53 protein-coding genes and 1 tRNA gene (1 of these 54 running past the window's edge) are annotated in these 56321 nt (G+C 61.2%); 26 read left to right on the forward strand and 28 right to left on the reverse strand.

Going from position 1 to position 56321, the window contains the following annotated elements; all coding sequences use genetic code 11:
- On the forward strand, positions 1-420 hold a 420-nt coding region (locus tag AC1D06_RS21800; RefSeq protein ID WP_477987901.1), incomplete at its 5' end, for an aldehyde dehydrogenase family protein.
- 134 nt (positions 421-554) lie between these two features.
- On the opposite strand, the gene AC1D06_RS21805 is transcribed toward AC1D06_RS21800, so the two are convergent.
- Positions 555-908 carry a helix-turn-helix domain-containing protein gene (locus AC1D06_RS21805; protein WP_477987902.1) on the reverse strand — a complete coding sequence of 118 codons (354 nt, stop codon included), beginning with the start codon at positions 906-908 and terminating at the stop codon, positions 555-557.
- A gap of 6 nt (positions 909-914) precedes the next feature.
- Positions 915-1160 carry a type II toxin-antitoxin system RelE family toxin gene (locus tag AC1D06_RS21810; RefSeq protein ID WP_477987903.1) on the reverse strand — a complete coding sequence of 82 codons (246 nt, stop codon included), beginning with the start codon at positions 1158-1160 and terminating at the stop codon, positions 915-917.
- A gap of 95 nt (positions 1161-1255) precedes the next feature.
- Between AC1D06_RS21810 and betA the strand changes: the two genes are divergently transcribed.
- Positions 1256-2905: a choline dehydrogenase gene (gene betA / locus AC1D06_RS21815; RefSeq protein ID WP_477987904.1), complete on the forward strand. Its 1650-nt coding sequence runs from the start codon at positions 1256-1258 to the stop codon at positions 2903-2905.
- Here betA and AC1D06_RS21820 read toward each other — a convergent pair.
- The 3 genes from AC1D06_RS21820 to AC1D06_RS21830 form a co-directional block, all read right to left on the reverse strand.
- Positions 2902-3975: a hypothetical protein gene (locus tag AC1D06_RS21820; protein WP_477987905.1), complete on the reverse strand. Its 1074-nt coding sequence runs from the start codon at positions 3973-3975 to the stop codon at positions 2902-2904. The genes betA and AC1D06_RS21820 overlap by 4 nt on opposite strands.
- 66 nt (positions 3976-4041) lie before the next feature.
- Positions 4042-5169, reverse strand: a complete 1128-nt coding sequence (locus AC1D06_RS21825; protein WP_477987906.1) for an alpha/beta hydrolase — start codon at positions 5167-5169, stop codon at positions 4042-4044.
- A gap of 104 nt (positions 5170-5273) precedes the next feature.
- Entirely contained in the window at positions 5274-6029 is a 756-nt protein-coding gene (locus tag AC1D06_RS21830) for a DeoR/GlpR family DNA-binding transcription regulator (RefSeq protein ID WP_477987907.1), read from the reverse strand.
- A 118-nt stretch (positions 6030-6147) separates the two neighbouring features.
- Here AC1D06_RS21830 and AC1D06_RS21835 point away from each other — a divergent pair, with 118 nt between their 5' ends.
- Complete coding sequence (locus AC1D06_RS21835; RefSeq protein ID WP_477882120.1) at positions 6148-6507, forward strand: DUF4406 domain-containing protein; 360 nt, start codon at positions 6148-6150, stop codon at positions 6505-6507.
- A gap of 52 nt (positions 6508-6559) precedes the next feature.
- Here the strand turns inward: AC1D06_RS21835 and AC1D06_RS21840 are convergent, their stop codons facing one another.
- The 3 genes from AC1D06_RS21840 to AC1D06_RS21850 all read right to left on the reverse strand — a co-directional run bounded on the left by AC1D06_RS21840 (position 6560) and on the right by AC1D06_RS21850 (position 7848).
- The gene (locus AC1D06_RS21840) at positions 6560-6859 is read right to left on the reverse strand and encodes a type II toxin-antitoxin system RelE/ParE family toxin (protein WP_477987908.1); all 300 of its coding nucleotides are present in this window, start codon (positions 6857-6859) and stop codon (positions 6560-6562) included.
- Positions 6856-7128 (reverse strand): YlcI/YnfO family protein, encoded by a 273-nt coding sequence (locus tag AC1D06_RS21845; RefSeq protein ID WP_477882124.1) that lies wholly within the window; start codon positions 7126-7128, stop codon positions 6856-6858. The genes AC1D06_RS21840 and AC1D06_RS21845 overlap by 4 nt, the downstream gene beginning before the upstream one ends.
- A gap of 63 nt (positions 7129-7191) precedes the next feature.
- Positions 7192-7848, reverse strand: coding sequence for a glutathione S-transferase family protein (locus AC1D06_RS21850; protein WP_477882126.1), 657 nt, complete (start codon positions 7846-7848; stop codon positions 7192-7194).
- Between the two features lie 217 nt (positions 7849-8065).
- On the opposite strand from AC1D06_RS21850, the gene AC1D06_RS21855 reads away from it, so the two are divergent.
- A complete protein-coding gene (locus AC1D06_RS21855) occupies positions 8066-9511 on the forward strand; it encodes an alpha/beta hydrolase family protein (protein ID WP_477987909.1) in 1446 nt (481 codons plus the stop codon).
- A gap of 20 nt (positions 9512-9531) precedes the next feature.
- Here the strand turns inward: AC1D06_RS21855 and AC1D06_RS21860 are convergent, their stop codons facing one another.
- On the reverse strand, positions 9532-10233 hold the full coding sequence (locus AC1D06_RS21860) for a carbonic anhydrase (RefSeq protein ID WP_477987910.1): 702 nt from the start codon (positions 10231-10233) through the stop codon (positions 9532-9534).
- A gap of 312 nt (positions 10234-10545) precedes the next feature.
- Between AC1D06_RS21860 and AC1D06_RS21865 the strand changes: the two genes are divergently transcribed.
- From AC1D06_RS21865 to AC1D06_RS21875, 3 genes are all read left to right on the forward strand, one after another.
- Entirely contained in the window at positions 10546-11679 is a 1134-nt protein-coding gene (locus AC1D06_RS21865) for a DNA methyltransferase (RefSeq protein ID WP_477987911.1), read from the forward strand.
- A gap of 379 nt (positions 11680-12058) precedes the next feature.
- Positions 12059-12991: an EF-hand domain-containing protein gene (locus AC1D06_RS21870; protein ID WP_477987912.1), complete on the forward strand. Its 933-nt coding sequence runs from the start codon at positions 12059-12061 to the stop codon at positions 12989-12991.
- A gap of 181 nt (positions 12992-13172) precedes the next feature.
- Positions 13173-14174, forward strand: a complete 1002-nt coding sequence (locus AC1D06_RS21875; protein WP_477882202.1) for a bile acid:sodium symporter family protein — start codon at positions 13173-13175, stop codon at positions 14172-14174.
- A 256-nt stretch (positions 14175-14430) separates the two neighbouring features.
- On the opposite strand, the gene AC1D06_RS21880 is transcribed toward AC1D06_RS21875, so the two are convergent.
- Both AC1D06_RS21880 and AC1D06_RS21885 read right to left on the reverse strand, forming a co-directional pair.
- A complete protein-coding gene (locus tag AC1D06_RS21880; protein ID WP_477987913.1) occupies positions 14431-17043 on the reverse strand; it encodes an Ig-like domain-containing protein in 2613 nt (870 codons plus the stop codon).
- Between the two features lie 149 nt (positions 17044-17192).
- Complete coding sequence (locus AC1D06_RS21885; RefSeq protein ID WP_477987914.1) at positions 17193-18149, reverse strand: LysR family transcriptional regulator; 957 nt, start codon at positions 18147-18149, stop codon at positions 17193-17195.
- 112 nt (positions 18150-18261) lie between these two features.
- Between AC1D06_RS21885 and AC1D06_RS21890 the strand changes: the two genes are divergently transcribed.
- Positions 18262-18414 (forward strand): hypothetical protein, encoded by a 153-nt coding sequence (locus AC1D06_RS21890; protein ID WP_477882139.1) that lies wholly within the window; start codon positions 18262-18264, stop codon positions 18412-18414.
- A 43-nt stretch (positions 18415-18457) separates the two neighbouring features.
- Here AC1D06_RS21890 and AC1D06_RS21895 read toward each other — a convergent pair whose 3' ends face one another.
- From AC1D06_RS21895 to AC1D06_RS21910, 4 genes are all read right to left on the reverse strand, one after another.
- Positions 18458-19159 (reverse strand): DUF899 family protein, encoded by a 702-nt coding sequence (locus tag AC1D06_RS21895; RefSeq protein WP_477987915.1) that lies wholly within the window; start codon positions 19157-19159, stop codon positions 18458-18460.
- Positions 19160-19302: 143 nt separating this feature from the next.
- Positions 19303-22761 (reverse strand): chromosome segregation SMC family protein, encoded by a 3459-nt coding sequence (locus tag AC1D06_RS21900; RefSeq protein WP_477987916.1) that lies wholly within the window; start codon positions 22759-22761, stop codon positions 19303-19305.
- Positions 22762-22842: 81 nt separating this feature from the next.
- A complete protein-coding gene (locus AC1D06_RS21905; RefSeq protein ID WP_477987917.1) occupies positions 22843-23547 on the reverse strand; it encodes a DsbA family protein in 705 nt (234 codons plus the stop codon).
- Between the two features lie 135 nt (positions 23548-23682).
- Complete coding sequence (locus tag AC1D06_RS21910) at positions 23683-24189, reverse strand: DUF721 domain-containing protein (RefSeq protein WP_477987919.1); 507 nt, start codon at positions 24187-24189, stop codon at positions 23683-23685.
- 41 nt (positions 24190-24230) lie between these two features.
- On the opposite strand from AC1D06_RS21910, the gene mutY reads away from it, so the two are divergent.
- The 3 genes from mutY to AC1D06_RS21925 are packed head-to-tail and all read left to right on the forward strand — an operon-like array spanning position 24231 to position 26366.
- Positions 24231-25394 carry an A/G-specific adenine glycosylase gene (gene mutY, locus AC1D06_RS21915; RefSeq protein ID WP_477987921.1) on the forward strand — a complete coding sequence of 388 codons (1164 nt, stop codon included), beginning with the start codon at positions 24231-24233 and terminating at the stop codon, positions 25392-25394.
- Complete coding sequence (locus AC1D06_RS21920) at positions 25384-25995, forward strand: HAD family hydrolase (RefSeq protein WP_477987923.1); 612 nt, start codon at positions 25384-25386, stop codon at positions 25993-25995. Before mutY ends, AC1D06_RS21920 begins: the two co-directional genes overlap by 11 nt.
- A complete protein-coding gene (locus AC1D06_RS21925; protein WP_477882152.1) occupies positions 25995-26366 on the forward strand; it encodes a nuclear transport factor 2 family protein in 372 nt (123 codons plus the stop codon). Before AC1D06_RS21920 ends, AC1D06_RS21925 begins: the two co-directional genes overlap by 1 nt.
- Before the next feature lie 20 nt (positions 26367-26386).
- Here AC1D06_RS21925 and AC1D06_RS21930 read toward each other — a convergent pair whose 3' ends face one another.
- Positions 26387-26842: an N-acetyltransferase family protein gene (locus AC1D06_RS21930; protein ID WP_477987924.1), complete on the reverse strand. Its 456-nt coding sequence runs from the start codon at positions 26840-26842 to the stop codon at positions 26387-26389.
- A 173-nt stretch (positions 26843-27015) separates the two neighbouring features.
- On the opposite strand from AC1D06_RS21930, the gene ppdK reads away from it, so the two are divergent.
- Positions 27016-29685 (forward strand): pyruvate, phosphate dikinase, encoded by a 2670-nt coding sequence (gene ppdK, locus AC1D06_RS21935; protein WP_477987926.1) that lies wholly within the window; start codon positions 27016-27018, stop codon positions 29683-29685.
- Between the two features lie 6 nt (positions 29686-29691).
- Here ppdK and AC1D06_RS21940 read toward each other — a convergent pair whose 3' ends face one another.
- Together AC1D06_RS21940 and AC1D06_RS21945 are read right to left on the reverse strand one after the other, a co-directional pair.
- Positions 29692-30603: a DMT family transporter gene (locus tag AC1D06_RS21940; protein ID WP_477987927.1), complete on the reverse strand. Its 912-nt coding sequence runs from the start codon at positions 30601-30603 to the stop codon at positions 29692-29694.
- A 116-nt stretch (positions 30604-30719) separates the two neighbouring features.
- Positions 30720-31130, reverse strand: coding sequence for a hypothetical protein (locus AC1D06_RS21945; RefSeq protein ID WP_477882159.1), 411 nt, complete (start codon positions 31128-31130; stop codon positions 30720-30722).
- Between the two features lie 293 nt (positions 31131-31423).
- On the opposite strand from AC1D06_RS21945, the gene AC1D06_RS21950 reads away from it, so the two are divergent.
- Complete coding sequence (locus AC1D06_RS21950; RefSeq protein WP_477987929.1) at positions 31424-33667, forward strand: tetratricopeptide repeat protein; 2244 nt, start codon at positions 31424-31426, stop codon at positions 33665-33667.
- Positions 33664-34578, forward strand: a complete 915-nt coding sequence (locus tag AC1D06_RS21955; protein WP_477987930.1) for a DUF1499 domain-containing protein — start codon at positions 33664-33666, stop codon at positions 34576-34578. Before AC1D06_RS21950 ends, AC1D06_RS21955 begins: the two co-directional genes overlap by 4 nt.
- Here the strand turns inward: AC1D06_RS21955 and AC1D06_RS21960 are convergent, their stop codons facing one another.
- Together AC1D06_RS21960 and AC1D06_RS21965 are read right to left on the reverse strand one after the other, a co-directional pair.
- A complete protein-coding gene (locus tag AC1D06_RS21960) occupies positions 34579-35484 on the reverse strand; it encodes an MBL fold metallo-hydrolase (protein ID WP_477987931.1) in 906 nt (301 codons plus the stop codon).
- 1 nt (position 35485) lies between these two features.
- Positions 35486-35782, reverse strand: coding sequence for a cupin domain-containing protein (locus AC1D06_RS21965; RefSeq protein WP_477987932.1), 297 nt, complete (start codon positions 35780-35782; stop codon positions 35486-35488).
- Between the two features lie 257 nt (positions 35783-36039).
- Here AC1D06_RS21965 and AC1D06_RS21970 point away from each other — a divergent pair.
- Positions 36040-36113, forward strand: a tRNA-Gln gene (locus AC1D06_RS21970).
- A 76-nt stretch (positions 36114-36189) separates the two neighbouring features.
- Here AC1D06_RS21970 and AC1D06_RS21975 read toward each other — a convergent pair.
- From AC1D06_RS21975 to AC1D06_RS21990, 4 genes are all read right to left on the reverse strand, one after another.
- Positions 36190-36351 (reverse strand): hypothetical protein, encoded by a 162-nt coding sequence (locus tag AC1D06_RS21975; protein ID WP_477882204.1) that lies wholly within the window; start codon positions 36349-36351, stop codon positions 36190-36192.
- Entirely contained in the window at positions 36335-37153 is an 819-nt protein-coding gene (locus AC1D06_RS21980) for a calcium-binding protein (RefSeq protein WP_477987933.1), read from the reverse strand. The genes AC1D06_RS21975 and AC1D06_RS21980 overlap by 17 nt, the downstream gene beginning before the upstream one ends.
- 19 nt (positions 37154-37172) lie before the next feature.
- Positions 37173-37529 carry a hypothetical protein gene (locus AC1D06_RS21985; RefSeq protein ID WP_477987934.1) on the reverse strand — a complete coding sequence of 119 codons (357 nt, stop codon included), beginning with the start codon at positions 37527-37529 and terminating at the stop codon, positions 37173-37175.
- A gap of 340 nt (positions 37530-37869) precedes the next feature.
- A complete protein-coding gene (locus AC1D06_RS21990; RefSeq protein ID WP_477987935.1) occupies positions 37870-39651 on the reverse strand; it encodes an adenylate/guanylate cyclase domain-containing protein in 1782 nt (593 codons plus the stop codon).
- Positions 39652-39906: 255 nt separating this feature from the next.
- Here AC1D06_RS21990 and AC1D06_RS21995 point away from each other — a divergent pair, with 255 nt between their 5' ends.
- Positions 39907-42135 carry an autotransporter outer membrane beta-barrel domain-containing protein gene (locus AC1D06_RS21995; RefSeq protein ID WP_477987936.1) on the forward strand — a complete coding sequence of 743 codons (2229 nt, stop codon included), beginning with the start codon at positions 39907-39909 and terminating at the stop codon, positions 42133-42135.
- Positions 42136-42170: 35 nt separating this feature from the next.
- Here AC1D06_RS21995 and AC1D06_RS22000 read toward each other — a convergent pair whose 3' ends face one another.
- Positions 42171-42701, reverse strand: coding sequence for a hypothetical protein (locus AC1D06_RS22000; RefSeq protein WP_477987937.1), 531 nt, complete (start codon positions 42699-42701; stop codon positions 42171-42173).
- Between the two features lie 465 nt (positions 42702-43166).
- Between AC1D06_RS22000 and AC1D06_RS22005 the strand changes: the two genes are divergently transcribed.
- The 10 genes from AC1D06_RS22005 to pstB all read left to right on the forward strand — a co-directional run bounded on the left by AC1D06_RS22005 (position 43167) and on the right by pstB (position 54263).
- Entirely contained in the window at positions 43167-44165 is a 999-nt protein-coding gene (locus AC1D06_RS22005; RefSeq protein WP_477987938.1) for a LacI family DNA-binding transcriptional regulator, read from the forward strand.
- Positions 44162-45679 carry a sugar ABC transporter ATP-binding protein gene (locus tag AC1D06_RS22010; RefSeq protein ID WP_477987939.1) on the forward strand — a complete coding sequence of 506 codons (1518 nt, stop codon included), beginning with the start codon at positions 44162-44164 and terminating at the stop codon, positions 45677-45679. Before AC1D06_RS22005 ends, AC1D06_RS22010 begins: the two co-directional genes overlap by 4 nt.
- Positions 45679-46725: an ABC transporter permease gene (locus AC1D06_RS22015; RefSeq protein ID WP_477987940.1), complete on the forward strand. Its 1047-nt coding sequence runs from the start codon at positions 45679-45681 to the stop codon at positions 46723-46725. Before AC1D06_RS22010 ends, AC1D06_RS22015 begins: the two co-directional genes overlap by 1 nt.
- 63 nt (positions 46726-46788) lie before the next feature.
- Entirely contained in the window at positions 46789-47775 is a 987-nt protein-coding gene (locus tag AC1D06_RS22020) for a substrate-binding domain-containing protein (protein WP_477987941.1), read from the forward strand.
- A gap of 268 nt (positions 47776-48043) precedes the next feature.
- Complete coding sequence (locus AC1D06_RS22025) at positions 48044-48187, forward strand: DUF1127 domain-containing protein (protein ID WP_477880098.1); 144 nt, start codon at positions 48044-48046, stop codon at positions 48185-48187.
- A 336-nt stretch (positions 48188-48523) separates the two neighbouring features.
- Positions 48524-49888, forward strand: coding sequence for an FAD-containing oxidoreductase (locus AC1D06_RS22030; RefSeq protein ID WP_477987942.1), 1365 nt, complete (start codon positions 48524-48526; stop codon positions 49886-49888).
- 563 nt (positions 49889-50451) lie between these two features.
- Complete coding sequence (gene pstS / locus AC1D06_RS22035) at positions 50452-51495, forward strand: phosphate ABC transporter substrate-binding protein PstS (protein ID WP_477880094.1); 1044 nt, start codon at positions 50452-50454, stop codon at positions 51493-51495.
- 75 nt (positions 51496-51570) lie between these two features.
- Positions 51571-52566 carry a phosphate ABC transporter permease subunit PstC gene (pstC, locus tag AC1D06_RS22040; protein WP_477987943.1) on the forward strand — a complete coding sequence of 332 codons (996 nt, stop codon included), beginning with the start codon at positions 51571-51573 and terminating at the stop codon, positions 52564-52566.
- Between the two features lie 8 nt (positions 52567-52574).
- On the forward strand, positions 52575-53417 hold the full coding sequence (gene pstA / locus AC1D06_RS22045; protein WP_477987944.1) for a phosphate ABC transporter permease PstA: 843 nt from the start codon (positions 52575-52577) through the stop codon (positions 53415-53417).
- Between the two features lie 21 nt (positions 53418-53438).
- Positions 53439-54263 carry a phosphate ABC transporter ATP-binding protein PstB gene (gene pstB, locus AC1D06_RS22050; protein ID WP_477987945.1) on the forward strand — a complete coding sequence of 275 codons (825 nt, stop codon included), beginning with the start codon at positions 53439-53441 and terminating at the stop codon, positions 54261-54263.
- A 79-nt stretch (positions 54264-54342) separates the two neighbouring features.
- Here the strand turns inward: pstB and AC1D06_RS22055 are convergent, their stop codons facing one another.
- From AC1D06_RS22055 to AC1D06_RS22065, 3 genes are all read right to left on the reverse strand, one after another.
- Entirely contained in the window at positions 54343-55038 is a 696-nt protein-coding gene (locus tag AC1D06_RS22055) for an EthD domain-containing protein (RefSeq protein WP_477987946.1), read from the reverse strand.
- A gap of 62 nt (positions 55039-55100) precedes the next feature.
- The gene (locus AC1D06_RS22060) at positions 55101-55409 is read right to left on the reverse strand and encodes a muconolactone Delta-isomerase (protein WP_477987947.1); all 309 of its coding nucleotides are present in this window, start codon (positions 55407-55409) and stop codon (positions 55101-55103) included.
- 15 nt (positions 55410-55424) lie between these two features.
- On the reverse strand, positions 55425-56321 hold the 3' portion of the coding sequence (locus tag AC1D06_RS22065; protein ID WP_477987948.1) for an ankyrin repeat domain-containing protein. Its footprint extends 582 nt past the window's final position; only the last 897 of its 1479 coding nucleotides appear in the window; the start codon falls outside the window, past its right edge; the stop codon is at positions 55425-55427.

The following is a 56321-nucleotide window of genomic DNA, read 5'->3' on the forward strand; positions in this document are numbered from 1 at the left end:
CTGGTCACCGGCGGCGCAATCCCCAATTCCGTCTCGGCCGAAGGCTGCTACATCCAGCCGACCGTCTTTGCCGACGTCAAGGACGGCATGGCCATCGCCCGCGAAGAGATTTTCGGACCGGTCATGTGCGTGCTCGATTTCGATCACGAGGACGAGGTCGTCGAGCGCGCCAACGCCACCGAATTCGGCCTTTCCGGCGGGGTCTTCACCAATGACCTGGCTCGCGCGCATCGAATGGTGGATCGGCTTGAAGCGGGGACGCTGTGGATTAACACCTACAATATCTGCCCGGTGGAAATCCCGTTCGGTGGCGTCAAGCAATCCGGCTTCGGCCGCGAGAACTCACTTGCCGCCATCAATCATTATTCCGAAATCAAGACAGTCTATGTGTCGATGGGCAAGGTCGAGGCGCCGTATTGAGGCTTCGACGGACATTGAATCAGACGATTTGAACAGAGGGATACGTTTTCGCGATGACTTGCCGTTCTCCTGTTCGTCGTTGCGATCACATGTCCTCTCAGACACCCGCATCTGCAATGATGACTGCCGCGTCTTCAGCCCGCCACAAGATCGTCGAGATCGACTTTCAGGACGGTTGCGATACGCTTCAATACGTCAACGGTGCCGGTCTTCTTGCCGCTCTCGATCTCAGACAGATAGGGCTGCGAGATACCGGCAGCCTCGGCAAGCTCGGAAATCGTCAGGCCGCGATATTTACGGTAGGTTCTGATACGGCTGTCTGTTTCGGTGAGCTCCACGACCAATTCGTGCGGCCATGTCTCTTCCCCGGCCGCGACGCGAGCCATGATGGCACTGGCATGCAGACCGTCGATGAGATCTTCATAATCGTCTTCGCTCAGAAGAACATAGTTCTTGCCGTCGATCGTAAGCTTTTGGATATCACCCATGCTGCGTCACTCCTTGTAGATACTGCCGCGGGGTCCTGCATCGATGACCATGACGACTCTGCCCTGATCGTCGATGATCACCCTGTCCTGGCCGACGCGGATGCGGAAGTAGTCATTGCCTTGCATTTTCTTGATGTCGACCGGTTCACCGCGGGCATACTGCTCAAGCTTCGACAGAATGGCGGAGCTGCGCCAAGACTGCATGCGATTCAAGCTCTTCTTTGCCTCGCGCGTGTAAATGATCTGCTTCATCGAACGAGCATAGCTAATAGCGATAGAATTTACCAGAATCAAAATAGCTTTTCGCGATGCCGCGACATCGTCTGAAAATGACCAGGGAAAACAACATGCAGGCGGATTTCATCATCATCGGTTCGGGTTCGGCAGGGTCGGCATTGGCCTATCGTCTGTCCGAAGACGGCAAGAATACGGTTCTGGTGCTGGAATTTGGCGGCTCGGATTTCGGCCCGTTCATCCAGATGCCGGCCGCACTCGCCTGGCCGATGAGCATGAAGCGCTACAATTGGGGCTATCTCTCCGAGCCCGAGCCGAACCTCAACAATCGCCGCATCACCGCGCCGCGCGGCAAGGTCATCGGCGGTTCTTCGTCGATCAACGGCCTCGTCTATGTCCGCGGCCATGCCGAAGATTTCAACCGCTGGGAAGAGCTCGGCGCTCGCGGCTGGTCCTATGCCGATGTGCTGCCCTATTACAAGCGGCAGGAAACGTCGCATGGCGGCCAGGATGGATGGCGCGGCACCAACGGTCCGCTGCATGTGCAGCGCGGCCCCGTAACCAATCCGCTGTTTCGCGCCTTCATCAAGGCCGGCGGCGAGGCTGGTTTCGAGACGACCGAGGACTATAACGGCGAAAAGCAGGAAGGTTTCGGCCTGATGGAGCAAACCATCCATCAGAGCCGTCGCTGGTCCGCGGCCAATGCTTATCTGAAGCCGGCGCTGAAGCGCCCCAATGTCGAGCTGCTGCGTTGTTTTGCCCGGCGCATCATCATCGAGAATGGCCGCGCCACCGGCGTCGAGATCGAGCGTGGCGGCAAGGTCGAAGTGGTCAAGGCGAACCGCGAGGTGATCGTCTCCGCTTCGTCCTTCAATTCGCCGAAGCTGCTGATGCTGTCCGGCATTGGCCCGGCCGCGCATCTCGGCCAGTTGGGTATCGAGGTCAAGGTCGATAGGCCGGGCGTCGGCGCCAACCTGCAGGACCATATGGAATTCTATTTCCAGCAGGTCTCGACCAAGCCGGTATCGCTCTATTCCTGGCTGCCCTGGTTCTGGCAGGGCGTGGCCGGTGCGCAATGGCTGCTGACCGGAGGCGGCCTCGGCGCGTCGAACCAGTTCGAGGCCTGTGCCTTCATCCGCTCGGCGCCAGGCGTCAAGCAGCCGGACATCCAATATCACTTCTTGCCGGTGGCGATCTCCTATGACGGTAAGGCGGCGGCCAAGAGCCACGGCTTCCAGGCTCATGTCGGCTACAATCTGTCCAAGTCGCGCGGCAATGTCACGCTGCGCTCGGCCGATCCCAAGGCAGAGCCGGTGATTCGCTTCAATTATATGAGCCATGAGGAAGACTGGATCAAATTCCGTCATTGCGTCCGCATGACCCGTGAAATCTTCAGCCAAAAGGCCTTCGACGAATTCCGCGGCCCCGAAATTCAGCCGGGTGAGGGCGTTCAGACCGACGAGCAGATCGACGCTTTTTTGCGCGAACATCTCGAAAGCGCCTATCACCCCTGTGGTACCTGCCGCATGGGTGCCAAGGACGATCCGATGGCCGTTGTCGATCCCGAAACCCGCGTCATCGGCGTCGACGGCTTGCGGGTCGCCGACTCCTCGATCTTTCCGCATGTCACCAACGGCAACCTCAACGCGCCGTCGATCATGACCGGCGAAAAGGCTGCCGACCATATTCTTGGCAAGCAGCCCTTGGCGCGATCCAACCAGGAGCCGTGGATCAATCCGCGCTGGGAAACCAGCGACCGCTAAGCGAAGCGGGCGTGGTAGGGGCGGAGCCATTGCAGGGCTTCAGGCAGGGTTTTGTTCAATCCTGCCTCCATCCTCGCATAATTGCGGTGCAGAAGCAGGCCGAGCGCGATGATCATCAGCCCGATCGCTGACAGGGCGAAGGAAAAGATCAGCACGTCCGGGAACACTTCGCTGGCGAGATAGCCGAGATAGGTGGCGACGCCAAGCGCCCCGAACACGGCATAGACGCGCCGGTTGAGGAAGACCCCGAGGCCGATCATGCCGGCGCAGAGCAGGCAATAGAGCGCCTTGTCGAGCTCCGAGCCGCCGTCGGTCGCCGTCAGCGCGCCCCAGAAGGCCATGACGCCGAAGATATGGATCCAGAAGGGGAAATCCGGACCATCGCGGCGCAGGATATCCACGGCCCAGGCAGCAAGGATCATCACCAGCCCGAAGATGATCGAAACGTTCTGGCGCACCTGCCAATCGTCATAGCCATCCGGCCGGCGTGTGAACCACAGCGCCAGATCCATCGACATGAACCACAAGGCAACCGCCGCCACCAGCAGGATGAACGGGAAGGGATAGCGCCAGATGGCGAGCAGCGAGGCGATGATCGCGCCGATCTCCATATAGAGCCAGCTGCCGTTCATGTAGGGGAAGAAATTCTTGTATTCGCCGGGATTGCCGAGCGCGTATTTCCACAGGTCGAGCGCATCCTGGACGCCGTAGATGATCAGCGGCACCATTGAAACGGCAGCGGCGACCAGCAGCCCGGCCGGCACCCTGAGGCCCGGCTTTCGCCAGAGATATTCGCCAGCCGCCAGCAGGACGACGAGATAGGCAGCACCGCAGCCGGCCAGTGCCCATCCGCCCATGCGGTTGAATGCTTCATTGGTGAACAGGCCCATCGCACCGATGACGATCAGCGCCCCGGCATACCAGAGCACATGGGTGAGATCGAAACGAGGAGCAGGGGCAGCCGTCGCAGGCATGCGCCGTGCGGCAAGAAAATTGGCGATATCAGCCAATTTCGCGTCATCGATCAGCCCGGCATCGCGGATTGCGCGGAGGTCGGCATCGGCCAGCATGGCAGACTCCATTGTTCAACTTTGTACTGATTAGACGCATGAGGCGGCGCGAATATTCAGCCGCGGCTACTCACCCTGTTTCAGCACGTTGGAAACGATACGGAAAGGGCTGGAAATCGTCGCCGCGGCGGCGTCGAAGACGAAGGCGCCTGCCTTGCCGACGCCGTTATTTCGCTGCGCATTCGCAGCCAGCGCGGGACCAAGGAGTTTGATGTCGGCGAACCGGCTGTGACGAGCCGAATCCGTCGGCTGGATCGTGGAAATGTCGATCAGTTCGACGCCGGCCTCGACCGCTGCGGCTTGCACCCGCGGGTCCCGGACATCGAGGCTACCTACGCGTTGCGTGCTGGCGCTGATGAATTTCGATACGGCCAGCGCCCGGTCATCGCCGGCCACCAGGATGGTGATCGGATGTTTCATCTTGCCGATCACCCTGGCCTGTGTCCTGAAGACGTCGGCGTCGATATCGGGTGCGGCAAGGATGACCGTCAGTTTCGCCAGGACATCGTCGCGGCCTTCGAGCTTGAGTTGCCGCAGCGCCTCCATCACCAGCCAGCCGCCCATCGAGTGGCCGAAGATGACCGAGTCATCGGGGCCGCGTCCCTTGGTGATCTCGACCATCAGGTCGGCGAGATAGTCGCGCGAATAGGTGGCGGATTCCTTGTCGGCCACATAGCCGGCGACGGCACCCTGTGACGGCCAGGTAAAGGCGATCGGCGTCGCTTTGACGTCGCCATCGGCGGCGATCTGCGCCAATCGAAACAATGCCTCCTGATAGTTCGTGTTGTAGCCATGCACGAAGACGCCGACCTTGCCCGGTGCCTTGCTATCGGCATTGAGCGAATTGAGAAAGCTCTGGCGATCGAGCACGGACTGGCCGACGACGGCGAAGGTTTTTTCCGCATCGGGCTTCTTGTCCGGCCACTCGATCTCGGATGATTTGTGGTTCGGCGGGATGGAAACAGTCAGTTCGGCATAGTTCGCATCGAGTGATTTGCCATTGCCATAGACATTGGTGTTCAGCTTCAGCCGGTCACGGGTCGACACCGAATAGACCTTCACCAGCCTTGCATCGGGTGCTGCGGCGACAGTGTTCAACAGCGTCGGACCTGGCCTGGAGACGCAGGCGGCCAGGCTGCCCGCGACAACCGCGATCAGTGCGACGCGGAGGATTTTGGACCAAACACCCGACATGAACGCCCCGAAGATGAACCTGCTGGCCCTCCTATAGCAGCGCATAGAAGCTTTGGCCATCGCCGCCGGTCCAGCGGAAAACGCCTCTAAAATAGGGTTGAGATCTATGTCTTCTGCACCCTGAGCCCCGCTTCGCCCAGCATTTCGCATTGTAGGTCGCCGATCGCATCCGGCACGATCACACCGGTCGCGGCCTCCAGCGGCATGATGGTGACGGGGGAGGCCGCATCGAGTTTTTCAAGAGTCGCCAACACCCAGGTCTGGCGCGCCTGCGCGGCAATCTGCCGCTTGATCGCCGCCTCTTCGGCGTCACCAGTCGAAAAGCCGTGGCGGGGATGGATGGCGGTGACCCCCAGGAAGAAAATGTCCGGTCGGATGGAAGCGATCGCTGTTGCGGCGACGGCACCGACCGCCACCATCGAATGCTTGTAGAGCCGGCCACCGACCAGCATGACCTCGGCGGAAGGGTGATGTTCGAGCTCTGCGGCAATAGTCGGGCTGTGGGTCACGATGGTGAAGGGGAAGGTCCGGGGCAAGGCGCGGGCAATCTCTGCATTGGTCGTGCCGCCGTCGAGGAAGACGATCTGGCCGGGTTCAATCATAGCTGCCGCCCTGGCTCCAAGCCTCTGCTTTTCATCTGAAGCCACGGACCGTCGGGCCGAGAAGTCCGGCAGATCGGGCTGTATTGGCAGGGCGCCGCCATGCACGCGGGTGAGAAGGCCGCTTGCGGCCATCTCGCGGAGGTCACGCCGGACAGTATCTTCAGAGAGGCTGAGCTCTTCGGCAAAGCCTTTCGCCACCAGCCGGCCGTCGCGGCGGATGCGATCTATGATCAGCGCCTTGCGTTCACTCGTCAACATTCATTCTTGACTCTGCACGAAATTGCACGAATAATCCTGAATATATCCATAAATGAACTTGAAACAAGAAAATTATGGATATTTCGTTTGTGTTCGTGCAAAAATAAGGAGTGACCACATGCTGATTTTGATAGCTGGCCCCTACCGTTCAGGAACGGGTGACGATCCTGCCAGGATGGCGGCCAACCTGAAGGTGCTCGAAGCGCCGTCCTATGCGCTGTTCAAGGCCGGCCACGTGCCGATGATCGGCGAATGGGTGGCGCTGCCGGTCTGGAACGCCGCCGGCGGCGAGCATGTCGGCGATGATCTCTATGAGGAGGTTTTCCACCCGGTCGCGCATCGCCTGCTCGCCCTCTGCGAGGGCGTGCTGCGCCTGCCGGGAGCGTCAAAGGGGGCGGACAATGATGTCAGGATAGCGACGGAACGGGGGATTCCGGTGTGGCATGATTTGGGGGATGTGCCGGGCGTGATCGGGTGACGTTGAAGCTGCATGCTTGTTTCGGACTGGGGGATGCGCTCCGTGAGATCCCTCAGTCGTAATCTTCTTCGCGCTGGTGCCTTACGCCGAGAATAGTCACATAGGTGTCGTCCTCGATTTCAAACAGGACGATGTAACCGGATGCTCCGAACGGAACGAGTAATTCGCGCAGAAACGGATTTTCGCTCTGGGCCTTGCGGCAAGTGAAAGGAAATTCCTGTAAAATTTCCATTCCTTTGCGGACAGAGGCCAGTGCCTTCTCGGCAGCCTTGAGATCACGCCGCAAGAGGAATGCGTAGAGGCGTTTTAAATCCCCCCGCGCTTCCTTGGTATAGCGTACCCGATAGCTCAACGTGCCTCGGCCCTCTTGGCCTCGGCCAACATCTCAGCGAGTTCATCGAGAACATCGTCTGCTGGATAATATTCCGACGTTTTCCTTGCATTGTCACGGGCTTGAAGACCGCGGACAAGAAATTCATCGTCGAGCTGCCGTTGGCGGATTTTGTCGCGCACGGCCGTCTCGATGAACGACGACAGAGTCTCGCCATCGCGTAATATCTTCTCCGCGCTTTCGCGCAATTTGGATTCAACACGCAGGGGCGGCAGTGTCGCGGCCTTCATCGTAACCTCATGCATTGCATTTGTGATGCACAGTAGCAGAAGCACTCAAAACCGCAACGCCATTCACCCCTCCGCGCGCCGCCGCTCCATCATCGTCCGGAACGCATCCCGGTCATGGCAGCGTTCGTACCAGGCCGAGACGCGCGGATAGTTGGCGAAGAAATCCTTCTCCGGCCAGGCGTAGCGGATGACCTCCACCAGATTGAGGTCCGCCACGGTGAAGCGGTCGCCGACCAGATAATCCTGCTGGGCGAGATGCGCTTCGAGCACGCCGATTGGCCGTTTCAGCAACCGCGTCGCCACCGCGATCGTCTCCTTGCCGCCGGGCGTGTCCTGCAGGGCGCGGTCGTGGGTCTGCACGATCTTGATCGAATGGACCTCGACCTCGGTTGCGGCCCAGACCGACCATTGCGTGATCAGGCCGTCCTCGTTCAGGCTGCCCGCCGCCAGCGGCCCGCGATGCTTGCTGGCGAGATAGAGATTGATGGCGATCGATTCGCCGAGCACCAGCCCGTCATCGTCGATGGTCGGAATATGGCCGTTCGGATTGAGCTTCAGAAATGCCGGAGAATGGGTATTGAGCGGCGCATCCGCCGCCAGTGAATCGGGCAGGCGATAGCCCTGGATTACCGGAATGCTCTCGAATTCGATCCCGAGTTCCAGAGCCATCCAATAGTTGCGTGAAGCCCGCGACTGATAAACGCCATAAATTTTCAGCATATCCCGTCTCCCGTTTCGACGCGGCGCAGAATCACGATCATGGTGCTCGGGGTCAACCCGCCGTTCCATGAATTTTACCCATGTCGGATGTGAAGCGATGTGATGGGCGTCTCGTGTCGGTTGCGTAAATGGCCGTAAGCCAGTTATTCTATGCCAAGCCCTCGAACTGCCGGTGATTTGCCGGCATCGAGCAATAGACTTGTTTGGAGAAAACCCAATGAGCCTTTTCGGCGATCTCAACCTTGCGGAATTTGCCACGGTGCTGCGCACCGCCGCGGCGTCCTTCGGCCACATCAAGCCGCCGTCAGGCTTTGAAGAGCTGAAAATGAAGGACCTTGGCATCAACCAGGACGGCACGACTTTCACCAGCCGCAACGGCCGCGGCAAGGCGATCGTGGCGCAGCAAGGCGATGATCTGATCGTCGCCTTCCGCGGCACCGATCACTTCAACGATGTCCTCGACTACGACAAAATCTCGGCCAGCAAAAACTACTACAGGCAGTTCGAACTGCTGCTGAAAAACGTCGCCAGCTATGTCCGGCACGAGGACCTGAACGTCACCTTTACAGGCTTCAGCCTCGGCGGAGCGGTCGCCAACATCATTGCCGATCATGCCGGGATACACTGGAACAAGGCCTTCGCCGATGCTCACTTTGTCGGCATTGCCAGTCCCTACCTTTCCAACAACCATAAGGTCGACATCCTCAATGTCGGCTTCAGCAACGATATCGTCTTTCATCTCGCGCCAGGCAGTTGGGACAATGGCAGGCAAGAGACCGCGACCAACCACATCTTCCTCTATCAGCAGCACGCCCACACCAAGACCGACAATCTGAGCGACAGGGTGTCCGTCCATCGCATCGGCCATTACGGCGATGCGGTCGAAGCGCTGGCCGACACTGTCCTCGATGACGGAACCATGCTCTCCGATCGCCTGACCAGGCACAGTTTCGTCTTGTTCGACCACACCCATGGCATTCTGAGGGCCGGGCGGCTCGAACATCCGTTTGGAACTTTCCTGACCGCGATCGGCGCGAACGGCCGCGACAGGATGACCGGCGCAAGCAGCCACAACCACGGCAGTCATGTCGAATGGTTCTTCGGCCGTGGCGGCAATGACAGCCTCAATGGTCGCGACGGCAACGACGTGCTCTATGGCGGGACAGGCGACGATGCCCTGCTGGGCGGCTCCGGAAAGGACTATCTTTCGGGCGGCAAAGGGGACGACAGGCTCTCTCTGGCGGACAATGGTGACCGGGCGCTCGGCGGTGCCGGAGACGATACCTTCCTCGTCGACGGCCTGTTGCCGCTCAACGCCAAAGGACGTCCATCGGAAAACGGCACGCACACGGCGCGGATCGTCATCGACGATTTCACCCCGGGCGTCGATGTGCTGAACCTGCGCCGCCTCGACGGCAATCTCGATCACAAAGGCGACCAGCCGCTGCACTTTGCCGGCTATGAGCAATATGACGCGTCCGATGGCCTCGATGCGCTCGAAAAGGGTTTCGTCAATGACACGAGGCCTGGCTCGGTGACCATTTTCAACGACAAATCGGGTGACACGCTGGTCATCGTCAACATGGACGGCGATCGCGGCCGCGAGGTCGAAATCGTCTTGCGCGGGGGTGTCGGCGACATCCACCACGATATCCTTTTCTGAGCGGGTCCGGCGAAGCCGGTTCAGCCCATGGGCAGGAAGTCGACATGGCCGCTGTCGAGGTCGTAATAAGCGGGGACGACCTTGACCTTACCGGCCTCGACGAGATGCGAGATGATGGGGCTTTCTTCGAGAATGCGTGCTGCACCGCGGACGGCATTGGCATGCACGGTATTGTCGACGAAGTCGCCCGCCTTGCCGCGCTGCGTGAGCGCCACGGGAATGATCGGCTGGATCATCTTGCCGACAGAGGCTTCATAGGCGGTGCCATTCGTAACGGAATCGCACGCCGCGACCACGGCGCCGCAGTTCTTGTGCCCCATCACCACGACGAGCGGTGCATGCAGATGCTCGGCTCCATATTCGACCGTGCCGAGGCCGTTGGTTTCCAGTACATTGCCGGCATTGCGCACGACGAAGAGTTCGCCGAGATTGACGCCGCCGAAGATCAGTTCCGGCGTCACCCGGCTGTCGGAACAGGTCAGGATCGTCGCCCAGGGCGCCTGACCCTTAGCGGTTTCGCTGCGGCGTTCGGCGAGATGGGCAGCACAGGCATTGGCGTCGGAGACGAATTTGGCATTGCCGGCCTGCAGTCTGGCAAGGGCTTCGTCTGGGCTAAGCGCGCTTTCAGCGGTGGCAGCAAAGGAAAGCGTCGGCGACAGAGCGAGCGCTGCGGCGCCCAGACTGGCCATGGAGAGAAAATGACGACGGTTGAGTTGTGACATCCGGCATTCGAAACACATTTGATACCCCCCGGTAAAATGATCTGGGACGACAACGGCGGCAACTTAGCGCCCTTCTGTGACGCGTGGGCGAAACGGCCGTGACAGCAACCGACAATATCACCTTTCGACGGGCCTGGGTCGGAAAGATCATCGATAGAGCGGTGATGGCTGGCTGATGACGGATTTCTTCCGGCGAACACATTCGTGCCGGCCATGCGAAAAATTTCTCGATATGGCACGGCGCTTCAGTCTTTGGTAACCAGGATCGGTAACCATGATGGCATGTATTGCGTTTCGTTCTGGTGAGTATCAATGGCAGCTGTGCTAACGCTGTCGGACGCCCTGCGTGGGCTTTCCGGCAATTCCTGGATCAACTCCATCATCAAGGGCGATTGCGTCGCCGCGCTCGAAGCGCTTCCCGACAAATCCGTCGACCTGATCTTCGCCGACCCACCCTATAACCTGCAGCTCGGCGGCGCGCTGCATCGCCCGGATCAGTCGCTGGTCGATGCCTGCGACGATGAATGGGACCAGTTCGCCTCCTTCGAAGCCTACGATGCCTTCACCCGCGCCTGGCTGCTCGCCTGCCGCCGCGTGCTCAAACCGAATGGCACGATCTGGGTGATTGGTTCCTATCACAACATCTTCCGCGTCGGCGCCACGCTGCAGGATCTGGATTTCTGGATTCTCAACGACATCGTCTGGCGCAAGACCAATCCCATGCCGAATTTCAAGGGCCGCCGGTTCCAGAACGCGCATGAGACGATGATCTGGGCGAGCCGCGATCCCAAGGCCAAGGGCTATACCTTCAATTATGAAGCGATGAAGGCGGCCAATGACGATGTTCAGATGCGCTCGGACTGGCTTTTCCCGATCTGCTCGGGCGGCGAACGCCTGAAGGGTGCCGATGGTAAGAAGGCACATCCGACGCAAAAACCCGAGGCACTGCTCGCCCGCATCCTGATGGCATCGTCAAAGCCCGGCGATATCGTGCTCGACCCGTTCTTCGGCTCCGGCACAACCGGTGCGGTCGCCAAGCGACTTGGCCGCCATTTCGTCGGCGTCGAGCGCGAGCAGGACTATATCGACGCCGCCTCGGCCCGCATCGCCGCCGTCGAGCCGCTGTCCAGCGCCGAACTAACTGTTATGACCGGCAAGAAGGCCGAGCCGCGCGTCGCCTTCAACACGCTGGTGGAAAGCGGACTGATTCGGCCTGGCACCGTGCTGACCGACGCCCGTCGCCGGCACGCGGCGATCGTTCGCGCCGACGGCACGCTCGCCGCCAATGGCGAGGCCRGCTCGATCCATCGCGTCGGCGCCCGTGTTCAGGGCCTGGACGCCTGCAACGGCTGGACGTTCTGGCATTTCGAGGACGGCCAGATTCTGCGCCCGATCGATGATCTGAGGGCTGTTGTGCGAAAGGGAATGGGAGAGGCGGGCGGCTGACGCTCGCCTTGGGGCGTTATCGGACCGCCTAATTGCAGCCTATTTGGAAACCACTTCATCTCCACGGTATCTTAAATAGCTGAAAATGTTGCATAATTTCCTCAATGCGGCACTCTTTTGCGCGGCACGGCGTCGCATGCCGCATGTTCGTTTGTGTCATCGGGCAAATCAGTCTAACGCCAAAATTGTTCCTCTCTTGTTTGTTGTGATCCGGAACGGGGTATCAATGTCCGATATCCGGCAGCATGGAGATGAACCGGCGGCGTCTGCCGCCCGCGGGATTCTGCTGCCGTGACCGCGGCCATGACCCGAAAATTCTCCTTCGCCGGATCGGCCTGACCCAAGGGCAAAACGATCGACCTCATGAAGGAGGCTCAAAATGAGCAGTGTTTCTTCTGCTTCGAGTAGCAATGTTGCGTATTACGCGTCCCAGCGAAACAGTCTTTTCAGCAAGCTGGACAGCGACCAGGACGGCACGTTGAGCGAAGACGAATTCGTCGCCGGCCGGCCGAAGGATGTCAGCTCAAGCCAGGCATCGAAACTTTATTCCAAGCTCGACACGTCAGGCACTGGTGCGCTCAGCGAAGATGATTTCGATCAGGGTATGGATGACCAGAGTCGACCGAGTCTCGGCGGCATCCAATCGCTGCTGTCGGGCAATGCCATGGCCGTGCTGATGCTGATGTCGCCGCAGGGCGGCATGCAGTTCAACAGCGACACCACGGGTTCAGATAGCGGTCAGCCGAGTGCAGCCGACATGTATTCCTCGATGGACACCGATGGTGACGGCTCTGTGAGCCAGGCGGAATTTCTTGCCGCCCGTCCGGATAATATGAGCGAAGACGATGCTACCAAGGTCTATGACTCCATCGACACGACCGGTACCGGCTCGATCACCGAGGAGCAATTCGCCGACAGCATGAAGAACATGGCGGCCCAGAATCAAGGCGGCATGCCGCCGGCGCCCCCGCCGCTCGATTCGAGCAGCGACAGTTCGCAGTCGCCCGATGATGTCTTCGATTCGCTCGACACCAACAAGGATGGCAGCGTCTCCGAGGCCGAGTTCCTGGCAGGCCGTCCGGATGATGTGACCGACGATCAGGCCTCCGACCTGTTCGGCAGCATCGATACTGAGGGTATCGGATCGATCAGCAAGGATCAGTTCGACAGCTATGTGAGCAATGCGCTTGGCCAGGATCAGACGGACACGACTGACACCGCCACTGCGACGGATGACAGCAGCCTGACAGAATTTAGCAATTGGCCGGCGCCTTCTCCTTTGACCCGAGCAAGGGCATCAGCGATCTCCTGACCATGCTGGGCTCAATGTCTTCCGACGCCTCTGCGGCGACCGAAGCAGCCTGATTCCCCTTATCCGGCTGGGACATGCCGGCGGTCCTGCGACCGCCGGCATAGCATACATATCTAGGTACAGCTTGCACAGCAGCATCGCCCATGCGAGGAACAAGAGCACAGTCTATACCGAGTTCGTCATGCGCCGCTTCATTCCCGATACCTTCACCCTGCTTCTCGTGCTGACCGTGGCGATCGCCAGTGTCCTGCCGGCGCAGGGCACGTTCGCGTCCTATTTCGGCGTGGCGACCAATTTCGCGATTGCACTCCTGTTCTTCCTGCACGGTGCGCGCCTGTCGCGGGATGTGGTGATCGCTGGCATCCTGCACTGGCGGCTGCATCTGGTGATCCTGCTCACCACATTTGCCGTGTTTCCGCTGATTGGCCTGGCGATCGGCCTTGTGCCGCAAAGCATCCTGCCGCATTCGCTCTATCTCGGGATCCTTTTCCTCTGCGTGTTGCCGTCGACAGTGCAGTCGTCGATCGCCTTCACCTCGATCGCCCACGGTAATGTGCCGGCAGCCATCTGTGCGGCCTCTGCCTCGAACGTCTTTGGTATGTTCCTGACACCGTTGCTCGCTGGCGTGCTCTTCGCCACCGGCGGCCATGGCGGCTTCTCCCTCGACGTCCTCTGGAAAATCCTGCTGCAATTGCTGGCGCCCTTCGTCGCCGGCCAGATCCTGCAGCCCTGGATCGGCGACTGGGTCCGCGCGCGCAAAAAACTGCTTGCGCCGGTCGATCGCGGCTCGATCCTCATGGTCGTCTACCTCGCCTTCAGCGATGCGATGAACGAGGGCATGTGGCACAAGTTCTCGATCGGCGACATTGCAACGGTCGTCGTCGCCGACATGCTGCTGCTTGCTTTCGTCCTGGTCTTCACCTCGGTCGGCGGACGCCTGCTGGGCTTCAATCGCGCCGACCGCATCACCATTACCTTCTGCGGCTCGAAGAAGAGTCTCGCGAGCGGCGTGCCGATGGCCAATGTGATTTTCGCCGGTCAGGGCGTCGGCGCCATCGTCTTGCCGCTGATGCTTTTCCATCAGATCCAACTGATGGCCTGTGCATACTTGGCGCAGCGCTACGCGCGGCAGGCGCCTCAGGCGCATGAGGTGCCCGTTGCAGCCGATCCGCGCCGCGCTTGAACGACGATCAGCGACCACGTTTCGCCGCATGCCGGTGAGCGGCGGCTCATCCAAAGGCCCATCAGAAAATCTCATTCCTGCCATCAGCCGATTTCGTTGGCTGCGGTCAGCGCGCGCCGGTAGTCTCTCTTCGAGCCAACGGTTCCCACTTCCGGCCCTTCGCCGTTAGTCTCCCCGCACGAAGGGCCGGCATTTTCTTGACAGGGACGATTTGCGCGCAGATGCATCCGGCGTGAACTGCCACCGTTTTTACTGCTTAACCGAAAATGAAATTGTCGGCGGTTAGCGTGTGAACATCGACATTGGGGAGCATGAACGTTTCCGACCGATATTTATGATCCACCAAATAGTAATAGCCTACTTCAGCGGTATTCACGCCATTGACGTACACTTCCTGCTTCGAGAGTTGAGAAAAATCTTTGATCGAGGTAGTCCGAAGGTCGATTTTGTCCTGGGTGACGTCAAAGTCGGCAATGGAATCGGTGCCTGTCGCTGGCCTCATGACGAAGACATCGGCGCCGCTTCCTCCAATCAACAGGTCATTGCTTGAGCCTCCGTCCAGGACGTCATTACCTGCCCCGCCCATCAGGATGTCGCGGGAATCGTTGCCATTGAGATGATCGCCGTGGGTCGTGCCGCGGATTACGGGCCGATCGTTGCTGATGTCGAACGTGACTACTGACGGAGCCTTTTCCGTATCGGAACCACCATTGGCGGTGCCGCCATTGTCTAGGACGGAAAAGGTGAAGTTGGTCGAATCCCCTTTTATCTGATCCTTGCTGAAATCGAACGACAGCTTTTCGAGATCGGCGGACCTGATTTCCTCGCCGACCTTGACCGCGTGACCAGCCAGTTCCAGCGTACCGAAGCTCGGCAGCGAGTCGATGATGATCGATTTGAACTTGTCATTCTCGACATCTTGAAACTGGAAGAGTTGGTCGATGAAATCGAAATGATCGCCGGCATTGACCCTGACGGACGTGTTCTCGCTTATGGGTGCATCATTGACCGGCAGCACATTGATCGTCAGCGTGTGCCAGGTTTTGTCGGTATGCTGGCCATCAGGATCATGAGAATTGTCGATTACCTTGAATTTGAAAGTGGCATAGTCGTTCCCGGTCTCGTTCTCGCCTGGAGTAAACATCAGGTGGCTATAACCGCCGGCCAGGAATATGCTTCTCGTGCCGTGCATTCCCACCGGTTTTCCGCTGGCGGTCATCTGCCCATTTCCACCTTCGGCGGCGATGAGAACTGCACCAAGCCTGTCGCCATCGATGTCGGCAAAAGGAAAATCATCGGTAGTCAGTTTCACGACCTGATCCTCGAGGATCGTGATCGTATTGTCGCCTCCCGTAGGGGCGTCGTCGACAGGCGCTACAGTGAAGCTAAAACGCGCAGGCTCGGTGCTTACAGCACCAGTAGCATCCACGGCTTCGAATGTGAAACCCGCGCTGTCGCCATTGAAGTTGGCAGCAGGCGTCCAGGTCAGATGATTGATGTCGCCCGTGGCGATCGTATCGCCGGCATGGACCTCCGCTCCATTAAGACGCAGAGTTCCGATGTCCGGCAGCGTTTGAATGACGATACCGGTGATCGCGTCACCATCGTAGTCGGAGGTTTTGAAACTGTTGCGGCCGAACTTGTAGACTGCRTCCTCGTTCAGCCATCCGGAACTGGCCATGGCGACGGGCGGATTTTTGGCGTCGCCAACATGAAATGTTCGGGAATACAGGTGGTCGGCTCCGTCTGGGCCTGTGGCGATATAGGTATATTCCCAACCACCATCGCTCGTGGCTTCCACCGGAGCGACCTGCCCCATAACGGCACTCGTGAATGGCTTGCCGTTTTTCGTCCCGTCAGCATTGAAGACTTGCGTGTGTCCACCCCAAGAAGCCAGCCAGTCCCCATTGGACAATGCCAACGTTGACACACTGTCAAGGTAGGGATTATGGATGCTCCCGATGGTTTGATCCTCGACGAGCACATTACCCTCGCTGTCGAGAACGTGCATGTACAGATTTTTGCCGGTGGTGGCGGCCGTCCAGAAGACAGCCTGATTTCCGCCACTGAGCGTCAGCGTGTATTCATTGCCCGTGAAGTGGGAGGCAGAGGCATACTTTGCTCCTGTCGCTTCGCTCAGCAAATTGCCGTCGGCATCATAACGATCGTAGATCTCGTCCAAAAAACCATTATCACCGACGAAGCGCTTGATGACATATCCGCCGTCGTTTTTATATTGGATCCGTTCATTGGCATCGCCGACCAGCGAGTTGAGAATCTCGCCGGAGGGAGTGACAAGCAGGTAAGTCTCCTTGCCGTCGCTGGTGCCGAAAGTCACACTCAAGTCGCCGTTAGCCAGGGTCGTGGTCCAATAGCCTTCGAAATCATGTGCCAGTACTTTGTTGGCGACCTGTTCTCCCTCGGCGTTGAAAAATCGGGCGAAAAGCTTGCTTTCCTTTGGTGGCTGATCATAGGAAACGACTGCGTAGCCGTCACCAGCGAGTTTGACCAGTTGCGGATACCTGTCCCATCCTTCGATATCCTCCGACAATCGATTTCCGTTCGCGTCATACCTGACGACATGGAGGTTTGTCGTTACCTTCCCATCGACAGAATCATCGCGCAGATAGGACTCGATCCATCCTCCATCAAAAGTTGTGTATACTTCATCGGGAAAATCGCCATGGCCATGCTTGTCGAGTACAATCATGTCGCCCAAAGGCGAGCCATCTGCATCGTAGCGCTGGGAGACGAGCCAGCCTCTGTCATCGATCCACGACACAATCTTGGAATCGTCCGCGGTAGAAACAAAGACGGCGGACCGTTTCGCTGATAGCGGCTCCCCACTCAGCAAGGTCGCGTCCGACACAACAATTCCCACGTGTACCCCTCGACAAAAAGCATAAATCTTCAGCCGATCTGTATCGCGGCAAAATAGCTGCAGCAACCTCACGCAAAAAGGTGTGGATACTTATTCCTTTTCTAAGTGACTGTATCTGCGGAATTATTTTCAACCGGCTAAGTGAGTGTGCCAATCTGTCGCACCGCTCCTGGTGACACGTCTGCGACTTCGCCGTCTGCTCTTCCACCACCGCGCATAGCTGGCATCTTCTCCGCCCGATCACTCGCAAACGCTTCCCGGATCGCATTCGCCATGCCGGTAATCGCGGGATCGTGCTTGCGGTTGTTGAGCCGCAAGGTGACGTTGGAATGGTCGACGACATCATAGCCGTCCGCTACCGTCAGTTCGCGGCAGTTCAGCGGTATTCCGACGCGCGCCAGTGGCGCAATCCCCAACCCGGCCTGCACCGCGGCCATCAGCCCGTTGCTGGTGTCGCTGACATAGGCGATACGATAATCCTTACCGAGATTATCGAGCACCGATAGCGACAGCGTCTTTGCCCAACCCGTACCGGAATACATCGCCACCGGCAGCGGCGAGCGCAGATGCGTTTCGTGAATATCGGACGTCACCCATACTGTTGGATCGGTGCGCAGGACTTCGCTGGTGGTGAAGTCGCCTTGTTCATAGACAACAGCCAGATCGAGCTTGCCGGCATTGAGCGCGTCGGTCAGCACCGAGGACCGGCCGAAATTGACGATGATCTCGACGCCGGGATGCGATTGATCGAAGTTTCTCAGCGCCCGCGGCAGTACCGAGGAGCCGTATTCCTCGGGAATGCCGATGCGCACCACACCGCTCAAGCTCGGCTGGCGCATGCTGAGCGCGGTCTCGTCGAGCAGCATGACGATGCGGCGCGCCTTGGTCAGCAGCGCATTGCCCTGCTTGGTCAGCATCACGCCGCGCGAACCGCGTTCGAACAAGGCGCATCCGACGCTCTCTTCGAGCTTGCGGATCTGCATGCTGACGGCCGATTGCGTACGGCCGACGATCTCCGCCGCCTTGGTGAAATTGCTGGTTTCGGCCACGGCGATGAAGGTGCGCAGCAGGTCGCTTTCGAGAGGCGTATTCATGGTCAGCCATTCGTTTTTCTAATGCCTGCCATTCATACTATTCGCTTCATTTATGTCAATGCGCGTTATATAAAGATATCAATCCAACAATTAAATGAATGAGGAAACGGCCATGCTGGCATCGCTCCGCAATAACTCTGTCCTCCGCAACCTTGCTCGCACCAGCAGCAACGAGCACCTGTTTGCCGATATCGGCCTCGACCGTCGCGATTTCGTCAACTCGACGGAAGAGCAGATGCGCAAGCGTTTCTGGTGGTACCGTTAAGTAGGGCCAGGCGGCCTGCTTAACACAGGCCGCCGCACGAAACTCAGTAGTTGAGTTTCGGATACCATGTCGGCGCCCGCCCTTCGGGCGTCGAATCGATGATCGTCCAGAGCGGCATAAGATCCGGTGCACCGCGCGGATCCTGTCCAGGATCAGCGGTTTCAGATCCCATCTCTCCCGACCAGAAATGCCTGATCGTGCCATCGCGGCGCGTGAACACGTTGAATGCCGGAATGTCGTCGCCATCGTCGGTGACGCCGAAATAGTCGCGGCTATAGTCTCCTGTCACGTCGGAATAGAGCGGCAGGTGATGCCAGCCGCGTTCCTTCTTGAACGCCAGCAGCCGTTCCAGCGGCGAGCGCGCGATCACCGCAAGCGCCGTATTCTGCTTGATATCCAGCACCTCGCCATCCCAAGACGATAGAAGCGACGTGCACATCGGGCAGGGGCGCTCGCGCTGCGGCCCGAACATGTAGCTATAGGTCACAAGCGTCTGCTTGTCGCCGAACAGGTCCTTCAAAGTTACTGCTCCATCGACGCCCTCGAAGCGATAGTCTTCGGCGACTTCGCCGCCCGGCGGCAGAGCCCGGCGTTGCTCGGCAACACGTTCGATATGCCGGCGCAGCTCGATCTCCTCGGCCAGCAGCGCGTCGCGCGCCTCCCGATAGTCAGCCGATTCGTTGGGAAAGCGCATACCGTTGCGCTTGGCGAGTTCGGTGGCGGGGATAAGCGTTCTCGTATCCATGTCTTCCTCCTACGAAATAGGTTTATATCAACCTATTTTCTTGACGATTGCAAGGCGGCAGCTCTTCCAAAGGCCGGGCCCTATATCTAGTCGTTTGAGGAACGCGGAATTCGACAGATTGTTGCGGTGGTGATCCGACAGTCCTATGCCACTTCCACCAGCCGCTCGGCCGTCTGCAAATCGACGCTGACCAATTGGCTCACGCCCTGCTCGGCCATCGTCACCCCATAGAGCCGGTTCATGCGCGCCATGGTGATTGGATTGTGGGTGATGATCAGGAAGCGGGTTTCCGTGGTCGCCGCCATCTCGTCCATCAGGTTGCAATAGCGCTCGACATTATGGTCGTCGAGCGGCGCGTCGACCTCGTCGAGCACGCAGATCGGTGCCGGATTGGTGAGGAAGACGGCAAAGATCAGCGCCATGGCGGTCAGCGCTTGTTCGCCGCCGGAAAGCAGCGTCATCGTCTGCGGCTTCTTGCCGGGTGGGCGGGCAAGGATTTCCAGGCCGGCCTCGAGCGGATCGTCGCTTTCGATCAGTTGCAGTTCCGCTTCGCCGCCGTTGAAGAGATGCGTGAACAGCCGCTTGAACTGCACCTGAACCTGATCGAAGGCGCTCATCAGCCGTTCGCGGCCCTCGCGATTGAGGTTCTGGATCGCGGCGCGCAGCTTGCGGATCGCCTCGATGACGTCGTCGCGTTCGCGCACCAGAGTGTCGAGTTTGCCGGTAAGCTCGATCTGCTCCTCCTCGGCGCGCAGGTTGACGGCGCCCAGCCGCTCACGCTCCATTTTCAGGCGTTCCAGTTCGATCTCGATCGCCCGGATTTCCGGCATCTTGTCGTCCGGCTTCAGGCCGGTGAGGCGCAGCACTTCATGCGGCGGCACGGAGAGCGTGTCGCGGATGCGTGTTTCCGCCTCGATCCGCCATTCACGTGCCGAAACCAGTCGCTCTTCCGCCCGGCCGCGCCGTTCACGGGCCTCGGCGAGTGCGGTCAGCGCATTGGAGGCGGCGCGATCGGCCTCACGTTCGAGATTTTCCTGCGCTGCCAGCCGATCGGCGGCGTCCTTGCGGGTGGTTTCGGCGCGCGCGATCTCAGCCACCAGCGCCCGGCGCTTCTCGTCATATTCTTCGGGCGCGGCGAGCAGGTCTTCGAGCTCGATCCGTGCCTCCTCCTCGCGGGCGGTGAGCGTCTCGATCTGCTGGCCGGCGGAATGTTCGCGCTCTTTCCAGACTTGCCGTTCCGCGGCAATCGCTGACAGCCGCCGGCGGCGGCTGTCATTTTCGCGCGCCTCGGAATCATGCTCCGCGCGGGCTTCCGCCACCGCCGCACGCCGCTCCGCCACGACCGCGCTCTGCTCGCGCAAGGCAAGGTCGAGCCCGGAAATATCCGGCGCGTCGGCAAGCGCGATGCGCGCATCCTCTTCTAACATTGCCAGTTCGTCGAGTTGCGCGCGATAGCCGGCGACATAGTCGGTGCCGGTGTCGCGCAGCCGGATCAGTTCGGCGTTGGCGCGTTCAGCCTGGATCAGTGCATCGCGCGCCTCGGTGAGCTTGCGGGCGAGCAGTCGCTCCATATCGCGATTGCTGGCGAGCCGCGCCTCGTCACGGCGTACACTCTCCACCGCCTCGTGATGGATGATCTCGGCGTCCTCGACGCGGAAAGCGGCTTCCTCGATTTCGTTTTCGATCGCCGCGAGGCGATTCCTCTGTTGCAGGCGGAGCGCCGCGGCGCTCGGTGCACCGGCCTTCGCCACATGCCCGTCCCAGCGCCACACCGCACCCTGGCGCGATACCAGCCTCTGTCCCGGCTTCAACAAAGTCTGCAGCCGCTCGCCTTGGCTTTCCTCGACCAGACCTGTTTGCCGCAACCGCCGATGCAGTTCCAGTGGTGCGCGAACAAGATCGATCAGCGGCTGCACGCCGTCAGGCAGGGGAGGGTCGTTAGAGCCATCACCAGGCATCGACCAGTAGGCGGCAGCCGTATCGACCAGCGCTGAATCGAGATCGTCGCCCAGCACGGCGCCGAGCGCAGTTTCCACCCCGCCGTCTGCGCTGATCAGGTCGGAGGCCGGCGTCTCGATTGTCTCGCCACCGGCCGCGAGCATGCCCCGGATCGTGCGCGCTTCCGTCTCCAGCATCTGCAAGGCGGCGCGCGCCTCATCGAGCGGTTTGCGGCTGTCGGCCTCCATCTGGCGGGCGGCCGTCAGCGCCCGCTCGGCCGCAGCCATCGCCGCCTCGCCATCTTCATGGGCGATCTCGGCCGCCTCCAGTTCTTCCTGCTTCTGCGCCGGATCGGGCAGGGCGGCGAGGCGATCTTCCAGCGCTTGCAGGTCGCGCCCGGCATCGCCGATCTGTTTCTCAAGCCTGAGCCGCCGCTGCGCCAGGTCATTTAGAAAGCGCTCGGTCTGCTGACGGCCGGCGATCGCTTCGGCGCGTTCGGCCGTCAGTGCCTGCATCCTGGCTTCCGCCTCGCTGACCTGCGCACTCGCCTCTTGCAGCGCTTGCGTCAGCGTCTCGGCGCGCTCGGCAGAGCTTTCGAGCGCATCGCGCAGTTCTGCTTCCTCCTCCGCGAGCCGCGCCAAAATTTCATGATTGCCGGCGATCATCTGCCGCTCGCGCTCGATATCCGCCGCGAGCTGGGTGATACGCCGTTCGAGTTCCTGGCGGCGCTGGTCCAGGCGTTTGGCCTCATCGTCGAGTTGGGTGCGGGCGATCGATAAACGCTGCAGTGCTGCAGCCGCCTTTGCCTCGGCGTCGCGCAGTTCGGGCAGTTTCAGGCCCTGCACGGCCTGCTGCTTGGCCGCCTCCATCTGCGCCTGTGCCCGCTCGGCGACGACATTGGTGGCCTGGTTGAGCGCACTGTCAGCCTCGCCTTCCGCCGTTTTCGCCTGCGACCAGCGGATATAGAGCAGCTTTGCCTCCTCGGCGCGCACCGAGGCGGAGAGCTGCTTGAAGCGATTGGCCTGCCGCGCCTGGCGTTTCAGGCTCTCGATCTGGGTCGAGAGCGTCGTGGTGACGTCTTCCAGCCGCTCCAGATTGGTTTCGGCCGCCTTCAGCCGCAGTTCCGCCTCATGACGCCGCGAATGCAGGCCGGAAATGCCCGCGGCCTCTTCAAGCAATTGCCTCCGTGCCTGCGGCTTGGCCTGGATCAGTTCGCCGATGCGCCCCTGGCCGACCATGGCGGGCGAGCGGGCGCCGGTCGAGGCATCGGCGAACAGCAGCTGCACATCGCGGGCGCGGGCCTCCTTGCCGTTGATGCGGTAGATCGAACCCTGCTCGCGCTCGATGCGGCGAGTCACCTGCAATTCATCGGCATCGTTGAAGGCGGCAGGCGCGGTGCGGTCGGAATTGTCGATGAACAGGCCGACCTCGGCGGAATTGCGCGCCGGCCGCTGGCCGGAGCCCGAGAAGATCACATCGTCCATGCCCGAGGCGCGCATGTTCTTGTAGGAATTCTCGCCCATCACCCAGCGCAGTGATTCCGTCAGATTGGACTTGCCGCAGCCATTCGGCCCGACGACACCGGTCAGACCGGGCTCGATCAAAAATTCAGAGGGTTCGACGAAGGATTTGAAGCCGGTGATTCGCAGTTTGGTGAATTTCATGAGGCGAGCCCCAGAAACGGCGCACAAACAAAAACAGGCGGCAGCCAGCGGCTGCCGCCTGTTGCGGAAGTCGTTTTGAAATCAGCCCGCAGCGTCGATGATGGCCGACATCTGATCAACAGACATTTCCCCGGTATATTTTGCCCCGTTGATGAAGAAGGTCGGGGTCGAATCCACGCCGAAATCGTTGCCCGCCTTCTCGCGTATGGCCGTTACATCATCCAGAAGCTTTTGGTTCGTCAAGCAAGCCTGGAAACTCTCCTGTGTGAAACCGGCCAGCTTGGCGACTTGCAGCAGTGCCGCGCGGCCATCTTCGGCCGTGACCCAGGTTTCCTGGGTCTGGAACATGGCGGTGATCATTGGGAAGAATTTGTCCTGCGGCACACAGCGGGCCAGCATGATCGCGGCCATGGCGCGCGAACGAAGCGGGAATTCGCGGACGATGAAGCGCACCTTGCCGGTGTCGACATATTTCTTCTTGATCGGTTCGAACACGGTCGTGGCGAAGCGCATGCAGTGCGGGCAATCGAGCGACATATATTCGACGATCGTTACCTTCGCATCGGCCTTGCCGAGCGAGATTTCCGGCAGCGGGCCGGGCGCCATCAGCTTGGCGATATCCACCTTGCCTTCCGGCGCCGGCACGTCGGCGGTGGCGCTCGTCTGGATCGGATCGACCTTCGCGGCGTCACCTGCGCTCGCCGTGCCGGCAAATGCTGCGCCCAGGCCAGTAATGGCGAGTGCGGCGACAAGGCGGATCGACAGGGTGGTCAATGAGATCGGCATAGGGGCTCCTCGGATAGGGCAAAGGTGAAGACGGGATATACTGCGCCTATAATTCAGGCAAGTGGCGGTTCAGCGCATATGTTCAAAGAATTGTGACTGGCCGATGGCGTAGGGTCAGGAAAAAGTGAATAAAATCTAACGCTTGCGACTGCCGATCACTGCCCGGCCGAGCCGGTCGAGCGCGGCCTTCAGCTTGTCGTTGTCGATCTCTTCGGTCATCGCACTGAGCTTGGCATTCTCCGACGGCGTCAGCGACCGCGGCTTGCGGCGGAATTTCTGTGGGGGCGTGACCGGTTTCTGCACGATCCGGATCTGCCGGATCGCCGGATAGCCGAAGAAGCCGTTGATCCGCTGGATGAGTTCGCCCTGAACATGCGTGAGAAACAGCGCCCGCGCGCCCTCGCAGGCAATGGTGAGCACTCCCGGCTCGACGCCGCCGCTATCGCCGCTCAAGCCCGCATTGCGGCGCGACCAGGAGATCTTTTCCGGCCGCGTACAATCGGCGAAATCGGCGCCGACGATCTCGTCCCAGGAGCCGATCAGCGCGGTGCTGATCCCGGCTTTCTTCGCCAGCACAGGATCGATCAGCCGGTTGGCCGCTTCGGAAATCTGTATCTCGCCATATTTGTGGAATGTCGACATCAGGCTTTCGGGACCGCTACGAGATTTGTTAGGTCTATCATATGAATCATAATCTCCCCGCTGGCTTCTCGCAACCGCGTCCCGCCGACCTGCTGATCTGGTATGACCGCCACCATCGCGATCTTCCCTGGCGCACCAGTCCGCGCGCGCAAGCCGCTGGAAAGCGCGCCGACCCCTATCATGTCTGGCTGTCGGAAGTGATGCTGCAGCAGACCACGGTCCAGGCGGTCAAAGCCTATTTCGAAAAATTCCTCGCTCTCTGGCCGACCATTGCCGACCTCGCCGCCGCCGACACCGAGGACGTCATGAAGGCCTGGGCGGGCCTCGGTTACTATGCCCGCGCCAGAAACCTGAAAAAATGCGCCGAAGCGGTCGTCGCGCTGCATGGCGGCGTGTTCCCGGATACGGCCGAGGGATTGCAGGGCCTGCCCGGCATTGGTGATTACACCTCCGCCGCCATCGCCGCCATCGCCTTCGACCGGCGAGCGCTGGTGATGGACGGCAATGTCGAACGCGTCGTCTCGCGGCTGTTTGCCGTGCGCGAGGCGCTGCCGGGCGCCAAGCCGTTGCTGAAGGCCCATCTCGATACGCTGACGCCCACGACGCGCCCCGGCGATTTCGCCCAGGCGATGATGGACCTGGGCGCGACGATCTGCACACCGAAGCGCCCGGCCTGTTCGCTTTGTCCCTGGCGCGAGAACTGTCTGGCTCTGAGGACGGACGATCCGGAGAATTTTCCGGTGAAGGTGGCGAAGAAGGACAAGCCGGTCCGACAGGGCGCGGCTTTTGTCGCGGTGGATGGCGAGGGAAGGGTGCTGTTGCGCAAGCGGCCGGAGACAGGTCTCCTCGGAGGAATGACCGAGGTGCCGACGACGGGCTGGACCGCCAGCCGTGATGGCGCGACGGGCGTGGACGCGGCGCCGTTCGATGCGGAGTGGCGGTCGTGTGGAGCGATCGTGCATGTGTTTACGCATTTTGAATTGCGGCTGAAGATTTATCGGGCTGACGTTCCTGGGTTACCCCTCTCTGCCCTGCCCGGCATCTCCCCCGCAGAGGGGGGCAGCCCCGGAGCGCAACTCCAGACCTGGTGGGAACCCGTCCCCAATCTCCCGTCACAAGCCTTGCCAACTGTCATGAAAAAAGCAATCACCGCCGCTATTGCCGATGCGTTCGACAAACCTGCAAGGAAACGCAATGCCCGCTGACATCCGCCATATCGTCTTCGACATCGGCAAGGTTCTGCTCCACTACGACCCCAACATTCCCTATTCGCGGCTGATCCCGGATGAAGAGGAGCGCAAATGGTTCTTCGACAATGTCTGCACCCATGACTGGAACATCGAGCAGGATCGCGGCCGCACCTGGCTGGAAGCGGAAGAGCTGTTGCTCGAAAAATTCCCCGACCGTGAGGAGCATATTCGCGCCTTCCGCAAATACTGGCATGAAATGGTGCCGCATGCCTATGAGAGCAGCGTTGCCCATCTGGAACGGTTTGTCGCCGAAGGCCGCGATGTCACCATGCTCACCAACTTCGCCGCCGACACGTTCGAGCAGGCAAGCGAGATTTTCCCATTCCTGAAGAAGCCGCGCGGCGTCACCGTTTCGGCGCATGTCAAGCTGCTGAAGCCCGATGCGGCGATCTACGAAACCCATACGAAAACCTTCGGTCTCGATCCCAAGGCGACTCTGTTCATCGACGACAGCCAAGCCAATGTCGAAGCTGCGCGCGTCTATGGCTGGAATGCCATTCACTATGTCGGCGCAGATGAACTCGACGCAGAACTTGCCAACTACGGACTTGCATGATGAAAAACTTCGACCCCGTTGAACACCTGACCATCTTCCACAACGCCATCAATGCGCTCGACTATGCGACGATCGAGGATTATTTCGCCGAGGATGCGGTCTATGTCTCCGGCGGCGTCGGTGGCCGGATCGATGGCCGTGACGCGATCATGGCCGCCTTCCGCAAATATTTCGACGCCTATCCTGATCAGGTCGCCAAGGACAAAAGCGTCGATAAGATCAGCGACAATGCCGCCCGTTCCGTCTGGGAACTCGCGGCCACCGACAGCCGCACCGGCGCGCCGATGACGCGTACGGGCGAGGAGACGCTGGTCTTCAATGATCAGGGCAAGATTGCGCGGATCGATGTGACGGATTACGGCGCCATCTGAAGCCGCCTTTCCGTGAGGCCTCAGCTTCGTTGCCATTCGTAGTAGACAATCGGATCGCCGAACCGCGGATGTATCGCTTCGCGAAGCACTGCGAGACCGGCCTTCTCATAGAACCGGCGTGCCCTGAGATTTCCGGACCGCGTGAACAGCGTAAACCCGCCTGGCATTGCGTCAATCGCCTGGGCGAGCAGCGCCTGTCCGATTCCTCCTCCGAGCGATCCGGGTCGGACGAAGAGTTCGGCCAGCACTGCCTCTGCGAGCCTGATCGCGAGAAAACCGACAATCTCATCGCCGCGTACCGCAAGCGTGACCTGCCAGCCGGCCGCGAATTCTGCCTCCAGCCGTTTGCGCAAATCGGCTTCGGTCGGCATCATGGGAGGGCCGACGCCCGGCAGGCTGGCACTTGAATGCCAGATTTCGGCAATCGTATCGTAGTCGGCTTCGGTCGAGGGACGGAGTGCGAAGGAAGATGTCATGCGCCCATAGGATCAATCGATTTTGAAGATTCGAAGGCGGCAATATCGCTGAAAGTACAATAAAGCCGCATTCTTGTTGCGACGCAGCATTTTCTACCGTCCGGCTGTTTTCAAAGCTGGTGGAATGAGATAGCACTGTCATCAAAATGCATAATTCCGCCGGGAGGGCCGGAATGACCAAATGGGTCTATAGTTTTGGCGGCGGCAAGGCTGATGGCCGATCCGACATGGCCGATCGGCTGGGCGGCAAAGGTGCCAATCTGGCCGAGATGAGCGCGCTCGGCCTGCCGGTGCCGCCTGGCCTGACGATCGTCGCCGATGCCTGCAGTTATTATTTCCAGAATGGCCAGGCCTTTCCCGATGGTCTCAAGGCCGCCGTGGTCGAAGGCCTGCAGCGGCTCGAAAGCCTGACCGGCCGTAAATTCGGCAGTGACAGCCGGCCGCTCTTGCTTGCCGTCCGTTCCGGCAGCCGCGTTTCCATGCCCGGCATGATGGACACGGTGCTCAATCTCGGCCTTAACGACGAGACGGTCCTGGCTCTCGCCGCCGATACGGATGACGCGCGCTTTGCCTGGGATTCCTATCGCCGGTTCATCGAAATGTATGGCGGCGTGGTCATGGGACTTGGCCATGACGTGTTCGAGGAAATCCTCGAAGACGAGAAGGCACGGCTCGGCCGCGAGCAGGACACCGAGGTGACTGCCGAGGAATGGCAGGGCCTGATCGCCCGCTACAAGGAAATGCTGGCCGAGGAGGGCTTCAGCTTCCCTGGTGACCCGATGGCGCAGCTCTGGGGCGCGGTCGGCGCGATCTTTGCCAGCTGGATGAATCACCGCGCCGTCACCTACCGCCTGATGCACAACATTCCTTCGGATTGGGGCACGGCGGTCAATATCCAGGCCATGGTGTTCGGCAATCTCGGCAATTCCTCCGCCACCGGCGTCGCCTTCACCCGCAACCCGTCGACGGGTCTCAAGGAGCTCTACGGCGAGTTTCTCGTCAACGCCCAGGGTGAGGATGTCGTCGCCGGTCTTCGCACACCGCAGAGCATTACCGAAAAGGCGCGCATCGAGACCGGCTCGGACCGGCCGTCGCTGGAAAAGGTGATGCCGGAGGCATTCAAGGAATTCCTTAATGTCTGCAACAGGCTCGAAGCGCATTTCCGCGACATGCTGGACCTCGAATTCACCATCGAGCGCGGCAAGCTCTGGATGCTGCAGGTCCGCACCGGCAAGCGCACTGCCAAAGCAGCCCTGAAGATCGCCGTCGACATGGTCGAAGAGGGCTTGATCACCGCGGCCGATGCCGTCGACCGTATCGATCCGGCCAGCCTCGACCAATTGCTGCATCCCACCATCGATCCGGCTGCCCGGCGCGATGTGATCGGCACGGGCCTGCCTGCGTCGCCGGGGGCCGCCTCAGGCGAGATCATCTTCACCTCCGAAGGCGCCGTGGCGGCGGAAAAGGAAGGCCGCAAGGTCATTCTCGTGCGCACCGAGACCAGCCCGGAAGATATCCACGGCATGCAGGCTGCCGAGGGCATTCTGACGACGCGCGGCGGCATGACCAGCCATGCGGCGGTGGTGGCGCGCGGCATGGGCCTGCCCTGCGTCTGCGGCGTCGGCGCGCTTAGGGTCGATATGCGCAATCGCGAACTGGTGGGGCCGGGGATCAAGCTCAGGGAAGGCGATATCATCTCGATCGACGGCTCGTCCGGCCATGTGCTGAAGGGCGTGCAGCCGATGCTGCAGCCGGAATTGTCGGGTGATTTCGAGCGCATCATGGGCTGGGCCGACAGGATCCGCCGCATGCGCGTGCGTACCAATGCCGAGACGCCCTCCGACGCGCGCGCGGCGCGCGCCTTCGGCGCCGAGGGCATCGGCCTTTGCCGCACCGAGCACATGTTCTTCGAGGGCGGCCGCATCAATGTCATGCGCGAGATGATCCTCGCCGAGACGGTCGAGAAGCGTCGCGAAGCGCTCGATCAGTTGCTGCCCATGCAGCGCGCCGATTTCGTCGAGCTGTTCGAGATCATGCATGGCACGCCGGTGACCATCCGCCTGCTCGATCCGCCGCTGCACGAATTCCTGCCGAAATCCGACGACGAGATCGACGAGGTCGCCGCCCAGATCGGCATGCAGCCATTCCATCTTCGCGAGCGTATCGACGCGCTGCATGAATTCAACCCGATGCTCGGCCATCGCGGCTGCCGGCTGCACATCTCGCATCCGGAAATCGTCGAAATGCAGGCCCGCGCCATTTTCGAGGCCGCCGTCGAGGCGGCGCGCGAGACTGGCGAAGCCGTCGAACCGGAGATCATGGTGCCGGTGGTCGGGCTGAAAGCCGAGCTCGATTATGTCAAGGCACGCATCGACGAAGTCGCCCGCTCGGTGATCGCCGAATCCGGCATGTCCATCGCCTATCTGGTCGGCACGATGATCGAATTGCCGCGGGCGGCCCTTCGCGCCCATGTCATCGCCGAAGTAGCCGAATTCTTTTCCTACGGCACCAACGACCTGACACAGACGACCTTCGGCATGTCGCGTGACGACGCTTCGAGCTTCCTGCCGACCTATATGCGCAAGGGCATTATCGACCGCGACCCCTTCGTCAATCTCGACTTCGACGGCGTCGGCGAACTGATCAAGATCGCTGCCGAGCGCGGCCGCCGCACAAGGCCCGGCCTGAAACTCGGCATCTGCGGCGAGCATGGCGGCGACCCGGTCTCGATCGCCTTCTGCGAGGAATCCGGCCTCGACTACGTCTCCTGCTCGCCTTTCCGCGTGCCGATCGCCAAGCTGGCGGCGGCGCAGGCGACGATCAGGAATGGGAAAAAACGCTGAAGGGTGTCAGCCGGACTGCGCCGTACCGCGCGGTCTGGCCACCCAAATGCCTGCCAGGACGATGGCGCCTCCGATCGCCTGGATCGGCGAAATGGGCTCATGCTGCAGCATCCAGGCGAAGCCGGCCGCGCCGGTTGCCTGAAGGAAGGTCACCAGCGAAGAAAAGGCGGCTGGGAGCCGCCCCAGCGCCACCGACAGCAGACCCTGGCCGCCGGCATGACTGATGAAAGCCAGCGCAAACAGCACGCTCCAGCCCCAGATCGAATGCGGCAGGATATTGCCTTCGATGGCAATCGCGGCAACGAACAGGATCACGACCGCGACCACGCTCATTTCGAAAGTCACGCGCGCCGCACCCGTGGCTTTGCGTGCAGCGCCGACGGCCAGGAAATAGAGGCCGTAGAACACGCCTGTGCCTATGCCCAGCGCATCGCCGAGCGAATGGGCGGGATTGAGCGAGATGCTCTCGTAGACCAGCGCCGATCCGCCAACGAGGCAGAAACCAAGACCCGCAAGCGTTGCTCGTTCAGGCTTCTGCTTCAGGACGAGCCAGCCGAAGATCACCACCCACAACGGCGCCATCGTCGCGAAGAAGGTCGCGTTGGCGATCGTCGTTTTCATGATCGCCAGATGCCAAAGGAGGAGATCGCCGGCAAAAAACAGGCCCGAAAGCAGGATCGGCACCGTCCAGCTCGCGCTTTTGCCCGCACCGCTGTCCTTCTTCTCTGCCCGCATCCACAGCCAGAGGATGGGCAGTGCGAGGAAAACCCGCCAGAACGCGCTCGACAGCGGCCCGACATCGGCAAACCGCACCAGGCTCGGCGATATGCTCATCGCCGATGCCGCGCCGATCATGGCGGCAATGGCAATGGTGAGTTCGGTGCTGCGCCGGCTTTCGGCGAGGGAAGAGGCGGTCATCCGGAGTGCTTTGGCCGAAGGTGCGCGTTGCGCAAGGGGATGCGCACTCGTTTACTGTGCAGCCAGGGGCGAGGCAAGCCTTAATCACTGCCGCGCCAACCGATCACCTGAGGGTGTCAGTGCTGCTCGATCTTCTCCAGCACATCGACGAAGGATTGCGCGAAGTTGCGCAGATGCTCGACCTGCTGTTCCGCTGGTTCGACGCGGGTGTCCATCGCATCATCCGACAGGAAAACGAAGGCCATGCGCGGTTCTTCACTGCCGGCATAAGCGAGGCGCACGGCGGCGACGCGGCCTTTGCCGTCGGGTTTGCCGGCATAGGGAAGCTCGAACAGGAATTCGCCGTCGAGCGGGAGAATCGCCGCCTTCACGGCATCGGCAAAGATCGGATAGGTATCCAGAAGGAGTTCGAGCGCCAAGCCAAGCTCGATGAATTCGACCGGCTGCGACGCGCCGTCGCGTGGCACGGATTTGTTGTTCTGGACGACGTCTGCACGATCGTCAGGGCGGTTTTCAGGCGTCGGCATCATAAACTCCTTGATCACCCCTCCGGAGACAACATCCTGGAGAACCTTGGCTATTTTGCGGCGCGGGAAGATTGGGGCGATTGCGGCTCAATCACGGGTCGAGTCAAAGACTCAGTGTCGATCGCCGCGGGCATGGTCTCGCCCGCGTTCGCATCGCGGCGGACAAGGCCCGCTTGGCGCCGGATATCAGGCATGCCGGCGATTTCGGGCGGATTGTCGCCTGGCCTAAAACCTTGACATTGTCCCAGCATCCATGCTGCCTCGCCGAAGGATGATTTTCGGGAGCATGGAGAATGTCGAAAGGTGGCCGATTGCCGCCCGGCCGGCCGGGACCAGCGGGCGGGGCTGCCGTTCGCCCGTTGCTCGACAAGGCCGGAGGCTTGCTGACGGCGGGCAAGGGCAGCGATGCCTTGCCCTTGCTGTTGCAGGCCAGCGCCATAGCGAGGACAAATGTCGAGGCGGCCCACATGCTTGGCGTCGCCTACCTGCAATGCGGCCGTGGCCCGGAAGGGATCGAGGCGCTGAAGCGCGCCGTGATGCTGGCGCCGAATGCCGCGCCCATTCTCAATCACCTCGGTGTTGCGCTCTGCCAAGCAGGCAAGGGCATCGAAGGGATCGGCTACCTGCGCAAGGCAATGGCGCTCGCCCCTGACCTGGCCGATGCCCGCAACAATCTCGCACATGCGTTGAGCGAAGCAGGTGACTTTGCAAGCGCTGTCGGCGAATATCGCGCGCTTGTTACAGTTGCGCCGCAAATGCGGGCGGCCTGGCAGGGTTTTGCCTCGGCGCTGCACAAACTGGGCGATATCGAAGCTGCGCTTGCCGCCGCGGACGAGGCGCTGGCCCGGTTTCCGGGCGACAGCGGTTTCCTCACCAGCCGCGGTCGTATCCTCATGGATCTCAGGCGCCGCGACGAGGCCGAAAAGGTTTTGCGCCAGGCGCTTGCCGGCAATCCCGCCAATGGCGAGGCCGCCAACAATCTCGGCACGCTGATCGACGATCAAGGCCGGCAGAAGGAAGCCCTGCAGCTTTACGAGCGCGCCGTATCGAGCCGCCCGGATCTTGGCGATGCCTGGTTCAATCTCGGCAATGCGCATGAAAAGCTCGGCGATCTCGCCAAGGCCAGGTCGGCCCTCGAACGCGCCACGACGCTCAGGCCGAGAAGCGCTAAGACGCTTGCCGCCCTTATCGGCGTCCGTCGCAAACTGTGCGACTGGCAAGACCTCGACAAGCAGGTCGATGCTCTCGTCGCACTGATCCGCGATCCGGACATGGCGCTCACTGAAGCGCCATCCCCCTTCAGCCTGCTGAGCCTCATGGTCGGCGGCGGCGACCAGCGCCGCGCGGCCGAACTGCACAGCCTTGCCCTGGAGACCCGGGCCGCTGCCTGGCTATCCGAGATCGGTGCCTTCGAGCGTCGGTCGGCCTCTTTTGCCGGTCGGAAAATCCGTATCGGCTACCTGTCGCCGGACTTTCGCGAGCACCCCATCGCGCAACTGATGGCTGGTGTCATCGAGGCCCATGATCGCGGTCGCTTTGAAATTTCCGCCTGGTCGCTCGGCCCCGACGATGCCAGCCGCTTCCGTCGCCGGATCGAAACCGGCTCCGACCGATTCGAGGATATCCGCCAACTGGATATCGGCGCCTCGGTCAAGGCAATGCGCGATGCAGACCTGGACATCGTCGTCGATCTCGCCGGCTACACGGCGCATGCACGGCCGGAAATCCTGGCACTTCGCGCGGCGCCGCTGCAGGTCAACTATCTCGGTTTTCCCGGCACGATGGGCGCCGGCTTCATCGACTATATCATCGTCGACCCGACGATTGCCGGCGAGGTCGACGAACACTTCTATTCCGAACGGGTGGTCCGTTTGCCCGACTGCTACCAGGCCAACGACGACAAGGCGCCGATCGATCCGGAGCCTGTCGCGCGCGCCGATTTCGGCCTTCCGGACGATGCCTTCGTCTTCTGCTCGTTCAGCATGAACTACAAGATCGACGCACCGGTGCTCGATGCCTGGAGCGAGATCCTGGACCGGGCGCCTAACGCCGTCCTCTGGCTTTTTCGCACCGATGCCCCCGCAGCCGAAAATCTGCATCGGGAATTTTCCGCGCGCGGCATAGCACCCGCGCGGGTGATTTTCGCCGACCGCCTGCCCAAGGCGAAACATCTGGCGCGCCATCGCCTGGCCGATCTCTTCCTCGACACGTCAGCCTATGGCGCCCATACCACCGCCAGCGATGCGCTCTGGGCCGGCCTGCCGGTGCTGACCTTGCTGGGCGACACGTTCGCACGCCGTGTCGGCGCCAGCATCGTCAGGGCCGCCGGCATGCCGGACCTTGTGACGGAAAGCGTCGTAGACTATGTCGCGACCGCAGTCGGCATTGCCTCCACCAGCGGCCGTGCCGCGGCGCTGAAAGCGAGCCTTGCCGCAAACCTGCCGTCCTGCCCGCTGTTTTCCACCCCGGCCATTGCCCGCGCCCTCGAGGCGGCGTATCTCGGCATGATCGCGGATTTGCAGAACGAGATGCCATGACCGTCCGGTACGAGCGCCCTGTCGCCCATTCGGCCTTCTATGCCCGGCGGCTTGCTCTTCTTTCCATGGCCACCTTCGCCATGGCCTGGGCACTACACCGCTTCGGACCGCTGGAAACGCCCTATTTCCTCGCCGTGGCGGCGATCTGCGCGGCCCTGGCTTTCGTCGCCTTCTATCTCGCCATTCTCGGCCTCGTGTTCCTGTGGAGCAAAGGCGCGAAAGGTGGCATGGCTTCGCTTGAGGCATTGCTGCTGGTGATCCTGCCGATTTCGCCAGTCGTGCTCGGGATACCCGGCTATATCAACCGGCCGGCCATCTATGATATCAGCACCGATATCACCGATCCGCCGAAATGGATCGCCGAGGTCAAGGCAGACCAATCCTGGCTCGGCCCTCGCGCTGAACCGGGCGCCAAAGATCGCCAGCAGCAGACATCAGCCTATGACGGCCTGACCGGACGACGCTATGACGGCGCGCTGGACCGCGTCTATACCGCCGCCCGCAAGGTGGCGCTCGCCCAGGGCATCGCCATCACCGACGAGCACGGCGCGCCCGAAGGTGCGCTCGATGAGTTTCCTCCAATCAACCCAAAGGCGGCGCAGACGGAGGCGGCACCCGACTCGCTGGACAATGTTCCCGTGCCGCTGCCACGTCCCGATTATGAGGAAAAGCCGGACACAGTGACGGACAACCAAGGCAGCGACGCCGCCATTCAAGGTGTGCATCGCACGCTCGTATTCGGCTTCCGCCAGGACATCGTCATCCGCCTGCGCGAGGAGGCCGAAACGACATTGGTGGACGTGCGCGTGGCGACGCGTTACGGCAAGCATGACCTCGGCAGCGGTGCCGCCCTGATCAACAAATACCTTCGGGCACTGGACGTGGAATTGCTCGGCATAGCCGGTGATTGATCAAGCCGGTCGGTATTCGCCGCCAAGCAGCGGCGGTCCGTCGGTGACGATCTCGCCCTTCTCCACCAGATCTTCGATATGCGCCAGCACCGACAGCGCTGCCGCACCATGCAGTCGCACATCCGTGCTGCGATAGATCGTCTTGACCATATCCGCAATCGTCCGGTCGCCAGCCTTGATCCGCTCGACGATCGCCCGCTCACGCATGCGCCGGTGGGTCCGCAGGCCGCGGCAGAAGGCGCCGGGATCCTTCACCGGCCCGCCATGGCCCGGCAGGTAGATGCGGTCGCCGCGCTCGATCAGCATGTCCAGTGAGGCCATATAGTCGGCCATCGCCCCGTCTGGCGGCGCCACGATCGAGGTCGACCAGGCCATGACATGGTCGGCTGAGAAGACGATGCCGTCATCCGTCGCAAAGGCGGCATGGTTGGCGGTGTGGCCTGGCGTGAGCAGCGCCGTCAGCGCCCAGCCATCCCCTTCGATGCGTTCGCCATGGCCGAGCGCTACATCCGGAATGAAGCCGGTGTCCGAACTCTCGGCAAACGGATTGGTCTCGCCGTTGTGCAGCGGCCGGGCGGCGCGATGCGGACCTTCGGCGACGGTGATTGCTCCCGTTGCCGCCTTCAGCCGCGCTGTGAGAGGCGAATGATCGCGATGCGTATGGCTGACCGCGATATGGGTAACCTCCCGGCCTTCGAGCGCCTGCATCAGCGCCTGAAAATGTGCATCGTCCTCCGGCCCGGGATCGATGACGCAGACCGATCGGTCGCCAATAATATAGCTGTTGGTGCCATAGAAGGTGAAAGGCGAGGGGTTGTTGACCGTCAGCCGCTGGATATTCGGCCCGACCGGCACGGCTTCGCCGTAGGCGGGCACGAAATCCCGGTCGAAATCGGCATTGTCCATCTCACTTGTACTCGATTTCGATGAAGGACATGAATTCATCGCCGCGATTGACGACATTGTGCGTCACGCCCGCCTCGCGCCGATAAACGGCCCCTTTTGCGACATCGACCTCGCGGTCGCCGCCCTGCTCCTCGATCAGGAACTTGCAGTCGGTCATCGGCACGACGACATAGCCCATGCCATGCGTATGCACGCCGGTGTCGGCGCCGGGCACGAAATCCCAGCGGGTGACGCGCACCATGGCATCGTCGAGCAGCACGGTGGGTTCGGCGGGCGGGCGGGCTTTGAAGGCGGACATCGGTCGATCCTGTTGCGTTGCAATCGCCGACAGATATCGACCGAAGTGATCGCTCGGTAAAGCAAAATTCCGCATGGCGAGGCCCGGCCCTCCTTCTGCAACGGGAGAAGGTTTTTCGGATCGTGCACGCGACTGAATGATCATATTGGTGGAAATGATCTGCATGAACGAAAAATGACGATAGGATGATTGCGGGCGGCGCCGGACTTTGCTATCAGGCGGCGGCTTGGACGGGGCAAATGCTTCGTGAGTGCGATTGGGGCGTAGCCAAGCGGTAAGGCAGTGGTTTTTGGTACCGCCATCCCTGGTTCGAATCCAGGCGCCCCAGCCAAGCTCGTAGTTTCGTTTATTTTCAGGCAGTTAAACGAGGTGCATTAAGCGGCACCGGAACAGTTTTGCGCGCCAGGCTATTCCGACAAACCCAGCATCCCTGCGCCTTCTGCGAGCCTGTCGGCGCGTGCCGGAACCATGCCGATTGAGCGATGACTGACTAAGTCAATTTCAAGTATGCCGCGCTCCACGTCGCTATCGTTGACGATTGCGGTCTCCTTGTCAGAAAGCGAAATCATGCTTGCTCAGCGTGACGAGGCCGGTCAGCTCGATCTCAAGGTCGGCCTTGCCGCCGCCGTCGAGATCGACGCCGAGCATGGTGTAGTCATGCGCCGTGCCCTTGGCGTCGTGCTCGATCACCTGGATCTCGCCGATATGGTGGCCGAAGGCGTGGTCGCCGATCAGGCGGAATGCGGCGCCGCCAGCCAGTTTGAGCGCCGAAAAGTCCAGCCTGTCCTCGTTATGGACGAAATCGGTGATCGTATCGAACGCCTTGCTGGAGGAGTCCGAAGCCTTGGTATAGACGAAAATGTCCCTCTGGTCGCCGCCGGTGAGCTTGTCTGCGCCGGCGCCGCCGACGAGCTTGTCGCTGCCGCTGTCGCCCTCCAGCGTATCGCCGCCGCCACGGCCGACGAGTTCATCGTTGGCCTCCCAGCCGACCAGCTTGTTGTTGCCATTGGTGCCGAGCAACTTATCGGAATGCTCGCTGCCACTGACATTTTCGATACTGCTGAACGTGACTGTCAGGGTGGCAAATGAAAACTTCTCGATGTATTTGCCGGTCTCGAGATCGACTTTCTGCCCCTTGTCGAAAAGGTCAAGGGTGGTGTCACCGTCGCGGAAGTCGAGGAGGAGTGTGTCGCTTCCATCGCCGCCGGTGACAGATGTCTGACCATCGACGACGCGGAAGAGAGGATTTAAAGCGACAATAGCGTCATTGCCCGCGCCGGCGTTATCGACATCGGTGCCGCCGTCGAGCATGACGGTGTCGTTGCCCGACCCCAGGGTGAACGTGTCATCGCCCTGGCTGCCATAAACCACATCTGAAACTTTCGATTTGCTAAGATCGACATTCCAGCCGATCCCCTTGGAACAAGGCGGAGAAATCGCTGAATTGCTGCTGAAAGTCCGTCTCGGCGATTGCGTTGTAGACCGCGTCGGCATTCAGACTGAGACCGGAGATCTCGAAATCCTGCTGTCCGCGGCCAACCGTGATGCTGGTGACGACACCGCTGTTCATATCCAGGTTCGAACCGTCGAAATCTGCAAAAAGCTTTGGGCCTGTCTGAGATAGGACTGCGATCTCGGGGGCATTGCGGGTAAAGGTCGCACTGCTGTTGAAGAGCAACTGGTAAATGTCGCCGAGAAAACTGGTTCCCTCGTCCAATCCCTGCGATGCTACGGTTACGGTGACCATTTCAATCCCCTCCTGACAGTCGCTGCAATGGATAGCCTTACTACAGCACTTCGCGCGATGTTGCTATGACAGGATTGTGGCTCCACCACCGATTGTGGCGGTCCAGATCCGAGCCCTCATCTTGACCATATCCATGTCGCTCGATGGTTTTGTCAGCGGCCCCTCAGGGCGAGACCGAATGGATATTTTCAGGCGGCCAGGAGGCGATTGCCTGGAAGGTGGGGAATGTTTGGAATGCCGGGCTGCATATCATGGGCAGCCGCGCATTTGCCTGCATGTGCCGGAACACATTCCAGGCAACAGGGCGCCGTCATCCTGCCGATGGACGCCGCCCGCCAAACTATTCCGGCAAACCCAGCATCCCTGCGCCTTCTGCGAGCCGGTCGGCGAGGGCCGGCACCATGCCGATTTCGAAGGCGACGCGCGTCCGAAATCCCGGTTCCAGCTCGAGCAATCGTTGCGCAACCGACCCTGCTTCCTGCTTGCGCCCTGCGAGCGCCAGCGATGCGGCCTGAAAGAAATAGAGCGAGCTGAAACGGGGATTTGCCTGCACCGACTTGGCAAAGTGCGATGCCGCTTCATCGTAACGCGTCTCCTGCACGGCCGCCGCTCCGAGCGAGCAATGCGCGATGAACGCCAAAGGGTCGAATGGACTGAGCCGCAACGCACGTTCGGCATGGGCGATCGCGGCGTCGGGATTGCCGGTAATGGCGTTGATATACGATCCGAAATAGAGCGCCGTGGCGCATGAGGCGTTGAGCGACAAGGCGCGCTCGAGCGCGCTCAACGCGGTCGTGCGGTCTCGTCCCAGTATTGCGAGCGTAAACGCGGCGATCGCCAATGCCGTCGCGTCGTCGGCGCCGCTGGCGATCACGGCGCGCGCATGCCCGACGCCTGCGGCTTTATCGTCCTCGCCGAACCCGCCGCGGGTGAAAAAGATCTCATGGCACCAGGCGAGCAGCGCGTGCGCCGCAGCGTAATCCGAGTCAAGCCTGAGCGCTTCCTCGAGAAGCCCCGCGGCGATCCTGGCGTCGGCAGGCATAACTGTTGCCATGTGCGGCACGGCGCGCAGATAGAGGTCGTAGGCATCGAGGCTTTCGGGGCGCTTTTGCCGGGAGCGTTCGATTTCCGAGCGTTGCAGGCTTGGCTCGACGATGCCGACCACCTGGTCGGTGATCTGGTCCTGCAGCGCAAAAACATCCTCCACCGCACCGTCGTAATGATCGGCCCACAGATGAGTCCCGGTCTCGGCCTCGAGAAGCTGGGCACTGATGCGCAGGCGGTTTCCAGCCTYGCGGACGCCGCCTTCGAGAACGTAGCGGACGCCGAGTTCGCGTCCCACCTTCCGTACGTCCACAGCCTTGCCCTTGTAGACGAAGCTTGAATTGCGCGCGATCACGAACAGCCATTTGATCCGCGACAGGCCGGTAATGATGTCTTCCACCATGCCATCGGCAAAATATTCCTGCTCCGGATCGCCGCTCATGTTCTGGAACGCCAGCACGGCGATCGAAGGTTTTTCCGGCAGGGAAAGCCGCGGCGCAGCAATCTCCTTGGCAGCCACGGCCAAGGACGCGGCCGGCTTGGCCTCGGCCGGCACGCCGACCTGCAGCGAATAGACGCGGACCGGATCGGCGATGTTCTTGAGCTGTATTTCGCCGCGATCATTGATCGCCAGATCGAGCCTTGCCTTGACCTGCCAATAGGCCTGCTCGGAAAGGCAGATATTGCCGGGTTCACAGATGCCTTCGAGACGCGCGGCGATGTTGACGCCGTCGCCCATCAGGTCGCCATCGTTCTCCTGCACCACGTCGCCGAGGTGAATGCCGATGCGGAACTCGATACGGCGATCGTCCGGCACCCCGGCATTGCGCTCGATCATGGCGTTCTGCACTTCCATGGCGCAGCGGACCGCCTCCACGACGCTGCCGAACTCGACGAGGCTTCCGTCGCCGGTGCGCTTGACGATGCGGCCGCGATAGACCGCAATGGTGGGATCGATGAGATCGCTGCGCAGTGCCCTGAGCCGCGCCAGAATGCGATCCTCGTCGGCGCCGGCGAGCCGGCTATAGCCGACAACGTCAGAGACCAGGATCGCTGCTATCTTGCGCGTCTCACTCATGCCGGCCCTCATGTCGCTCAACAATTAAGCACGACTGGCGCCGCTCGTCTCGAAAAAAGCAACGGTTCCAAACGAAGGGAGGCTCCGAGGCACCCCGTCGGCTGAAACAATGGTTGGTGAGACTATCTCAATGGCCCAATCTCTGTCCCCAGACCGCCGCGAGGTGATTGCTTGCGCAACAACGTCTACCCTGATCGTGGGGTGCGGCGTTGAGTAGTTGCGGCTAACTATTGGAGTTCGATGGAGGAGGCGACAATGACCTCATGGCGATGGCAGAATGGCAGCGGTGACTTCGACGACACCGATCATTGGACCGATGGCAGTCCCGACGACAAGGGTTTTCCGGGCGCCGGCGACGATGCTGTCATCGATAGCGATGTTACAGTCACCGCTGATGGGCAAACCGTCAAGACCCTTACGCTCGACGACGGTGCGACCGTCACCGGGGGGCTGTCGGCCAGTACGATACAGGGTATCGGGCTCAGCGGGAGCCTGAATGGTGGCGTGTTCACGGCGACGACCGTCCAGAGCGTGACATTTGCCGGCGGGACGCTCAACGCGACAACGATCAATGCGGGCACGCTCGCCGGAGGGCATGTCGATGCCGGCACGCTCAGCAATTTCAACATCAGCGGCGCGCATGTCCATGCCGACAGTATCGGCGGCTTTGGCGGGTGGATCAGCGATGGCAGCCTCGACGTGGACGCGTTCGTCTTGAAAAAAGACATGGACCTCGAGATCGACGGCGGTACCGTGACGGCGGCCACTTTCAGTGTGGTCGGCAACAGCCGCAGCGCCGGCATGGACATGGGCGGGGGCACCATGACCGTCGCCGGTGCGGCTTCGCTCATCGGCGACTGGGGCGACATCCTGGTCAACGAGGGCGCGACGCTGGAGCTTCAGGGCGGGTTCAAGCTGACGGCATCGCGCAACAGTTTCGAGGGCAACCTGGCGGCGAAGGGCGGAGAGATCGTCACGGACGGCCGTGCCGTCGTCGACATGGCCCACAGCCATCAGCAGGGCGGCGGCCTGTTGGTGGATGGCGGCACGATGAAATTCACCGGGACGCTGACGCTTGGGCAGAAGCAGCAGGGCGACCTCGACGTCCAGGACTTTGGCAAGGTCAGCGCATTCAACCTTGTTGCCGGCAGTGCGGCACATGCAAGCGGCGACATCGATGTCAACGGCAGTGCATTGTCGTCCATAGGTACGGTCACTCTCGGCGTCAAAGGCCAGGGCTCGCTATCCCTGGAACAAGGCAGCGCAGCGAACCTGAAGAATCTGGTTCTGGGCGCCGAGACTGGCGGCAGCGGCAGTGTCAGCGTTTCCGGCCAGTGCAACCTTCATGTCACGAAGACAACCAGCGTCGGCGAGAACGGCAAAGGCTCAATCAATATGCTTGGCGGCCACCTCGACGGCCGCGAACTCGTCCTCGGCAGCGCGGAGGACAAGGCGAACGGCAAAGGCAGCTTGTTGGTGACGGGCGATGCCGACGCCTCCTTCAGGGACGTCTCGATCTGGAAGAATGGCAGTCTGTCGGTGAGCGGCCTTTCCTCAGCAGTTCTCGACTTTGTCACGATCGAGAAGAATGGCCGCCTGTCGGTTTCGGACAATGGGACAGGGGCTTTCAACTTCGTCACGGTCTCGAAAACTGCCAGCATGTCGGTGAGCGGCGGCTTGATGCGCGTATCCGCCGCCCTCGAAGGTGATGGCGAGGTCACGATCGGCAAGGCCGGCAAGTTCATCCTCAACGCCGAGGACAAGACCGTCGACATCAGCTTTGCCGCGGGAAGCAAGGGAGCGCATCTGAGCCTCGGCAAGTCGAATTTGATGGATGCGACGATAAATGGCTTTACCGAGGACAACAGCATCTTCATTGGCGGCCTCGACAAGAACGCCGCGATCCAGGTCGCGGTCAAAGGTGCGAACACGGTTGTGTCTATCACCGATCACGGCAAGGATGTCGGCAGCCTGACATTTGCGGGTCATTATGCCAGGGCAAGCATGCAGCTGAGCGCATCCGGTGTACTGACAACGACGGCGAATGAGCAGTCCGGCGCAAAGGCCGATCCTTCCGGCGGCACGTCAGGAACCGACCATCTCCACGGCAGAACCGCATCCCATATGCTCGACGGCGGCGGTGTAGCGGAGACTCTGAGCGCCGCCGCAAGTCATGACAGCTTCGTTTTCGACGACAAGCTCGGCGCCAATGCGGACACCATCCTCGACTTCAACCCGGCTGTCGACCATCTCCAGCTCGACAGCACCGTCTTTGCGGCGCTAACGCCAGGCAAACTCTTTGCCGAGGCTTTTGTCGAAAACGCGAACGGCAAGGCAGAAGCCGACCATGCGCAAATCATCTATGACAGAGAGAGCGGTGATTTGTTCTACGACGCGGACGGTAGTGGAGGGGCGCATAGCGTACATTTTTCCACGCTCGCCGCACACCTACATCTGTCGGCATCGGACTTCATCGTGATGTGAAGCATGCCGAACGGCTTACAGCCATTTGAGCGACGCTATTGCGGAGCTTGGCCCACTTTGATGTCCTCTTTCATCTCGGCGACTAGCGAATCCCATTTGCCGTCGTCGGTCTTGCGGTGGATGTCGTTGATCACAGGCTTGCCGTCTTCGGTGATCACATCGAATTTCAGCTCGTTGAACTTGGCTTTCTGGGCGGCCTCATCGAAGCAGGCCATCAGGCGGAAGCGTGCGTCGACCACCGTCATGCCGTCCTTTTCGTCTTCGCTCTTGACGCCGATATCCTGGAGCGGACAGCCGTCCTGGCTCGACGTGATCACGTCGTAATCGAAAGGTGAGTCGCTGCCGTCGAGAGCGGGATATTTCGTTGCTTCGCGATAGACCTTGGCAAAACTTTTGCTGAAATCCCGGTCGAGCTGGTCGAAATAGCCGGGTGTGTTGTTGTTTTCCGTCGTGGCCCAGGTTGCTTTGGCGAGATCGATGATCCGCTGCACGGGATCTGCCGCGGATGCGGCATAGGCGCTGAGCGGCAGCAGTGCCGCGATGACGGTGAGCGCGATCTTCTTCATGTCTTAGGCTGCTCCTTGTTCAGGTCCCGACCTGGGCTGTCGGCGGGCGTATCTTTTCGTCCTGCGGCGGTTCGCCGTCATTTGGATGACTGATATGACGGGCTTGCCGTCCGTTTTAATCACCTCGAAATGCATGTCCGGGACAGAATTCTTGTTCGGGTCCCTGACCGCGGTGTCCAGGACTTTCAATCGGTGGGAGCGATGGCACGCCCGCAGCAGGAATGGTCCATGGCCTCCACGTGGCCAGCTTCGTTGATTTGACTGAAAATTCGAGCCAGCCCGGCGCACGACCTTCGGCGGGCGGAAACGCCGCATTTGGCGAAAATCGGCATTGAATCGATTTAGAAAACGTTTGCGCAAACGTATCGATGGTGCTAGCGTGTCCATGGTGGTGGAGGCCGCCGAGGGTGACCGGGAGGATTTAATGATGTCGGTTATGACAACGGCGAGGCCATTGGCGCGCTGATGGCCACGATTGCGAAAGTTGCAGAACTCGCCGGCGTGTCGGTTTCCACCGTGTCGCATGTCCTGAACAAGACGCGCTTCGTGTCGGAGGAAAAGGTCCGGCGAATCCAGGATGCCGTGGAGGCGGTCGGCTATATCCCCAATACGCTGGCGCGATCGCTGAAGATTTCGTCGACGGGAACCGTGGGCCTTGCGATCTCGGCGATTTCGAACCCCTATTTCAGCGACGTGATCTGTGCCGTCGAGGCGGAATGCTCGCGACGTGATCTTACGGTGTTTCTCTGCGATACGCAGGACGACCCCGCGCGCGAACTGGCGATTGTCCAGCAACTGCACCAGCGCCGTGTCGACGGCATCATCCTTGCCCCCTCCGCCGAACCGCAGAAGTCGCTGGACTATCTCTTCGAGCGCGGCCTGCCTTGTGCGCTGGTCGACCGATTGCCTGACGAACGGTTCGACCAGATCGGCACCGACAATGCCGCAGCGATCACCGAACTGGTCGATCACGCGGTGTCTTTCGGGCATAAGCGCATCGGATTCATTGGCGGCCAGCCGGGTTTCACCACAACGACGGAGCGCATTTCGGCTTTCAATGCCGCGGTCGAGGCTCGCGGGCTGACAGTCCTGCCGCATTTTATCCGGGACGGCAGCAGTACCACCGCGGACGCGGCGCAATCCGCCGATATCCTGCTGTCGCTGCCGGAGCCGCCCACCGCGATCATCGCCGGCAACAATCTGGCAATGATTGGGTTGATGCGCACCGTTCGCGAGCGGCAATTGCATGTGCCGTCGGATCTATCCGTGCTGGGCATCGACGATTTCGAATGGGCCGACTATTTCGAGCCGCGCCTGACGCTGATGGCACAGCCATGCGCTGAACTCGGCCGGCAGGCGGCGGATCTGCTGATCAGGCGGATCGCGTCCCCGGAGAGACCGCCAAGCACGGTTCGCTTGAAACCGGCATTGCGAACGCGCCAATCCTGCGGAGTTCCGAAATGAGCGAGTCACTGCTTTCCGTCATCGGCGCGGTCAAGCATTTCGGCGGCGTCCAGGCGCTTCGCGGCGTTGATTTCGATGTCAAGGCCGGCGAGATCCATGCCTTGCTGGGCGAGAACGGCGCCGGCAAGTCCACCCTCATGAATCTGCTGTCCGGCGTGCATGCGCCGGACGAGGGCACGATCCGCATCGATGGCCATCCGGTGCGGTTTGCGAGCCCGCGCGATGCGCAGGCCGCCGGCATCGCCACGATATTCCAGGAGCTCGATCTGGTGCCCAGCCTGGACGTGGCCTCCAACCTTTTCCTCGGCCGGGAACTGATGCGCCCCGGCGGCATGCTCGACAGGGCGGCGATGCTGGCAGAGGCGCGCAAGCGGCTGCAAGCGATCGACCTGGCGATCGATCCGGCACGGCTGGTCTCCGACTTGCCGATCGGCCAGCGCCAGGTCGTCGCCATCGTCAAGGCACTGTCCTACGCGTCGCGGCTGCTGATCATGGACGAGCCGACCGCAGCGCTGACGGTCAGCGAGGTCGAGCGCCTGTTCACCATCATGCGCCGTCTGAGCGCCAGCGGCGTCGGCATCATCTATATTTCGCACCGGCTGGAGGAAGTGCCGCAGATCGCCGATCGCGTCACCGTGATGCGTGACGGCAAGGTTTCCGGCATTACCGGCCCGCAGGCGCCGCAGGCGGAATTGGTCAGGCTTCTCGTTGGGCGGCCGCTTGAAGAGCTCTATCCGAAGCGGGCGACGGGCGTCGGCAAGCCGCTGCTGCATCTCAACCAGGCGAGCTTTCGGCAGCGGCGCGCCGCACCGGGCTGGCAGGCTCCGGATGAGATCAGCCTCGATGTGCATGCCGGCGAGATCGTCGGACTTGCGGGCCTGATGGGCGCCGGGCGGACGGAATTGCTCAGCGCGCTCTACGGTCTCGGCCCCTCCGGCCGCTGGCAGGGCCAGGTCGAGATCGACGGCAGGCCGGTCAAGCTGAAATCGGTCGCGGCGGCGCGCAGGGCGGGCCTCGCTTTCGTCACCGACGATCGGCGCGGCAGCGGATTGATGCTGCGCATGGCGGTGGGTCTCAACCTCGTCATGTCGATCATCCGGCGCATTTCCCCGAACGGCTTGATATCCGAGCGGCGCCAGGCCGAGGCGATCAAGGCATCCTTCGCGCAGTTCGACATCCGGCCGCGCAACAGCGACATCGCGGTCGGTGCGTTGTCCGGCGGCAATCAGCAAAAAGTGGTGCTGGCCAAGGAAGTGCTGGGCAATCCCCGCCTGCTGCTGCTCGACGAGCCGACACGCGGCGTCGATGTCGGCGCGAAGGGCGAGATCTATGCGCGCCTGCGGCAACTGGCCGGCGATGGCCTCGGCATTCTCGTGGCATCGAGCGAAATGCCCGAATTGATCGGCCTCTGCGACCGCATCGTGGTGCTGCGGCAGGGCCGGAACGTAGCGGAATTCAAGGGCGGCGTCGACGAGCACACGGTGCTCGCCGCTGCAAACGGCAGGGAGGCCTGATGTCTGAACAGAATACCACGATTGACGGTCCCGTTGCTGCCCCGGCTCGGCGTCGCGATCCGCTCGCTTTGGTCGTCCGGTTCCAGAGTCTGATCGGACTGATCCTGGTGATCCTCGGCGGCATCATATTCTCGCCGCAGCGGCACGGAAAAATCATTTTTCTTGCCCCGGACAACGTCGCCAACATCATCCGCGCCGTTTCGGAAACCGGCATCATTGCGGTCGGCATGACATTCGTCATCATCACGGCGGGTATCGACCTCTCGGTCGGCGCGGTTCTGGGGCTTTCGAGCGTGGTGACCGCGATAATGATGGTTTCCGGCGGCTTCGGCCTCATCGCCACCATTCTTGCGGTGCTGCTGATGGGAACCGTGTTCGGCCTGATCCAGGGCGCGATTTCAAGCCGTTTTCGCCTCGAGCCCTTCATCGTCACGCTTGCCGGTCTGCAGGCGGCGCGTGGACTGGCGCTGATGGTTTCCAACAACCAGTATATCAACATATCCTATGGCGACGGACCCGGTCTTGCGCCACCGATTTTCGCCGTGCTCGGCGAGCGGCTGTTCAGCAATGTCGTGCCGGTGGCGACCATTGTCTTCATCGTCTTCGCCGGCGTGGCGACGCTGGCGCTCAACCTGACGCGCTTCGGCCGTTATGTTTTCGCCGTCGGCGGCAACGAGCGGGCGGCGCGCATATCCGGCGTGCCGGTCTCGGCCATCAAGATCGCAGTCTATGCGATCACCGGCTTTGCCTCGGCGCTTGCAGGCATCGTCCATGCCGGCCAGTTCAATTTCGGCAGCGCCAATGACGGCATGGGTTACGAACTGACGGCCATCGCAGCGGTGGTCATTGGCGGCACCAGCCTGTTCGGCGGCGCAGGCTCGATGGTGGGCACGGTGGCCGGCACGATCATGCTCGGTGCGCTCGCCAACATCCTGCAGCTCAACAATATCACGCCCGCGATGCAGCTGCTGGCGACAGCGGCGATCATCGTGCTGGCGGCCGTGCTTCAATCCCTCGTTCGTCGCCGCGAGGGATTGGGGAGGTAGTGCCAGGCGGCGGTATCCAAGCTTGAGGAGAGGCCCGCACGGGCCTAAACGGAGGAGAGAGATATGGACAGGAAAGCAGGCAAATTTCAGCGCGGTTTCCAGGTCGTGCTTCTGGCAGGGTCCTGCCTGGCAATCACGGGGACCGCTTATGCGGCAAATCCGCTCGTCAAGGCTTGCGCCAAGGACGGCAAGTTCGTCATCGGCTTTTCGCAAGCCAACAATGCCGAGCCCTATCGCCAGCATGTCAATGACGAGCTGACCGCCGCCGCCAAGGATGTGCCGCAATTCACGCTGCAGATCGCCGACGGCGCCGGCAATGTGAACACCCAGACGTCGCAGGTCGACAATTTCATCACCCAGCAGGTCGATCTGCTGCTGATCTCGCCTTTCGAGGCAGCACCGCTGACGCCCGCCGTCAAGCGCGCCATGGACGCAGGCATTCCGGTCATCGAACTCGACCGCAAGACCAACGGCGATCCGGGCAAGGACTATACGGCTTTCATCGGCGGCGACAATTACAAGATCGCCTTCGCCGCCGGCCAATACACGGCCAAGACGCTTCTGCCCGAGGGTGGCGAAGTGGCGGTGCTGGAAGGCCTGCCGAGCTCCACGCCTGCGGTCGAGCGGCTCAATGGCTTCAAGGACGGCGTGAAGGGCAATACCAAGATCACCATCGCCGCCGAACAGGCTGCCGACTGGCTGCCGGACAAGGCGCAGACGGCCTTCGCCGCCATGCTGCAGGCACATCCCGACATCAAGATGGTCTATGCCAGCAACGACATGATGGCTGCAGGCGCGCTGCTCGCTGCAAAGAGCGCCGGCAAGACCGTCAAAATCATCGGCACGGATGGCCTCCCCGGACCTGCAGGCGGCATCAAGGCCGTCGCCAAGGGCGACTGGTCGGCGACGTTCACATATCCGACCGGCGCCAAGGAGGCGATCGACATGGCCAAGTCGATCCTTCTGGATTGCGCCACCACGGTGCCGGCAACGGTGACGGTCGACACGACCGCGATCACGGCGGAAAATGCCAAGCAGCTCGACAAATAATCTTGCGGGGTGGGCAGGAATTTCCTGCCCACCCGTTACCCATTGCTTGCGTGATGTGCCGGCGGCGCCAAAGCCGTCGGTGTCGCGCGCGCCCGCTTGATGCCCGGGAATTTCCAGGTTTGAGATGACGATATGCACTCGTTGCATGGGTGATTTGAGTTCCATGCGTCTACTGCTGTGTCAGGCTGATCCCCAGATATTGGTCATCAAGACGCCGGGCCGAATGAACGGAAGCCGACGTCAACCGAACCCACGAAAGGGGATCATCATGAGCGTCGTCCGCACCGTCAACAACTGGATCAACTATCGCCGCGCCGTTACCGAACTCGGCCGTCTCAGCAGCCACGCGCTGCAGGATCTCGGCATTACCCGGGAGCAGATTCCGGTCGTCGTCCGCGCCACGCTGCGGTAAACGAAGCCCAATTCAAAGCAAAACGCCCGCTGACGAAGCGGGCGTTTTGCTGTCTGCCGAAATGACCCCTATGGCATAGACTATGCCTCGATGAGGCGTTCGCCACGACGTCAGCCGATCAAAACCGGTACTTTGTAGCGGCACGAGCCGCTCGGTGCCTCTTTCCGGAATTCCTATGGACTGCTACAACCCTCGGGACGGCGCCGTTTGACGGCGCTTGCTCTTTAGGAATCGGGACGCCTTTTAACATGAGAGGACAACCATGATTCTGTTGCTTGCATTGCTGATTGGTATGGTTGCGGCTGCCGGCGTCGTCCTGATCGCAGTGGCCGCGCCATGAGGCAATTCGAGGCGATCTTCATCGGCGCCGGCCAGGCCGGGCCGTCCCTTGCCGTACGCATGGCCGCAATGGGCCGCAAGGTGGCGCTGATCGAACGCAAGTTTGTCGGCGGCACCTGTGTGAATGCCGGCTGCATGCCCACCAAGACGCTGGTCGCCAGCGCCCGGACCGCGCATGTCGCCCGCCGCGCCGCCGATTACGGCGTGATGCTTGCGGGCGGCGTTGGTATCGACATGAAGGCGGTGCGCGCCCGCGCTGCAACCGTGACACTCAACGCTCGCAACGGTCTCGAATCCTGGTTCGCCGGCATGGATACGATGACTGTCATCCGCGGGCAGGCTCGCTTCGAAGCGCCAAGGATAATCAGCGTCAACGGCGAGACGCTGACCGCGCCGCAGATCTTCTTGAATGTCGGGGCGCGGCCTTCGATCCCCGATTTCCCCGGCCTCGCCGAGGTGCCCTATCTGACGAGCACGACGATCATAGAACTTGACCTCTTGCCAAGACACCTCGCGGTGATCGGCGGCAGCTATATCGGGCTTGAATTCGCCCAGATGTACCGCCGGTTCGGCGCCGAGGTCACCGTGATCGAGCGCGGCACAAAGCTGGCATCGCGCGAGGACGAGGATATTTCCGATGCCATCGCCGACATCATGCGCAATGAAGGCGTTGCCATCCGCACCGGTGTCTCGAATCTGTCCTTCGCGAAATCCGCTGGCGACATTGCCGTTAGCGCCAATGGCGAGCGGATCGTCGCAAGCCATGTGCTTGTCGCTGTCGGCCGCAAGCCCAACACGGACGATCTCGGGCTGGATGCTGCCGGCATCGAGGCGGACGCACGCGGCTTTATCAAGGTCGACGACCGGCTCTCCACCAATGTCGAGGGCATCTGGGCGCTCGGCGATTGCAACGGCCACGGGGCCTTCACCCATACCTCTTACAACGACTTCGAGATCGTCGCCGCCAATCTGCTCGATGGAGGCGACCGCAAGCTCAGTTCACGAATACCGGCCTACGCGCTTTATATCGATCCGCCGCTCGGGCGCGTCGGCATGACCGAACGCCAGGCGCGGGAAACGGGTCGGCCGATACTCGTTTCGACCCGGCCGATGAGCCGGGTCGGGCGGGCGGTGGAAAAGGCCGAGACCCAGGGCTTCATGAAAATCGTCGCCGACGCGGAAACGAAGCAGATCCTTGGTGCGGCGATCCTCGGCATCGAGGGAGACGAGGTGATCCACGGCGTCATCGATGCGATGAATGCCCGCACGCCCTATGACGTGCTGCAATGGTCGGTGCCGATCCATCCGACAGTGTCGGAACTGCTGCCGACATTGATCGGCGATTTGAAGCGCATCGGCTGAAATAGACAGCCGCGCTGCTGGACAGAGTTTGATCGGGAACACCCTGTGCGCACCCGATCGGAAACGAGTTCATCCGCCGCTCCATTCAACGGAATGCCGCGCCGAGAGGAACGAGACCGCGTCTTCCGTCGCTGCTTTGCGCATGTCGTCTCGCCGATGGCGTCAAAATCAAGGTCTAGCGATAGGGCAAATTGACGCACAAGGAGAGTTATTTTCAGATTGGCCGAACTTTAATGAATCTCCGGCGTCATGTTCAAAAAATGCAATGTATTGCTTCATGCGGAGATGCTTGAGGAAGCTCTTCATGCGCGCGAGGACGGCGACATAACCGTTTGAAGATAATTATCAAATCCTGTGATTTTGACTTCAGGAGCCTCACGCCGGACATTACACCCTCCGGAAAATTTGTGGTGCTCAAGACGAGTTTCTTGCCAAGCCCATCAAACAGGCATCGCGGGACTGACATCTAACTGTCACAAAAGCTTCATGTGACGGGAGTAGGTCGCCCACGGACACCGGAAAAGGTGCCGGGTATAAAATTCCCACGATCCAGGAGAGAATCCGTGAGCTTCATCAGGAAAATCGTCGGCGGCGCTGCCGTCGTGGCCGTCAGCGTCTCGCTGGCCGGCGCAGCCTTCGCAGCCGACATCTCGGGCGCAGGTTCGAGCTTCATCAATCCCGTCTTCGCCAAGTGGAGCGTCCAGTACAAGAAGAAGACGGACATCGCCCTGAACTATCAGTCGATCGGTTCGGGCGGCGGCATCAAGGCCGTCGAAGCCAAGACCGTGACCTTCGGCGCGACCGACAAGCCGCTCAGCGACGAAGATCTCACCAAGAACGGCCTTACCCAGTTCCCGATGATCATGGGCGGCATCGTTCCGATCTATAACATCGACGGCGTCAAGCCGGGCGAACTGATCCTCGACGGCAAGACCCTTGCCGCGATCTTCCTCGGCCAGATCACCAAGTGGAACGACCCGGCCATCGTCGCCCTGAACCCGAAGCTGAAGCTGCCGGAACAGGCGATCGTCGTCGTTCACCGCTCGGACGGTTCGGGCACGACCTTCAACTTCACCAATTACCTCTCGAAGGTCTCGGCTGACTGGAAGGACAAGATCGGTTCCGACAGCGCTGTCGAATGGCCGCTCGGCCTCGGCGCCAAGGGTTCGGAAGGCGTTGCCAACACCGTCAAGCAGACTGCTGGCGCCATCGGCTACAACGAATTCGCCTATGCTATCCAGAACAAGATCAGCTTCGCCCGCATGGTCAACCATGACGGCAAGGTCGTGAAGCCGTCGCTGGAAGCCTTCGCTGCCGCCGCTGCCAATGCCGATTTCGCCGGTGCCAAGAACTTCCACGTCATCATCACCGACCAGGCTGGCGCCAAGAGCTGGCCGATCGCTGCTTCGACCTGGGTTCTGATCCACAACAACCCGGACGATGCCGATGCTGCCAAGGAAGCCCTCAAGTTCTTCGCCTGGGCCTATAAGGACGGCAAGGCGACTGCCAAGAGCCTCGACTACGTTGCTATCCCGGAAAGCATCGTCAAGCTCGTCGAAGCCTCCTGGAAGAAGAACATCATGAAGGACGGCAAGTCCATTTACTAATCCGTGAAAAAGGGGCGGGCATTCGTTGCCCGCCCCGATTTTCCGCCCTGGGTCATAGTCGTCAATTCAAGGTACATGCCTGTGGTTTCCGTCGCACCAGAGACTATTCCTTCCTCCCTCGCCACCGAAGAGAACCGCTCCGGTCGCCTCCGGATGCAGGACTCCATCTTTGTCAACCTGACATGGCTGTCCGCCGTCATCGTCGTGCTCGTCCTGTTGGGCATCCTCGTTTCTCTCGTCGTGGAAGCCTGGCCGGCCTGGAACCAGTTCGGCATCTCCTTTCTCTGGAACGAGCGCTGGAGCCCGTCCAAGGATATTTACGGCGCCGCCGCCCCGATCGTCGGCACGCTGGTGACCTCCATCATCGCCATGATCATCGCCGTGCCGGTCAGCTTCGGCATCGCCATGTTCCTGACCGAAATCTGCCCGCCGGCGCTCCGCCGCCCGATCGGGACTGCGATCGAGCTGCTCGCCGGCATCCCGTCGATCATCTACGGTCTGTGGGGTTTCTTCGTCCTTGCGCCGATCCTGCAGAACGATATCTTCCCGGTTCTGAACGAAACGCTGGGCCAGGTGCCGCTTCTCGGCGCGCTGTTCTCCACCAGCCCGGCCAACACCTTTTACGGCTACACCATGTTCACGGCGGGCATCATCCTTGCCATCATGATCATTCCGTTCATCACCTCGATCACCCGTGACGTCATCAGCACCGCGCCGGTCATGCTGCGCGAATCCGCTTACGGCATGGGCATGACGACCTGGGAGGTGATGCGCAATATCGTTTTCCCCTATACGCGTCTCGGCCTGGTCGGCGGCGTCATGCTTGGTCTTGGCCGTGCACTCGGCGAAACGATGGCAGTCACCTTCGTCATCGGCAACTCGCACACCATCACCTCCTCCCTGCTGCTGCCGGGCACGACCATCTCGGCCGCGATCGCCAATGAATTCGGCGAGGCGACCAGCGACCTCTACACATCGAGCCTTGTCGCACTGGGCCTCATCCTGTTCTTCATCACTTTCACCGTACTTGCGCTGGCGAAATTCCTCATCGGTCGCGCGGAAAAATTCTGAGCTCAGCCATGTCCCTAGTATCACGCCGTTATGCCACCAACCGGGTTGCCATCGCACTGTCGATGGTCGCCACCGCCTTCGGCCTGTTCTTCCTCGCGGCGATCCTCTTCACGCTGCTGTGGAAGGGCCTGGCGGCCATCGACTGGAGCCTTTTCACCGAGGAGACGCCCGCGCCTCCCGGCGACGATGGCGGCGGTCTCTCCAACGCGATCTTCGGCTCTTTGATGATGACGCTGATCGGCATCGTCATTGCCACGCCGATCGGCCTGATGGCCGGCACCTACCTCTCCGAATATTCGCGCGGCTCCAAGATCGGCGAGATGGCGAAATTCATCAACGACGTCCTGCTGTCGGCTCCGTCGATCATCATCGGCCTGTTCATCTACGGCCTGCTGGTCGTTCCCTTCGGCCATCAGTCGGCCTGGGCGGGCGCGGTGGCGCTGGCGGTGATCGCTGTGCCGATCATCAATCGTACCACGCAGGACATGCTGGCCCTGGTGCCCAACACCATGCGCGAGGCGGCTGCGGCGCTCGGCGCTCCCAAGTGGAAGGTCATGGTCTCGGTCGTCTGGCGCTCCGCCCGTAGCGGCATCACCACCGGCGTGCTCCTGGCTGTCGCCCGTATCTCCGGCGAAACCGCACCGCTTCTGTTTACCGCCGGCAGCAACCAGTTCTGGTCCACCAACCTCAATAACTCGATGGCCAATCTGCCGGTCGTTATCAATAACTTCGCCACTGGCGGCTATGAAGCCCTGCAGCGCCTTGCCTGGGGTGGTGCGTTGCTCATCACCGTCACGATCCTTATACTCAATATTGTCGCCCGCTGGTTCGCTGGCCACCGCTCTGCCTGAAGAAGGAAAAGGGATATGAACATGTCCGATACATCCCGCGACCTCGAACTGCATCCGACGCTGTCGAGCTCCATTCGCGAGGCCGAACAGCCGGTCAAGCTCGAAGTCAAGAACATCCGCTTCAAGTACCAGAACGGTCATGAGGTGCTGAAGGGTGTCAACATGCAGATCCGCGACAAGACGGTGACCGCCTTCATCGGCCCATCGGGTTGCGGCAAGTCGACGTTGCTGCGTACCTTCAACCGTATGTACGATCTCTATCCGGGCCAGCAGGTCACCGGCGAGATCCTGCTCGACGGCCGCAACATCCTCAACAAGAACGAGGACCTCAACCGCCTCCGTTCGAAGATCGGCATGGTGTTCCAGAAGCCGACGCCGTTCCCGATGTCGATCTACGAAAACGTCGCCTTCGGCGTCCGCCTCTACGAGAAGATCTCCAAGGCCGAGATGAACAACCGCGTCGAGTCCGCTCTGCGCGAAGCGGCGCTGTGGGACGAGGTCAAGGACAAGATCCACCAGAGTGGCCTCGGCCTCTCCGGCGGTCAGCAGCAGCGCCTCTGCATTGCCCGCGCTATCGCCGTCAAGCCTTCGGTGCTACTGCTCGACGAGCCGGCCTCGGCGCTCGACCCGATCTCGACCGGCAAGATCGAGGAGCTGATCTCGTCGCTGCGCTCGGACTATTGCATCGCCATCGTCACCCACAACATGCAGCAGGCGGCCCGTACCTCGCAGTACACCGCCTTCATGTATCTCGGCGAACTGGTCGAATTCGACAAGACCGACAAGATTTTTAGCGCCCCCACCAATCCGCGCACCGGCGACTATGTGACCGGCCGCTTCGGCTGATCGACAACGTCTGTTCAAAACAATACCCCTTCGTCCGACTGGGCGAGGGGGTATTTTTATGTGGCAAATCCGAAATACTTCAGGCCCGCGCATCCGGCCCGATGACCCAGTGCTCTGTGAAGGCCAGCGGGAAATTATACCGCGTCTCGACCAGCGTCGGGTCGGCCGGCAGCAGTGCTTCCGGCGAGGTCTTGAAGGCGCTGTCGAGTGCAGCGGCATTCTCGAACCAGAGATGGATCGCCGCATCGAAGCGCGGCTCGCCGACCATATACCAGCCGTCTCGTGTCGTGCAGACGTCGTGCCGCAACAGACCCGGCAGGTTCTTCGCCCTCTCGGCCTGTTCCGCCGGATAGCGTTTGCGGAAATCGTCGCGCTTCAGGCCCTCGGCGCGGCGGATGAAGGCAAACAGCTTGACTGCCCCGGCCGGTGCCGTCTCACCCATCCTGTCGAGAATGGTATGCGCGTCGGTGTCGAGCACCTGCGAGTTCCAGAACGCCGCCCAGTTAGGCTCGTCCAGTCGTGCGCCCTGCAGGAATTCGGGCGTCTGCAGCGAGGCCAGTTGCTCCTCGTCGTTCCGCAGCCAGATTTCCGCCATGCCGCTCCACAGCGGCGCGCCCGTCTGACCGGCCCAATCGACGCGCAAGTCGATCTTATAGCGCTTGATCTGCGGGATCTTGGACGCGAATTTCACTGCATGTACGTTGAGCCAGTAGTCCTGGAATGCGGCCTCGCTCATCCCCGGTTTGGGGCTTGCGACGATGTGCTGATGGATCATGAGAGCCTCCTTGGATGGGCATGGCCGGGGGAAAGCCCCGGCCGGCATGGAAAGGCGGATCGCTAGACTTTGTAGTGCTTCTTCACGTCATCGGCGAAGCCAAGATAGTCGCGCAACGGCCAGACGACCTCGAATTCGAGATATTCCTTCATCGGCAACCGGCCGAGCGCGGTGCGGTCGAGTTCTTCGGCGCTCGGAACGTCGACGACGGCGATGACACGCTTCTGGGCCGCGACCTTCCAGATGCCCTTGACCATGCCGCTGTCGATGGTTTCCTGGGCGTGATCAGCCTCGGCCGACTCGACATCCCACAGGTCCTCCAGCGTGATGCGGCCTTCGTAATTCCATCTCATCTGCACGTAGAACAGCATAGCGTGTTTCCTTCTTCACGATTGCGCATTGAACCGCGCCGCGATAGCGCGGGTGGTCGGGTGGTCGTCGCCGAATGTCCGGCGGGCGAGGTCGAGGGGCGTCAGCCCGTCATGGCCGGGGCGGTCGACACGGGCGCCGGCGGCGACGAGAATGTCGGCACATTCGGCATAGCCATGCCAGATGGCGTCATGTAAAGGCGAATAACCATTCGACGCGCCCTGGAAATCGAGGTTGACGCCTGGCGAATGCGCCAGCATGCGGGTGATCTCGACATGTCCGTTATAGACCGACTTGTGCAGCGGCACCGCCGTGAAGGTCGGCTCGACGGCATTGACGTCGGCGCCGGCTGGCAGCAGCACGGCGACAATGTCCGTCTTGCCCTCGCGCGCCGCCACATGCAGCGGCGTATGGCCATTGTTGAAGCCGCCGGTGATCGGCGCCCGCTCGTTGACATCGGCATCGTTGGCGAGCGCGGCTTTGACGCCGTCGAGGTCGTTGGCGACCACGGCTGCCATCAGCACCTGATCTCTAACCGCCTTCTCGTCACGGGCGCGGCGGGCGTCGAACAGCTGCTTGATCGCCTTGAAGGCATCGGTCTGTGCAGTGTTGACTTTCTCCTCGTAGGCGAAATGGTCGTCGATCGAAAAGCCATAGCTCGATATCACTTTCAGCGACGCATTGCTGTCGAGCAGGAAGCCGGTGACATCGACCGCCCCGAACCAGATCGCATCCATCAGCGGCGTATGCCCGGTGGTCGCGGCGACAGAATCGACGAAGGCGCCGGCTTTCACGAGCGCTGTGGCGATCAGCAGCGATCCGGCCTGTGCTGCCTTGTGCAGCGCCGTGGCGCCGCCGCCGCCATCGGCGAAATTCACATTGGCGCCATGGGTGATCAAAAGCTCGACCATGTC

The organism is Rhizobium sp. P2_G2, from assembly GCF_056403555.1.

Excerpts from the sequence above, each read along its gene's own strand:
- AC1D06_RS21805 (WP_477987902.1), bottom strand. The coding sequence starts at position 908 with ATGGGTGATATCCAAAAGCTTACGATCGACGGCAAGAACTATGTTCTT.
- AC1D06_RS21810 (WP_477987903.1), bottom strand. The coding sequence starts at position 1,160 with ATGAAGCAGATCATTTACACGCGCGAGGCAAAGAAGAGCTTGAATCGC.
- betA (WP_477987904.1), top strand. The coding sequence starts at position 1,256 with ATGCAGGCGGATTTCATCATCATCGGTTCGGGTTCGGCAGGGTCGGCA.
- AC1D06_RS21820 (WP_477987905.1), bottom strand. The coding sequence starts at position 3,975 with ATGCTGGCCGATGCCGACCTCCGCGCAATCCGCGATGCCGGGCTGATC.
- AC1D06_RS21825 (WP_477987906.1), bottom strand. The coding sequence starts at position 5,169 with ATGTCGGGTGTTTGGTCCAAAATCCTCCGCGTCGCACTGATCGCGGTT.
- AC1D06_RS21830 (WP_477987907.1), bottom strand. The coding sequence starts at position 6,029 with ATGTTGACGAGTGAACGCAAGGCGCTGATCATAGATCGCATCCGCCGC.
- AC1D06_RS21835 (WP_477882120.1), top strand. The coding sequence starts at position 6,148 with ATGCTGATTTTGATAGCTGGCCCCTACCGTTCAGGAACGGGTGACGAT.
- AC1D06_RS21845 (WP_477882124.1), bottom strand. The coding sequence starts at position 7,128 with ATGAAGGCCGCGACACTGCCGCCCCTGCGTGTTGAATCCAAATTGCGC.
- AC1D06_RS21850 (WP_477882126.1), bottom strand. The coding sequence starts at position 7,848 with ATGCTGAAAATTTATGGCGTTTATCAGTCGCGGGCTTCACGCAACTAT.
- AC1D06_RS21855 (WP_477987909.1), top strand. The coding sequence starts at position 8,066 with ATGAGCCTTTTCGGCGATCTCAACCTTGCGGAATTTGCCACGGTGCTG.
- AC1D06_RS21860 (WP_477987910.1), bottom strand. The coding sequence starts at position 10,233 with ATGTCACAACTCAACCGTCGTCATTTTCTCTCCATGGCCAGTCTGGGC.
- AC1D06_RS21870 (WP_477987912.1), top strand. The coding sequence starts at position 12,059 with ATGAGCAGTGTTTCTTCTGCTTCGAGTAGCAATGTTGCGTATTACGCG.
- AC1D06_RS21875 (WP_477882202.1), top strand. The coding sequence starts at position 13,173 with ATGCGCCGCTTCATTCCCGATACCTTCACCCTGCTTCTCGTGCTGACC.
- AC1D06_RS21885 (WP_477987914.1), bottom strand. The coding sequence starts at position 18,149 with ATGAATACGCCTCTCGAAAGCGACCTGCTGCGCACCTTCATCGCCGTG.
- AC1D06_RS21890 (WP_477882139.1), top strand. The coding sequence starts at position 18,262 with ATGCTGGCATCGCTCCGCAATAACTCTGTCCTCCGCAACCTTGCTCGC.
- AC1D06_RS21895 (WP_477987915.1), bottom strand. The coding sequence starts at position 19,159 with ATGGATACGAGAACGCTTATCCCCGCCACCGAACTCGCCAAGCGCAAC.
- AC1D06_RS21900 (WP_477987916.1), bottom strand. The coding sequence starts at position 22,761 with ATGAAATTCACCAAACTGCGAATCACCGGCTTCAAATCCTTCGTCGAA.
- AC1D06_RS21905 (WP_477987917.1), bottom strand. The coding sequence starts at position 23,547 with ATGCCGATCTCATTGACCACCCTGTCGATCCGCCTTGTCGCCGCACTC.
- AC1D06_RS21910 (WP_477987919.1), bottom strand. The coding sequence starts at position 24,189 with ATGTCGACATTCCACAAATATGGCGAGATACAGATTTCCGAAGCGGCC.
- mutY (WP_477987921.1), top strand. The coding sequence starts at position 24,231 with ATGAATCATAATCTCCCCGCTGGCTTCTCGCAACCGCGTCCCGCCGAC.
- AC1D06_RS21920 (WP_477987923.1), top strand. The coding sequence starts at position 25,384 with ATGCCCGCTGACATCCGCCATATCGTCTTCGACATCGGCAAGGTTCTG.
- AC1D06_RS21925 (WP_477882152.1), top strand. The coding sequence starts at position 25,995 with ATGAAAAACTTCGACCCCGTTGAACACCTGACCATCTTCCACAACGCC.
- AC1D06_RS21930 (WP_477987924.1), bottom strand. The coding sequence starts at position 26,842 with ATGACATCTTCCTTCGCACTCCGTCCCTCGACCGAAGCCGACTACGAT.
- ppdK (WP_477987926.1), top strand. The coding sequence starts at position 27,016 with ATGACCAAATGGGTCTATAGTTTTGGCGGCGGCAAGGCTGATGGCCGA.
- AC1D06_RS21940 (WP_477987927.1), bottom strand. The coding sequence starts at position 30,603 with ATGACCGCCTCTTCCCTCGCCGAAAGCCGGCGCAGCACCGAACTCACC.
- AC1D06_RS21945 (WP_477882159.1), bottom strand. The coding sequence starts at position 31,130 with ATGCCGACGCCTGAAAACCGCCCTGACGATCGTGCAGACGTCGTCCAG.
- AC1D06_RS21950 (WP_477987929.1), top strand. The coding sequence starts at position 31,424 with ATGTCGAAAGGTGGCCGATTGCCGCCCGGCCGGCCGGGACCAGCGGGC.
- AC1D06_RS21955 (WP_477987930.1), top strand. The coding sequence starts at position 33,664 with ATGACCGTCCGGTACGAGCGCCCTGTCGCCCATTCGGCCTTCTATGCC.
- AC1D06_RS21960 (WP_477987931.1), bottom strand. The coding sequence starts at position 35,484 with ATGGACAATGCCGATTTCGACCGGGATTTCGTGCCCGCCTACGGCGAA.
- AC1D06_RS21965 (WP_477987932.1), bottom strand. The coding sequence starts at position 35,782 with ATGTCCGCCTTCAAAGCCCGCCCGCCCGCCGAACCCACCGTGCTGCTC.
- AC1D06_RS21975 (WP_477882204.1), bottom strand. The coding sequence starts at position 36,351 with ATGATTTCGCTTTCTGACAAGGAGACCGCAATCGTCAACGATAGCGAC.
- AC1D06_RS21985 (WP_477987934.1), bottom strand. The coding sequence starts at position 37,529 with ATGGTCACCGTAACCGTAGCATCGCAGGGATTGGACGAGGGAACCAGT.
- AC1D06_RS21995 (WP_477987936.1), top strand. The coding sequence starts at position 39,907 with ATGACCTCATGGCGATGGCAGAATGGCAGCGGTGACTTCGACGACACC.
- AC1D06_RS22000 (WP_477987937.1), bottom strand. The coding sequence starts at position 42,701 with ATGAAGAAGATCGCGCTCACCGTCATCGCGGCACTGCTGCCGCTCAGC.
- AC1D06_RS22005 (WP_477987938.1), top strand. The coding sequence starts at position 43,167 with ATGGCCACGATTGCGAAAGTTGCAGAACTCGCCGGCGTGTCGGTTTCC.
- AC1D06_RS22010 (WP_477987939.1), top strand. The coding sequence starts at position 44,162 with ATGAGCGAGTCACTGCTTTCCGTCATCGGCGCGGTCAAGCATTTCGGC.
- AC1D06_RS22015 (WP_477987940.1), top strand. The coding sequence starts at position 45,679 with ATGTCTGAACAGAATACCACGATTGACGGTCCCGTTGCTGCCCCGGCT.
- AC1D06_RS22020 (WP_477987941.1), top strand. The coding sequence starts at position 46,789 with ATGGACAGGAAAGCAGGCAAATTTCAGCGCGGTTTCCAGGTCGTGCTT.
- AC1D06_RS22025 (WP_477880098.1), top strand. The coding sequence starts at position 48,044 with ATGAGCGTCGTCCGCACCGTCAACAACTGGATCAACTATCGCCGCGCC.
- AC1D06_RS22030 (WP_477987942.1), top strand. The coding sequence starts at position 48,524 with ATGAGGCAATTCGAGGCGATCTTCATCGGCGCCGGCCAGGCCGGGCCG.
- pstC (WP_477987943.1), top strand. The coding sequence starts at position 51,571 with ATGCCTGTGGTTTCCGTCGCACCAGAGACTATTCCTTCCTCCCTCGCC.
- pstA (WP_477987944.1), top strand. The coding sequence starts at position 52,575 with ATGTCCCTAGTATCACGCCGTTATGCCACCAACCGGGTTGCCATCGCA.
- pstB (WP_477987945.1), top strand. The coding sequence starts at position 53,439 with ATGTCCGATACATCCCGCGACCTCGAACTGCATCCGACGCTGTCGAGC.
- AC1D06_RS22055 (WP_477987946.1), bottom strand. The coding sequence starts at position 55,038 with ATGATCCATCAGCACATCGTCGCAAGCCCCAAACCGGGGATGAGCGAG.
- AC1D06_RS22060 (WP_477987947.1), bottom strand. The coding sequence starts at position 55,409 with ATGCTGTTCTACGTGCAGATGAGATGGAATTACGAAGGCCGCATCACG.